This is a genomic window from Rathayibacter sp. AY1D9, assembly GCF_002932395.1.
GTDB lineage: Bacteria > Actinomycetota > Actinomycetes > Actinomycetales > Microbacteriaceae > Rathayibacter.
This window is the reverse complement of the sequence record NZ_PSVQ01000027.1, coordinates 1-48,595: the sequence shown is the minus strand read 5'-3', so window position 1 is coordinate 48,595 and position 48,595 is coordinate 1. Positions and strand designations below refer to the sequence as shown.

Here is a 48,595-nt window from a genome sequence, read left to right as displayed (position 1 = left end):
CTTGAGCACGTGCGGTTCATGCTGGTCGAGTAGCCCCAGCGAGCCGTATCGAGACCCCCGCCAGCGCCTTCGCCCGATCTCGACGCGCGCCGACACCGACGCCCTGCTGCTCGCGCCGCGATCCCCGTCGCCTCCCCTCACACGAAGAGAGGGGAGCGACTACCCGACCACCGCGCACGGACGCCGATGGACCCCCGGACACGTCACCCGGGACAGGTGGTCCCGGGGACCGTACGACTACCGACTAGCGGTTCGTCTTGATGCGGGTGGTCAGCTCGGTGACCTGGTTGTAGATGCTGCGGCGCTCCTTCATGAGCTCCGAGATCTTCTTGTTCGCGTACATGACCGTGGTGTGGTCGCGGTTGCCGAACAGCTGGCCGATCTTGGGCAGCGAGAGGTTCGTCAGCTCGCGGCACAGGTACATGGCGATCTGGCGCGCGGTGGCGACGGCCTGCGAGCGCGACGAGCCGTAGAGGTCGTCGACCGTGAGCTTGAAGTAGTCCGCGGTGTGGTTGATGATGTCGACCGGCGAGATGACGTTGTCCTCGTCGAGCGTGATCAGGTCCTTCAGCACGGTCTGCACGAGCGACATGTCGACCGGCGTGCGGTTCAGGCTCGCGAACGCGGTGACGCGGATGAGCGTCCCCTCGAGCTCGCGGATGTTGCTCGACACCTTCGACGCCATGAACTCGAGGATGTCGTCGGGCACGAGCAGCTTCTCGCTGACCGCCTTCTTGCGGAGGATCGCGATGCGGGTCTCGAGGTCGGGAGCCTGCACATCGGTGATGAGGCCCCACTCGAAGCGCGAGCGCATCCGGTCCTCGAAGCCCGTCAGGGCCTTCGGCGGCAGATCGGACGTGATCACGACCTGCTTGTTGTGGTCGTGCAGCTGGTTGAAGGTGTGGAAGAACGCCTCCTGCGTCTCCGCCTTCCCCTGCAGGAACTGGATGTCGTCGATCAGGAGGATGTCGACGTTGCGGTAGCGGCCGTGGAAGGCGTTGCCCCGGTTGTTCGCGATCGAGTTGATGAAGTCGTTCGTGAACTCCTCGCTCGAGACGTACCGCACGCGGATCCCCGGGTAGAGGCTCATCGCGTAGTGGCCGATGGCGTGGAGGAGGTGCGTCTTGCCGAGCCCGGAGTCGCCGTAGACGAAGAGCGGGTTGTAGGCCTTGGCGGGAGCCTCGGCGACCGCGACGGCCGCGGCGTGCGCGAACCGGTTGGAGCCTCCGATGACGAAGTTGTCGAAGCTGTACTTCGGGTTCAGCCGGGTGTCGGTCGCCGGCACGGTCCGCAGCTCCTCGACCCCGCGGGTCGGCGCGACCGTCGCCGAGGAGGCGGTGATCGGCTCGAACGGGTTCATCGACTCCTGCGACGACGGGGAGCTGAGGGGCTCGTGCTCGATGTCGGGGTTCACCACGAAGGCGAACGTCGTGACGCCGAAGGAGTCGTCGAGCGTCCCGATCGCGCTGAGCAGGGGCACGCGCACGCGCTGCTCGAGCATCCCGCGGGTGAACTCGTTCGGGACCTCCAGGTAGAAGGTGCCCGCCATGATGCCCTTGGGCTCCACGAGCGAGACGAACCCGTAGAGGGGAGCGGTGATCCGCTCGTCCCGGGACAGTGCGCCGAGGATCACGTTCCACGCGTCGACCATCGACGTGTCGTCTGCCATCTGTCTCCGGTCCTGGGTGCTGTCGCTGTGAAGTCGCTGCGGGATCGCCGTCTCCGCCGGACCCGTCGCCGCCCGCTGCAGGGGCGTCGCGGACCGGGCGCGGAGCCGGGTCTCGAGTGCCGCTCTCTCCACAGGGTTGTCCACCGGCCTCGAGCGATGCCTGTGCGGGCGCGGGAGGACGCGGATCCCACCTGTGGATAACTGCGGCTCAACACCGTAACGAACGGAGCCGACGGGAGACAAATCCACCACAGCGACACCCGCGTGTCAATGCGCGGAACCCCGTGTCCCGTGTGCATGATCGAGGTTTCGCGCCGTCCACATTTGACCGGTGACGGAACAGGCCGTAGTTTAAATCAGTTGACGCCTGCCCGGTGTCGTCCGTGCGGCCCTCGCAGGCCGAGCGGATTCCGCAGCCGGGCACCCCTTCTTCCCGGAGGATCCGAGTCTCCGCCCGAGCGGGTGGTGCCGGTTCGCGCCGCGGAACACGTACGTGGAGATCTGATTATGAGCAAGCGAACCTTCCAGCCGAACAACCGTCGTCGCGCCAAGGTGCACGGCTTCCGTCTGCGCATGCGCACCCGTGCCGGCCGCGGCATCCTCAGCGCGCGCCGCGCCAAGGGGCGCACCGAGCTCTCCGCCTAGCAGCGAGCGGTACCGACCAGCGGTGCTGGCCAGAGCCAATCGCATCGTCCACGGAGGCGAGTACCGGACAGTCGTCCGTCGCGGTGTGCGGTCCACAGGACCGCACACCGTCACGTATGTCCGCCGGTCCTCCGCGGGCGATCCGGCGCGGTTCGGGTTCATCGTCGCCAAGACGGTCGGCACCGCGGTGACGCGCAACACCGTCCGCCGCCGGCTCAAGGCCGTGGCGTTCGAGCTCGTCCCCGAGATCGACCCCGGCACCCAGGTCGTCGTCCGCGCGCTGCCCGGCAGCGCCGACGCCCCCTGGTCGGAGCTGCGCTCCGAGGTGTGGTCCGCGATGGCGCGAGCCGCGCGGAAGAGCGGGGCGTCCTCGTGACCGCCGTGCTCCCCCGCCGCGAGGCCCCGTTCGCCCGGCTCGGGTGGGCGATCCTCCTGCTGCCGCGGAACATCGGCGTCCTGCTCCTGATCGTCTACCGGGCGGTCGTGTCCCCTCTCTACGGGGACGTCTGCCGTTACTACCCCTCGTGCTCCGCGTACGCGCTCCAGGCGGTCCAGCTCCACGGGCTCGTCCTCGGCTCCGTCCTCGCGGCCCGCCGTCTGCTCCGCTGCCACCCGTGGGCGGCCGGCGGCATCGACGACGTCCCGACCTCGATCCCCCTGCACCGACCGGCTTCCGGCCGGACCCGCTTCGCCGTGACGCGAGCCGGGTTCGTCGTGGGCCCTCGAAAGGACTGACCCCACTCCATGGACCTCCTCGGCACGATCCTCTGGCCCCTCAAGTGGGTGGTCGAGCTGCTCCTCGTCGCCTTCCACCAGCTGCTGACCTTCACCGGCATGGAGGCGGCCGCGGGAATCACCTGGGTCCTCTCGATCGTCGGGCTGGTCATCGTCATCCGCGCCGCGCTCATCCCGATCTTCGTCAAGCAGATCAAGAGCCAGCGCCGGATGCTCGAGGTCGCACCCCAGCTCAAGAAGATCCAGGACAAGTACAAGGGCAAGCGCGACCAGCTGTCCCGTGAGGCGATGTCCCGCGAGACCATGGAGCTCTACAAGAAGACGGGCACCAACCCGCTCGCCTCCTGCCTGCCCCTGCTGATCCAGATGCCGATCTTCTTCAGCCTGTTCTCGGTGCTGAACGCGGCGCAGCACAGCCAGAAGGGCGTGGGCCCGCTCGACGAGACGCTCGCCCGCCAGTTCGGCGAGGCGAACCTCTTCGGCGTCGCACCGCTGCACCAGTCGATCCAGGGCGCACTCGCCGAGGGCGGCCAGGAGCCGGTCATCATCATCGCGGTGATCATGGTCGTCCTGATGACCGCGTCGCAGTTCATCACGCAGCTGCAGATCGTCTCGAAGAACATGTCGCCCGAGGCGAAGGCCTCGCCGACGTTCAAGCAGCAGCGGATCCTGCTCTACATCCTCCCCCTCGTCTTCGCCTTCTCGGGCTTCGCCTTCCCCCTCGGCGTGATGTTCTACTGGCTGACCTCGAACATCTGGACGATGATCCAGCAGTTCATCGTCATCCGGAACATGCCGACCCCGGGCAGCGAGGCCGCCAAGGCCCGCGAGGAGCGCCTGCGCCGCAAGGGCAAGCTGGTCGAGGAGACCACGGCCGCCGGCGACGTCACCCTCGTCGAGAAGAAGGCCGTGCAGCGCACGCAGCCCGTGAGCAAGAACCGCTCCAAGAAGCAAGCCGGAAAGAAGTAGAGCCGCCATGACCGATCCGATGCAGACCATCACCGACGACGCGTCCGCACCCGCGGACGTGGACGCGTCCGCCGTCGACGAGGCGCCCGAGTCCACGCTCTCGCAGCTCGAGGACGAGGGCGACGTCGCCGCCGACTACATCGAGGAGTTCCTCGACATCTGCGACCTCGACGGCGACATCGACATCGAGGTCCGCAACGGCCGCGCCTACCTCTCGGTCACCGCCTCCGGAGACACGAACCTCCGGGTGCTCTCCCGCCCCGACGCCGTCCAGGCACTGCAGGAGCTGACGCGCCTGGCGGTCCAGACGAAGACCGGCGCGTTCTCCCGCCTCATCCTCGACATCGGCGGCTCCCGCGACGCCCGCGAGGCGGAGCTCGCCCAGCTGGTCGACCGCGCGATCGAGCGGATCGAGGACGGCGCCACGTCGGCCTCGCTCCCGCCCATGTCGTCGTACGAGCGCAAGCTGGTCCACGACATGGTGGGCGAGCGCGGCTTCGTGTCGGAGTCGCGCGGCGAGGCGCGCGAGCGCCACACCGTCATCACCCGCGGCTGAGCGGCGTGGAGTCGACCCTCGAGGCCGAGCCCTCAGCCGCTGCGGCGATCGCCGGCGACCGCCTGCCCCTCCTGCGGTTCTTCACAGAGGCTCTCGCCGACCAGGGTGAGGAGCGCGGCCTGATCGGGCCCCTGGAGCTCCCCCGGCTCTGGACGCGGCACGTCCTCAACAGCGCCCTGGTGGCCCCTCTCCTGCGTCCGGGACTGGTGGGTGATGTCGGCAGTGGCGCGGGCCTTCCCGGGCTCGTCCTGGCCATCGTGCGGCCCGACGTCCGCTTCGTGCTCATCGAGCCGATGGAGCGTCGCGTCGTCTGGCTTCAGGAGCAGGTGGACGGACTCGGACTCGAGAATGTCTCAGTTCTTCGCGCCCGTGCCGAAGAGGTACAGCTCGCGGAGCCTCTCGACCAGGTGACCGCTCGGGCGGTCAGCGCTCTCTCGAAGCTGATCCCGCTGACCGCGCCGTTGCTGCGGCCTGGAGGCGAGCTGGTCCTGCTGAAGGGCATCAATGCCGAGAAGGAGATCGAGGCTGCGGCCAAGCAGATCCGTCGCTTCCGACTCTCCCCGCCCAGGGTCGTCGTGCTCGGAGACGGCGTGCTCTCCGAGGTGACGAGGGTCGTCCGGGCTACAGTGGGTTGATCGCCACGACGCCGCAGTGAGCCCCCGACTCCTCGTCCGTCGACTCCTCGGTGCTGATGTCCGTCCCACTCGCTGAGCGAAGGTTTCACGTGAAACAAACCGATTCCGTCGGTCTGACCGGAGGCTTCGATTCCTCGACTCCCCTGGCCCGGGAGATCGCGGACATGACCCGTCGGCGCGCACTGCTGAACGCCCAGCCGCTGCCCAAGCCCGAGTCGACGCGCGTCATCACGATCTCGAACCAGAAGGGCGGCGTCGGCAAGACGACGACGACCGTCAACCTCGCCGCCGGGCTCGCCCGCGGTGAGGCGAAGGTGCTCGTCATCGACCTCGATCCGCAGGGCAACGCGTCGACGGCCCTGGGCATCGAGCACCGCGCCGAGACGGCCAGCGTGTACGACGTGATCGTCAACGACACTCCCCTCGCGGACGTCGTGCAGAAGAGCCCGGAGTTCGCCTCGCTCTACGGTGTGCCGGCGACCATCCACCTGGCCGGCGCCGAGATCGAGCTGGTCTCGCTCGTCGCACGCGAGCAGCGTCTCCGCCGCGCGCTCGACCGCATGCTCGACACCATGGACGAGCCGTTCGACTACGTCTTCATCGACTGCCCGCCGTCGCTCGGTCTGCTGACCATCAACGCGTTCGTCGCCGCTCGCGAGGTGCTCATTCCGATCCAGTGCGAGTACTACGCGCTCGAGGGGCTCAGCCAGCTGCTCAAGAACATCGACCTGATCGAGCGGCACCTCAACCCGAACCTCGGTGTCTCGACGATCCTCCTGACCATGTACGACGGCCGCACCAACCTCTCCCAGCAGGTGGCAGCGGATGTCCGAGAGCACTTCCCGAAGGAGGTGCTGCGCGCGGTGATCCCGCGCAACGTGAGGATCTCGGAGGCGCCGAGCTACGGACAGAGCGTGATCAGCTACGACCCGCAGTCGTCCGGTTCGCTGGCGTATCTGGAGGCGGCCGCCGAGATCGCACGACGCGGAGCCCGGAAGACACCCGAGACGGCACACGAAGGAGAGGCACGCTGATGGCGACCAAGCGCACGGGACTCGGCCGGGGGATCGGCTCGCTCATCCCGACCAGCGACGAGTCGCGCTCCCGGCCCGTCGACGTCTTCTTCCCTGATCAGGTCGGCGATTCGGCCCGTGCCGAGGAGCTCCTCGACGTCCCCGGAGCGCGCTTGGCGCGACTCCCCCTCGCCGACATCACCCCGAACACGGCGCAGCCGCGGTCGATGTTCGACGAGGACGACCTCGCGGAACTCGTCCACAGCATCCGCGAGTTCGGAGTGCTGCAGCCGATCGTCGTCCGGCCCGTGACGGCTCGCGGCGGAGCGAAGTACGAGCTCGTGATGGGTGAGCGCCGGTTCCGCGCCTCGAAGGCCGCGGGACTGACCACCATCCCCGCGGTCGTCAAGGACACGGCCGACGAGAACATGCTCCGCGACGCGCTGCTGGAGAACCTGCACCGCGCCGACCTCAACCCGCTCGAGGAGGCGTCCGCCTACCAGCAGCTCCTCAGCGACTTCGGGATCACCCAGGAGGCCCTGGCGACGCGGCTCGGACGTTCGCGGCCGCAGATCTCGAACACGCTCCGTCTCCTGCGGCTCCCGGCCGATGTGCAGGCCCGCGTCGCTGCCGGCGTCCTGACCGCAGGACACGCGCGTGCGGTTTTGTCCCTCGACGACGTCGAGATGATGCGCCGCCTGGCCGACAAGATCGTCAATGAGGACCTGTCCGTCCGCGCCGCCGAGGCTGCCGCGGCGCAGATGAAGGCGCCGCGGACGACCACGCGTCCTGTGGTGGAGGAGCAGGGCGGCCACTCCGGACACCTCTCGTCGATCGCGGATCACCTCGGCGACCGGTTGAACACGCGTGTCAAGGTCACTCTGGGTGCTCGCAAGGGCCAGATGGTCATCGACTTCGCCACCATCCAGGACCTGAACCGCATCCTCGCCGAGATCGGGGAGCCGACCGAGGTGTCGCTCGCTCCGTAGTGGCCGGCCTAGCAGCCGCCACTGATTCGCCGTGCGGCTGGCGTGCGCGTGCTCGCGCTGTGTTCTTGGCCGGAATCGCCGGTGTGGCGATATCCGCTCCCCTCGTCGGCACCGCGATCACAGGAATCGGTACGCTTGAGGCGGCCTACGAAATGCCTTGTGAGCTGTCCATTCTCTGCCGTCGCCATCTCTCTGATTGATGAGCCCTTGTGACCGGCACAGTCTGATGAAGTGGCCCCAGGTTCTGCGGGGCCCTGCTGACTCCGAGCCTGGTCGAGAATACGGCTGGTATAGCCGAACGGCGATGATCGCCGGGTATCCGGTACATCTATCTCTGGATAGAGCAAATCTCGATGCGGCTATATGGCGGTCGAGTAGGCGTGGAGCGCCGGATCGAGGGTTGGCGAGTTCAGACATCGTCGCGCTCCGGAGTTGATGTCGCGTTCGGTGAGTCGCTGGCGGGCGCAGGACGGGCGCCTGGACGGGTCGTTCGCGGTCGCGCTCTCCGCTGCCCAGGGCGACGACATCGTCGCCGATATTCGCGTGCGCAATGTTTCACGTGAAACATTCCTACGTTGGCAGCTGAGATGAGGACCCCCTCGGCTGTCCGTGCATCCCAAGTCGCCGGTGAGGAGCGCTTCCTGGGCCTCCAGAAATTGGCCGGCGGGGGGGTCAAGTTTAGACGAAATGCAGTATCGCTTCGTTTTCGCGGATCGATGCAGATGTGATGACTGGGTTCGCCGAGGTTTGACGGAGGACCCCGACGGCGGTCGCCCCCAGAGAGCACTGAAAGAGGCGATGGAAGGGCCGTTTCACGTGAAACGGTCCGCTCTAGGGCGGCCTAGCCATTGAAGAGCTACGAGCTTGTCATGTAGGAGAGGAGGCCCTCGTCGGCTCGACTCGCTCCAACGGGCGCAATATTTTGGATCGAAGTTACCCAACGGCTGCGGAGGCGTTTCACGTGAAACGCCCCTGCCGAGAACATTGGACGCCCATGCGGATCCTCGTGGGACCGACTTCGACCGCAATGCTCGAAAGAGATTGCTCGCCTGACCAGCGGAATAGAGACACCACCCCCCCGAGGCGAAGTTGAGGTCGGAGAACCAAGCTAAAGGGATCCCTTCGGGCCGTGGGTCTCGATACGTCGCGTTGTCGCTACTCGACCAGCATGGCGACGGGTGCTGGCGTCGATCAGCGTCGATAGAGCAGGTCGGTTCTTCCCAGAGACGGCGCAAGTGGCGATCGTGGTGAGCCTCGATTCGACGCACTACCGCTCTTCACCGGTATGTCTGCAGATATAGGGAAACGATTGGCGTGGATATCCTGCCCCAGGCAATGCCGCACCTGGTACCCACCGAGGGTGTCCGGTTCTCGATACGGAGCAATGCGGTTCCTCGACCAGCATGACGACGAGGACCAGGTGCCGATCGAAGCCCTTGGGCCGGGTCGATTCCTGGTGGGTTTAGGGGGACGAGGGGGGCCTCACTACGCCAATCTACGGATACTCGACCGGCGCGGCAATGGGTGTCTGACGTTGTGGGGGTCGAGACGCGGCTTCGGCTTCCCTCGAGTCGGCACTACTGGTCTGCTGATGAAGACCAAGACACGTTGTTGGGCGGCTACTCGACCTATGTCAAAGGAGAAGGGGGCGATCCCGGGTCTCGATATGCCGCGATCCGGCTACCCGTCTGGCATGGTTTCGCGCACTTGTTCACAACGCCGCAGCCTCGCGACCAGGAGCGGACGCGCAGCGGACCGTTTCACGTGAAACGGTGGAGGTCAGGAGGCGGCGAGCTTCGCGAGGGTGGAGTAGACGTCGCCGAGGTAGCGGCCGGATGCCTCAATGGCCTGGGGAACGAGTGAGGTCTCGGTCATTCCGGGAAGGACGTTCGCGTCGAAGAACCAGGGGAGTCCGGCGTCATCGATGATGAAGTCGAGCCGCGACAGGTGGCGGAGTCCCAGCAGTTCGTGGATCGCAACGGCCACGCGGGACACCTCCTCCGTGATCTCCGGCGAGATCCGTGCCGGCGTGTAGAAGTGCGTCTCCCCCGCGTTGTAGCGCGCCTCGAATGTGTACTGGCCCGCGACGGGTGCGATCTCGACAGGCGGCAGGGCGAAAGGACCGTCACCGAGGTCGAGAACACCGACGGAGATCTCGGTCCCCTGGATCTGCTGTTCGATGAGCACGACGTCGCCATAGGTGTACGCCTCGACCATCGCTCGCGGGAGCTGCGACGACTCCGTCACGATGCTGACGCCCTGGGCCGAACCGCCCTGAGCGGGCTTCACCACGAGGGAGCCCGGCAGGTGCGCCTCGACCTGCTCCAGAATCCCGGCGGCTCCGAGCTCGCGGAAGGTCTCGCGGGGGAGGGTGACGGAGCTCGGGGTCGAGAAGCCCGCGCGAGCGACGAGCGTCTTCGCGGTCGGCTTGAACCAGGCCAGGCGCGCCGCGTCCGTCTGCGAGCCGACGTAGGCGAAGCCAGCCGCCTCGAGGAGCCCGAGGAGCGCACCGTCCTCACCGCTCGCCCCGTGCACCGCGGGCCAGACGACGTCCGGACGCTTCTGCAGGAGCGTCGAGAGGAGGCCGGCGTCCGGTTCGTGCAGGGAGACGCGGTGGCCCATCGCGGAGAGACGATCCGCCACGCGACGGCCCGACCGCAGGGAGACGTCGCGCTCGTGGCTGATGCCACCGCTGATGACGACGATGTCGAGTGTACGGTCGAGCACAGAGAAATCGGTCATGACCAGGGCTTTCTTATCAAAGGAGCGGTGTCAGGAGACGTTCGGCGGCAGGACGGCGTCACGCTTGCTCGCGTCGGCGCTGCTCAGCCGGCCCGTGCCCGCGAAGGTCGACAGCAGATCGAGCTCCCCGTTGATGACCGTGGCGAGGCGGCGGATGCCGTCACCGATGCGCTCCGGCGTCGGGTAGCAGAACGAGAGGCGGATGTTCTGACGTCCGTCTCCGTTACCGTAGAACGCAGTGCCCGGCGTGTACGCGACGAGCTCCTTCACTGCGCGCGGCAGCATCGCCTTGGAGTCGAGCTCCTCGGGCAGCGTGACCCAGACGTAGAAGCCGCCGTTCGGGTTCGTCCAGCTGAGGCCGGGCAGATGGGTCTGCAGGCCCTTCAGCATCGCTTCCTTCCGCTCGCGGTAGACGCCGCGGAAGGTGTCGATCTGTCCGCGCCAGTCGGCCGTCTCGAGGTACTTCGAGATGACCAGCTGGCTGAAGGACGACGGACTGAGGACGGCCGCCTCGTTGGCGAGGATCAGCCGCTCGCGGATCGCGTGCGGAGCGAGAGCCCAGCCCACCCGGAAGCCGGGAGCCAGCGTCTTCGAGAACGTCCCGAGGTAGATCACCCCGTCCTCCTCCAGCGAGCGCATCGCCTTCGGCGGGACATCCTCGAAGTAGAGGAGGCCGTAGGGGTTGTCCTCGAGCACGAGGATTCCCTCGGACTTGCAGATCTCGAGGATCTCGACGCGGCGCTCCCAGCTGAGGGTCACGCCTGCGGGGTTATGGAAGGTGGGGATCGTGTACAGGAACTTGATCGTCTTCCCGGCGGCGCGCACGCGGGCGATGTGCTCGCGGAGGGCCGCGGGGATGAGCCCGTGCTCGTCCATGGGGACGTGCTCGACTTCGGCCTGGTACGACCGGAAGATGACCATCGCCGTGACGTAGCTGGGGCCCTCGGAGAGGACGACGTCCCCCGGGTCCAGGAACAGCTTGGAGACGAGCTCCAGGGCGTGCTGAGAGCCCGTGGTGACCACGATGTCGTCCGCGCTGGCGGAGATGCCCTCGAGGGCCATGACGTCGAGGATCTGCTCGCGCAGGACGGGGACGCCCTGCCCCGACCCGTACTGCAGCGCGACGGGTCCCTGCTCCCGCATCACGGTGTCGATGGCGCCGGTCACCAGGTCCTGGGGGAGCGCGGACACGAACGGCATGCCGCCGGCGAGCGAGACCACTTCTGGGCGTGACGCGACGGCGAACAGGGCTCGGACCTCGCTGGCGGCCAGACCGGCCGTGCGCTCCGCGTAGGAGTTGTACCAGGGGTCGAGGTTGGTGCCGCGGTTGGTCACGATGGTTCCGCTTCGCTCGGTGACAGGGTCTCTCCGGCCGAAGCCGGGTGGATCCACAATACCGGCCGGTCCTGTGCTGCGGCGGGGCGGTCGGCGCGCCACTGCAGGGATCGTGGCCTGCGCCGCAGCAGGGTTGTTTCACGTGAAACAACCCTGCACGAGGAGAGCCCCCGTCACGACGTGACAGGGGCTCTCGGAGACCGCAGGGCGGTCAGGAGTGCGAACTCAGAGGAACGCGGCCAGGTCGGCCTCGAGGGCCGGCTTCGGCTTGGCGCCGATGACGGTCTTCACGACCTCGCCCTTCTGGTAGACCTTCATCGCCGGGATCGACGTGATCTGGTACTTCGCAGCGGTCTGCGGGTTCTCGTCGACGTTCAGCTTGACGATCTCGATCTTGTCGCCGTGCTCGGCCGAGATCTGGTCGAGGATCGGCGCGACCATGCGGCAGGGGCCGCACCACTCGGCCCAGAAGTCGACCAGGACGGTCTTCTCGGAGTCGAGGACGTCGGACTGGAACGATGCGTCGGTGACGCTCTTCGCGGTGGACATGGTGTTCTCTCCTTCACGAGTCGGCGGGCTGCCGGCTCCGATGTGCGATGACCGGACGGTCAGCGGGTGATGAGCTCGGCCCGGGGTGAGCCTTCGGTGTGGGCGGTGCCATCGGCGAGCGAAGCGAGATAGTGCTCCGCGTCGAGGGCGGCGACCGTTCCGGATGCCGCGGCGGTGACGGCCTGACGGTAGGTCGGGTCGATCACGTCGCCCGCGGCGAAGACGCCGGGAACGGAGGTCTGGGAGGAGCGGCCGACCACCGAGATGGTGCCCTCGGTGGTGAGGTCGAGCTTGCCGTGCACGACGTGCGTGCGCGGGTCGTTGCCGATCGCGATGAACAGGCCGTCGAGGTCGAGGTGGGACTCGGTGCCGTCGACCGTGTCACGCAGCTTCACGCCGTCCACGTGGTTCTCGCCGGTGATGCCGGTGACCTCGGCGTTCCAGATGAACTCGATCCTGTCGTTGTCGAAGGCGCGCTTCTGCATGACCTTCGAGGCGCGGAGCGAGTCCTTACGGTGGATCACGTAGACCTTCGCGGCGTGCTTGGTGAGGAAGGTCGCCTCCTCCATGGCGGAGTCGCCTCCGCCGACGACGGCGATGGTCTTGCCCTTGAAGAAGAAGCCGTCGCAGGTGGCGCACCACGAGACACCATGTCCCGACAGGCGGTCCTCATCGTGGAGGCCCAGCTTGCGGTAAGCGGATCCGGTCGCGACGACGACGGTCTTCGCCTCGATGCTCTCGCCGGAGCCGAGGTGGACGGTCTTGACCTCGCCCTCGAGATCGAGGGAGGTGACGTCGTCGTAGAAGGTCTCGGCGCCGAACTTCTCGGCCTGCGCCTGCATCGAGGTCATCAGCTCGGGGCCGAGGACGCCGTCGGGGAAGCCGGGGAAGTTCTCGACGTCCGTCGTGTTCATCAGGTCGCCGCCGATCTCGACCGACGAGGCCACGACCACCGGGTGCAGCTCGGCGCGCGCCGCGTAGATGGCGGCGGTCCAGCCGGCGGGGCCGGATCCGATGATGACGATGTCGCGCACGGCAACTCCTCGGGGTCTGTACGAGCGGTGACGGGTGGGGCGGGAGCCGAGCACCCGGAGCCGGTCGCTCGAATCGTTCCGCGGCTCCGTGGGCTACAACACATCCTAGGCGGGCACTATTCCGCGGGCCCGGGAGCGTGGGCAGCGCTACGGTCCGGTCGACTCAGCAGAACCGGAAAGGGCCTTTGACCTGGCTTTTACCGGAGCAGCATCAGCGGCCGAGTCGGCGGATCACCGGAGCGAGGACGGCGCGCAGCTCCGGTACCCGGAGGAACCAGAGGACCGCGAAGTAGACGAGCGCCATCACGGTGCCGATCGCGGCCATCGAGAGCAGCGGCTCCAGGTAGTTCGAGACGGCGAAACCGCCCGCGCGCGTGCCGCCGAGGGCGACCAGGACGCCGTAGCCGGCGGCGGCGGAGGGCACCGCGGCGAGGACGAACTGCGCGAGCCTGACGAGGATCCGCCTGCCTCCGCGGCCGCCGAGCCGGCGGCGCAGGAGGAGGGCCGCCACGAGGGCCTGCACGCAGATGCCGAGCGAGGTCGCAGCGGCGATGCCGACAGCGGTGCGGTCGGCGGGGAGCCGGAGCACGATCAGGTACCCGGCGACCGCCACGACGACCTGCACCAGGGTGAACAGGAACGGCCGCGCTCCGTCGCTCAGGGCGTAGAACGCGCGCTGCATGATGGCGATCGAGGAGAACAGCGGCAGGGCGATCACGTAGGCCATGGCGATCGCTCCGATGGCCTGCGCGTCCGCGAACGAGTCGGTGAAGACGGAGCCGAACGGCACCGCGACCACGACGATCGCGGCGGCGGCGAAGACGAGCATCATCAGCACCAGGCGGAGCGAGGTGGAGACGTCCGAGCGGAACTCCTTCATCTCCCCCCGCGCGGTGTGGCCGCTCATCTTGGTGAAGTACGCCATGGCGATCGAGATCGCGATGACCGAGTGGGGCAGCATGAAGATCAGCCACGCCTTCTGCAGCGCCGCGGCCGAGGGCCCCTCGCCGGACGCGGTGGAGGAGACCTGGCTCTCGACGATGCCGGCGACGATGGTCAGCAGCACCGTGGCGAACGACCACAGCGACATCCGCCCGGCCGTGCCGAGGCCGACGCCCCGGAAGCGGAAGTCGGGGCGGTAGCTGAGGCCGACCCTCCGCCAGAAGAGCATCAGGAACAGCGACTGGACGACGATGCCCAGCGTCGCGCTCCCGCCGAGGAGGGTGACCATCGCCGGGGACCACGAGTCGACCGGACGGTTCCCCTCCGGATCGGCGCCGAACAGCACAATGAAGGCGACGAGCCCGGCGATCACCACGACGTTGTTCAGCACGGGCGCCCAGGTGAAGGGGCCGAACGAGCCGCGGGCGTTGAGCACCTCGCCGAGGATGGTGAAGAGACCGTAGAAGAAGACCTGCGGCAGGCACCAGAACGCGAAGGCGACGGCCAGCTGGTACTGCTCCGGTCCGTAGCCGGGCGCGTAGAGGCGCACGAGCAGGGGAGCGAGGACCGTGGCGGCGATCGTGGTCACCAGGAGCAGGCCGAGCGCCAGGGTCAGCAGGCGGTTGATGTAGCCGCGGCCGCCGTCGGCGTCGAGGCCCGCCCGCACGATCTGCGGGACGAGGACGGCGTTCAGAGCGCCGCCCGCGATGATCGAGTAGATCGTGTTGGGGAGCAGGTTCGCCGTCGTGAAGGCGTCCGCGCCCGGCGCGACCGCGGCTCCGATCGTGTTCGCCATGACGATCGACATGATGAAGCCGAGGATCCGCGAGACCATCGTGCCGGAGGCGAGGACGGCGCTCGCGCGTCCGAGGGAGAAGCTAGCCACGCGGGTCCGATCGCTGGTCGTCGAGATCGGGCTGGACCTCGAGCACGGCGTTCGGGTCCTCCTCGTCCTCAGGGGTGTCGCCTCGACGGCGACGGCGGATGTTGCGGAGGATGCCGGCTCCGAAGACGACGACGAGCGCGATCCCGATGACCAGGGTGCCGACGGTCTCCCAGTCGGCGCGGACGCTGGTCGTCATGCCCGTGGGGGTGCCGATGGGGACGCCCTGCGCCGAGGTCAGCTGCAGGCCGAGGCTCGTCTCGCCGTTGCCGACCCGGGCCTTCACGGGGATGAGGACGCGGCCCTGCGAGCGGGCGTCGATCTCGGTGGTCTCGATCGCCTCCTCGTCGATGTCGAGGACGGCGTTCGAGGTCGAGGCCTGGATGCGGACGGCGATCGGCCAGGGGAGCTCGTTGCGGACGTACACGGGGATGCTCGAGTCGCGGGAGACCTGCAGGATGCTGCCGGTCGCGTCGATCGACACCAGCGAGAGCGTCCGGTCGGCCTCGGTCATGGCCACGCCGACGGCGTCGCCCCAGCCGCTGCCGTCTCCGCGCCAGGTCACCGAGAGCAGCGCCAGCACGTCGTTGCGGCTCTTGCCCGACAGCAGCTCCGGCTCCTGCAGCACGGAGGAGAACGCCTCGACCTCGGAGCCGGCGTCGAGCAGGTCGCGCACCCGGTCGAGCCGCGACTCCGACTCCGGCGAGTCGACGACGCTCGCGCCCTCGGTCGCGGGGACGGCGAGGGCGGTGGAGAGGGCGACTCCGCGGGCCCAGGGCAGCGACTCGATCGCGTCGAGGGTCTCGGAGAGGCGCGCGGCGCCGATCGCCGAGCCGCGGCCGAGGGTGAGCACGACGTCCGGCGCGGTCCCCTCCTCCTGCACCTCGGCGAGATCGGTGGCGATCTCGGACATGCGGGCGCGCCACTCGGTGTCGTCGGTGGCGGTGGCGGCCGCGTCGAACGCCTCGGTGAGGCGCGAGTCGGCCACGACCAGGTCCGAGTCGCCGACGGTGGCGCGCGAGGTGGTGGTCACCTCCTCCGGCAGCAGGAGACCGGAGGAGGGGACGACCGTGCGGTTCACTCCGCTGGCCGCGTAGACGTCGAGGTCCGACCCGCGGAGGGTGCCCTCGTCGGGCCAGGCGACGCTGCCGAGGGAGGTGCTCCAGTCGGAGGCGAGCAGCGACTCGGTGCTCGGACGCGCCGGCAGGTTCTCGGCCGGCTGGTCGGAGTCGACGGCGACCGTGGGCGCCGGGCTGGCGGTGCCGGGGACCGCGGCGAAGCGGGTGTCGTCGATCGCGTACTCGAAGGAGGTGGGAGAGAGGAGGGCGGAGAGCCCGGCCTGCGCCTGGGCCGAGACGTCGGCGTCGGCGTACGGCAGGGCGAAGCGCTCGTTCGGCACGGACTGCAGCCGGTCGAGCCAGTCGAGGGCCGACTCCGGAGCGGCGCTGCCGAGGATCCGGATCGAAGCGAGGATGCGCGGGTCGACCCCGATCGTGACGCCCTTCCCCGCGACCGCGTCGAGCTGCCGGGTGAGGGTCCCCGTGCCGTCGGTGTAGTCGGCGAGGGCCTCGGCCGAGAGCAGGCCGTCGGCCGTGTCCGGGACGGTGAGCGGGACGAGGACGCTGACGCCGGTCTCGCGCTCCGGGGCCACCGCGTCGTCGGTCAGCTCGACGGCGGTGCGAGCGGTCGAGACGACACCACCCGGACCGGTGACCGTGACGAGGACGGCGTGGGTGCCGAGCGCGGTCCGGTCGTTGGAGAAGGGGATCTGGTCGACCGGCACGGTGAGGCCGGCCTCGGCGGTGCTGGAGGGCAGCAGGCGCAGCTGGGCGGTCGCACGGACCGGGTCGGTGTCGTTGTCGGCCTCGGCGTCGAGCCAGTCGTGCAGCTCCGCGCGGGTGTCGAGGGTGGCGTAGGAGAGGGCGACCGTCACGTCGGCGCTGTCGATCGCCTCGGTGGTGCCGTTGCGCACGGCGATCGAGAGCTCGAGGTCCTGGCCGGGCCGCAGGACGCCGTCACTGCCGGCCCCGGCGGTCGTGGTGACGGTGCCGGGAGCGGGCGTCGAGGTCGCCGTCGCGGCGGCGACCGGGGCCGCGAGGGCGGGGGAGGCCACGCCGGTCAGGCCGAGCGCGAGAGCGGCGGCACCTGCCGAGCGGAGCAGGAGGAGGGCCGCCCGCGAGCGGCGGGAGCGGAGGGAGGGGTCGCGCCGATGCATCGGACTCACTCGGCCTCCATGCGGGTGATTCTACGGGCAGCCCTCCTCGGGGCAGGCGGTGCGTCCGCTGTGCAGGCGGTTCCCCCCCGTAACCCCCTGGCACGGTCACCCGCTGCCGGGACACCCCCCGCCACTAGGATCGTGCGAATGCACAGCGTCCAGACCGCTCTCGAGACCCTCCGCGCGCTCGCGGGGACGCCCACGGTGACGCGGCTGGCGGAGGCGTTCGCAGCCCAGGGCCACGAGCTCGCGCTGGTCGGCGGCCCGGTCCGCGACGCCTTCCTCGGCCACGGCGTGCACGACCTCGACTTCACCACCTCCGCACGCCCCGACGACATCGTGCGGATCGTCGCTCCGATCGCCGAGGCGCACTGGGACATCGGCCGGGCCTTCGGCACGATCGGCGCTCGCGTGGCCGGCGAGACGGTCGAGATCACGACCTACCGCAGCGACAGCTACGACGGGGTGAGCCGCAAGCCCGAGGTCGAGTTCGGCGACTCGCTCGAGGGCGACCTGGTGCGGCGCGACTTCACGGTCAACGCGATGGCGCTGCGGCTCCCGGAGGTCGTCCTCGTCGATCCCTCGGGAGGAGTGGAGGACCTGCTCGCCGGCCGGCTGCGCACCCCCTCCCCCGCCGACCTCTCCTTCGGCGACGATCCGCTCCGGATGCTCCGCGGCGCGCGCTTCACCTCGCAGCTCGGATTCCGCACCACCGACGAGGTCGAGTGGGCGATGGCCGAGCTCGCCGGCCGGATCGACGACGTCTCGGCGGAGCGCGTGCAGGAGGAGCTGCGGAAGCTCCTCGCGACCGCCTCGCCCCGTGCCGGCCTGGAGCTGCTCGTCGACACCGGTCTGGCCGGTCGCTTCCTCCCGGAGCTGCCCGCGCTGCGCCTGGAGCAGGACGAGCACCACCACCACAAGGACGTCTACACCCACAGCCTCACCGTGCTGGAGCAGGCGATCGCGCTGGAGGAGTCGCGGCACCCCGGAGCCGCGCCCGACGTCGTGCTGCGGCTCGCCGCCCTCCTGCACGACATCGGGAAGCCGGCCACGCGGCGGCTCGAGCCGGGCGGAGCGGTGAGCTTCCACCACCACGACCTGGTCGGCTCCAAGCTCGCGATCAAGCGGATGCGCGCACTGAAGTTCGACAACCAGACGATGAAGGACGTGGCCCGCCTCATCGAGCTGCACCTGCGCTTCTTCGGGTACACGGACGGCGCGTGGACCGACTCCGCGGTGCGCCGCTACGTGACCGACGCCGGGCCCCTGCTCGAGCGGCTGCACATCCTCACCCGCGCCGACGTGACCACGCGCAACCGCCGCAAGGCCGACCGGCTCGCGCACGCCTACGACGACCTCGAGGCGCGCATCGCGGAGCTCGCCGAGAAGGAGGAGCTCGCCTCCAAGCGCCCCGACCTCGACGGCACGCGGATCATGGAGATCCTCGGCCTCGCCCCGGGCCCCGAGGTCGGGCAGGCGTACCGGTTCCTGCTGGAGCTGCGGCTCGAGGAGGGTCCGCTCGGCGAGGAGGTCGCGACGCAGCGGCTCCGCGAGTGGTGGGCGTCGCGCTGAGGCGCTGAGCCCGGCCCCGTGCCCGCCTCGCCCTGCACCCGGGGTGGTGCGCCTCGAACGGATCCGTCCGGCGCGTCGCGGCGCTCCTGTTGTAGTCTGTACAGGTTGTCCACGACCAGACGCACTCGCGTCCGCGGGAGTGGGCAGATGCTACATACCCTCCTGTCACGGAAATACCGTGGCCGTTCAGTCCGAAGGAGGTGGGTTAGTGACGCATCAGTACGAGATCATGGTCATCCTGGACCCCGAGATCGATGAGCGCACCGTCGCTCCGAGTCTCGACAAGTTCCTCAACGTCATCCGCACCGATGGTGGATCCATCGACAAGGTCGACGTCTGGGGCCGCCGTCGTCTGGCGTACGAGATCAACAAGAAGTCCGAGGGCATCTACGCCGTCGTCGACTTCACGTCGACCTCCGCCGCAGCGAACGAGCTCGACCGTCAGCTGAAGCTGTCCGAGGCCGTCATGCGCACCAAGGTGCTGCGGGCCGAAGAGGGCATCGCCCAGGTCGCGGCCGCCGCGAAGCTCGCCGACGAGAAGGCCGCCCGCAAGGCTGCCAAGGCCTCGGCCGCTCCCAAGGCGTAGCGCTCATGGCCGGCGAGACGATCATCACCGTGGTGGGGAACCTCACCGCCGACCCCGAGCTGCGCTACACGCAGGGCGGGCTCGCGGTCGCGAACTTCACCATCGCCTCCACGCCGCGCACCTTCGACCGTCAGGCGAACGACTGGAAGGACGGCGAAGCGCTGTTCCTCCGCGCCTCCGTCTGGCGCGAGTTCGCCGAGAACGTCGCAGGAACGCTGACCAAGGGCAGCCGCGTCATCGCGACCGGCCGCCTGAAGCAGCGCTCCTACGAGACGAAGGAAGGCGAGAAGCGCACCAGCATCGAGCTCGAGATCGACGAGATCGGGCCCTCGCTGCGCTACGCGACCGCGCAGGTCACGCGCGCCTCCGGTGGAGGCGGACGAGGCCAGGCCGGTGGCGGCCAGGGCAACGGCGGTCAGATCGGCGGCGGCCAGGGCGGCTTCGGCGGCGGCAGTCAGGGGGGCTCCGGCAACGCCGGCGGCAACCGTGGCGGTCAGGCCGAGGAGCCGTGGGCGCCGAGCGCTCCCGCCGGTGGCGACGTGTGGAGCACGCCGGGCAGCTACAACGACGAGACGCCGTTCTGAGCCTCGGCTCGGACGCTCTCCTCACCTGAATCACGCCTCCCCCGCACCGCGATCGCTCGCGGCGGGGCAGGGGCGAACCAGAATCTAAGGAAACCACTATGGCTGGAAAGAGCAGCGGCGACCGCCGCAAGCCGATCCGCGGCAAGGGCGCGAAGAACGCGGCCCCCGCGAAGTCGGTCCGCGTGGGTGTCATCGACTACAAGGACGTCGCGACCCTCCGCAAGTTCATCTCGGAGCGCGGGAAGATCCGCGCCCGTCGTATCACCGGCGTCTCCGTTCAGGAGCAGCGCCTCATCGCCCGTGCCGTCAAGAACGCCCGCGAGATGGCGCTCCTGCCCTACGCCGGCAGCGGAAGGTAGGTAACGGTATGTCCAAGGTCATCCTGACCCACGAGGTCGACGGACTCGGCTCGGCCGGCGACGTCGTCGACGTGAAGAACGGGTTCGCCCGCAACTACCTCATCCCGCAGGGCTTCGGCGTCGCGTGGACCCGCGGTGGCGAGAAGCAGGTCGAGCAGATCAAGTCGGCGCGAGCCGCTCGTGAGCACAAGACCATCGAAGAGGCCCAGCACACCAAGCAGGTCCTCGAGGCCAACCGCGTGAAGCTGACGGTCAAGGCCGGCAAGGACGGCCGCCTGTTCGGCTCGGTGAAGACCTCCGACATCGCGAACGCGGTGGCGGCGGCCGGGTTCGGCGAGCTCGACAAGCGCAAGATCGTCATCTCGAACGCGATCAAGCACGTCGGCGAGCACGAGGCCGTGGTGCGTCTGCGCGACGACATCCAGGCCACTGTGAAGCTGCAGGTGGTCGCGGCCAAGTAAGGCCGCGAGAACGCCGCGGAGGGCGGTGCGACGGGACTTCCGAGTCCCCTCGCACCGCCCTTCGTCGTTCCCGTTCTCCACAGCTCCATCCACATACACCCTTCAGCGGGACCAACCTTCACTGTGGTCTTGAGACTCTTTTCCCCACACACCTGTGGAAAGCAGTGAATGCCTGGTCAGAGGTCGGAAAAAACTTGCTGAGGGCCGCTGATCCCACAGGGTTGTCCACATGTTGCCCACAGTGGGCCCGGCGTTTCCCCTCGGTTCTGCACAGCTCTCTCCACAGGGCGGTTTGCGTGCCGCGGGCGGCGGTCCGTAGGGTGGCGCAGCGCCCCGCGAGGGGTGCGGGCAGGCGCCCGTGCGCCGCTGTCGGAGGTCGCTGGTAGACCGGATCCCGGCACCGCGCGACCGGACGCGCAACACCCGACAGGAGGAGGCGAAGGCATGACGATCGCGCACCTGGCGGTACCCGGCTCGGACGGACGGGACGGTCGCGGTGACCGCGGCGAGTCGCGCGGGAACGAGCGGACCCCTCCGCACGACCTCCTCGCCGAGCAGTCGGCGCTGGGCGGCATGCTGCTCTCGAAGGACGCGGTCGCCGATGTCGTCGAGAGCGTCAAGGGCACCGACTTCTACATCCCCAAGCACGAGATCGTCTTCGACGCGATCCTCGCCCTCTACTCGCACGGCGAGCCGACCGACGTCATCGCGGTCACCGACGAGCTCACGAAGCAGGGCGAGCTGCAGCGGGCCGGCGGCGCCGACTACCTGCACACGCTCACCTCGATGGTCCCCACCGCGGCCAACGCCGGGTACTACGCCTCCATCGTCGCCGAGCGCGCTCTGCTGCGCCGCCTCGTCGAGGCGGGCACCCGCATCGCGCAGATGGGCTACCAGGGCGAGGGCGAGGTGCTCGACCTGGTCAACACGGCGCAGGCCGAGATCTACAACGTCACCGGCTCCGAGACGGCGGAGGACTACGTCCCGCTGACCGACGCGGTGACCGTCGCGATCGACGAGATCGAGGCGGCCGCTCACAAGGACGGCAGCTTCACCGGCGTCCCCACCGGCTTCGCCGACCTCGACGACCTGACCAACGGCTTCCACGCCGGGCAGATGATCATCGTCGCCGCGCGCCCCGCGCTCGGAAAGTCGACGCTGGCGCTCGACTTCGCCCGCGCCGCCGCGATCAAGCACAACATGGCCACGATCTTTTTCTCCCTCGAGATGGGGCGCAGCGAGATCGCGATGCGCCTCCTCTCGGCCGAGGCGTCCGTGCCGCTGCAGCACATGCGGAAGGGCACGGTCGACCAGCGCGACTGGACGACCATTGCCTCCACCCGCGGCCGGATCAACGACGCGCCGCTCTACATCGACGACTCGCCCAACATGACCCTCGTCGAGATCCGGGCGAAGTGCCGCCGGCTCAAGCAGCGGGTCGGGCTCAAGATGGTCGTCATCGACTACCTGCAGCTGATGACCTCCGGGAAGAAGGTCGAGAGCCGCCAGCAGGAGGTCTCGGAGTTCTCCCGTGCCCTCAAGCTCCTCGCGAAGGAGCTGCAGGTGCCGGTCATCGCGCTCTCGCAGCTGAACCGAGGCCCCGAGCAGCGCGCCGACAAGCTCCCCGCCATCTCGGACCTCCGCGAGTCCGGCTCGATCGAGCAGGACGCCGACATGGTGATCCTCCTGCACCGCGAGAGCGCCTACGAGAAGGACAACCCGCGCGCGGGCGAGGCCGACCTCATCGTCGCCAAGCACCGCAACGGCCCGACCCGCACGGTGACCGTGGGCTTCCACGGCCACTTCTCGCGCTTCGCCGACATCCCGGCGGTCTGACGTGACAGGTGCCGCTGCCGTCCCCGAGCCCGTCGACGTCCCGCTGGGCGGCGGGTCGATCCGCCTGGGCCAGTTCCTCAAGTTCGCGGGGATCCTCTCGGGCGGCGAGGCCAAGGAGGCGGTCGCCGAGGGGATGGTGACCGTCAACGGCGAAGTCGATCTGCGCCGCGGGCGCCAGCTCGCCGTCGGCGACGTCGTCGGGTTCGACCGGAACCGCTTCCGCGTCTGCGAGTGAGCGCAGCCGCGCCTCGACGGGTGCGATCGGCCGAGACGCCGCGGAACGGATGAGACGCCGCTCAGAGGCGGCCGCGTCGGCGTGTTGAGCGGTGGCTCGGCGCACACTGGCTCCTGGACATCCCGGGACGACAGGAGACGCGCGTGCAGCTCGGCATTCACTTCATGGACTTCACCCTTCCGGGCGGAAGCGCGGGGATCGCGCCGATCCTCGGAGCGACCGCGCGGACGGCCGAGGACGTCGGCTGCGCCTGGTTCACGCTGATGGACCACTACTTCCAGATGGAGCACTTCGCGACGAGCGAGGATCCGATGCTCGAGGGCTACACCTCGCTCGGCTTCGTCGCCGGCCGGACGGAGCGGATGCGGCTGGGGCTCCTCGTCACCGGCGTGACGTACCGCCATCCGGGACTGCTCGCGAAGATCGTCACCACCCTCGACGTGCTCTCCGGCGGGCGCGCGATGCTCGGCATCGGCGCCGCCTGGTACGAGCGCGAGCACCTCGGGCTAGGCGTGCCGTACCCGCCGCTGAAGGAGCGGTTCGAGCGGCTGGAGGAGACGCTGCGGATCTGCCGTCAGATGTGGAGCGACGACGACGGGCCGTTCGAGGGGACGCACTACCGGCTGGCCGAGACGCTGAACCACCCGGCGCCGATCCAGCAGCCCGGCCCGCCCATCCTCATCGGCGGCGGAGGCGAGAGGAAGACGCTGCGGCTGGTCGCTCAGTACGGCGACGCCTGCAACCTGTTCGGCACCGGCGCGGACGACGTGGCGCACAAGCTCGATGTGCTGAAGCGGCACTGCGACGACCTCGGGCGCGACTACGCGACGATCACGAAGACCATCACCGGGGGCGGCGATCCGATCGGCGACCCCGACGGCTTCGTCCGCGCGATGGAGGAGTACGCGGCGCTGGGGATCGACCACGTGCAGCTGGCCCCGGCCGGGCCGGATCCGGAGGGGTACGTCGCCCGGCTGGGCGAGGGCGTGATCGAGCGGGTGGCGGCTCTCGGCTGAGGGCTCCCGGGCAGCCGCGCGGCACTCCGACCGGTTCGGGTGCCGCGGGCGTCACCGCTGATCCGCTCCGCCGGCCGGTTCCGCCGTCACCGGCGCGAGGACTCCGGTGGCGAGGATGTCCCGGGTCGGGGGACGTCGTCGGCGGATCCTGCCCCCGTCAGGGTCGCGGCGTAGAGACGGGCGAGGAGCGCGACCTACGGTTCGAGCCTCCCACCTCGGGTTATTGAGCACACGCTGACGTGGGCAGATCGCTGGCCTCATGCCGCACGTGTCCTCTCGCACCTCGCTCCGCCGTCATCGGCAGAACCGCAGAAGAGGGGCGATCGGGACGGGTGTCGTCCTCGCCGTCGTCGGCGCCGCGCTCTTCGCCGGCGTCTCGGCGCAGGCGGCCACGGCTCCGGACCTCGGCACGGCGGAGGACTACTCGGTCCTGGCCGCGTCGACCGTGACGAACACGGGGTCGAGCGTCCTGGACCAGAGCGTCGGGGTCAGCCCGCTGACCGCCGTCACCGGGTTCCCGCCCGGACGGACGGACGGAGTGATCCACCGCGGAGACGCGGAGGCGGCTCAGGCCCAGGCCGACGTGGGCACCGCCTACGGACAGCTCGCCTCGCAGGCGACGACCGCGCAGATCGGCGCCGAGATCGGCGGCCGGACGCTGAAACCCGGGGTCTACACCGCGGCCGGACCGGTCGGAGTGACAGGGACGCTCACGCTCGACACCGAGGGCGTCAACGAGGCGGTCTTCGTGATCCGCGCCGCGTCGACGCTGACGACGGCCTCGTCGAGCACGGTGGCCCTGATCAACGGAGCGCAGGCCTGCAACGTCTACTGGCAGATCGGCAGCTCCGCGACGCTCGGCACCGACTCGGACTTCGTGGGCTCCGTGCTCGCCTCGGCCTCGATCACGGTGACGACGGGCGTCTCCGTCGAGGGCCGCGCACTGGCCCGCACGGGAGCGGTCACGCTCGATTCCAACGACTTCACCGAGCCGGGCTGCGAGCCCTCCGACGGCGGACCGTCGCCGACGGCTACGCCGACCGTGACGCCGACGGTCACGCCGACCGTGACGCCGACCGTGACCCCGACGGTCACGCCCACCGTGACGCCGACGGTCACGCCCACCGTGACGCCGACGGTCACGCCGACAGTCACACCGACCGTGACGCCCACGGTCACGCCGACGGTGACCCCGACCATCACGCCGACCGTGACCCCGACGGTGACCCCCACCGTCACGCCGACCGTGACGCCGACGGTCACACCCACTGTCACGCCGACCGTGACTCCCACCGTCACCCCGACGGTGACTCCCACCGTCGTGCCGACGGTGACTCCGACGGTGACTCCCACCGTCGTGCCGACGGTGACTCCGACGGTGACTCCGACGATCGCGCCCACCGTCACTCCGACGGTGACTCCGACGATCGCGCCCACCGTGGCTCCGACGGTCACGCCGACGACCACGCCGACGGCGACCCCGACCGTGGCTCCGACGGCGACCCCCACCCCCACGCCGACCGCGACGCCCACGGCCTCGCCCACTCCGACCGCGACCACAGCGCCGCGACCGGCGCCCTCCCACGCCGCGGTCGTTCCCGTGTCCGGGTCGAACGGTCCCCGCGGTCCGGCTCTCGCCTCGACCGGAGTGGACGCCGCAGCGACGGCGACCGCCGGAGTGCTGGGCCTGCTCGCCCTGCTCGGCGGCGGTCTGATGCTCCTCACCCTCCGACGCCGCGGTGAGCGCACCGGCAGCTGATCCCGGCTGATCACCGGCAGCTGATCACCGCCAGGCCGTGCGCCGGACTCCCGAGGGGTCCGGCGCACGTCTGCGCCCTCGATCGCGCTCCGCCCGTCCCTCCGGTGTCCTCGCCGATGCGCGCTGGCCCGCTCGTGCGTCGAGACGCCGCTCCGAGCGTCGGGACACCGCTGAGCAGGCAGTGTCCTCCGCGTTCTCGCGGAGGGCGGCGGCGTCAGCCGGAGGACTCCCGCGGCACGAGGCGGACGGGCATGGCCTGCACGCCCGCGGTCGGACGTCCGTGGATCGCGTTCGAGAGCTCCTCCGCGGCGGCGCGGCCGAGCGTGTCGAGCATCATGTCGATGCTCGAGAGCGGCGGGCGGGCGGCCTCGACGAGGAGGTCCCAGTTGTCGAAGCCGACGACGGCCACGTCCTGCGGCACCCGCCGGCCGGTCTCGCGCAGGTGGTCGAGGGTGCCGCGGGCGATCTGGTCGCTCGCGCAGATGATCGCGTCGAGGTCCGGATGCGCGCGCAGCAGCGTCTCTGCGCACTGGCGGCCCCAGCTCTCGGACCACTGCCCGAAGAGGACGCCGCTGCCGACCAGCGGGAGCCCCGCCTCCGTCAGCGCCTGCTCGACGCCCCGGGCGCGGTCGTGCGCGGCGGTGTAGCTCGGCTCGCCGTTGACGAGGGCGATCCTGGTCCGTCCGCGCTCGATCAGGTGGCGGGCGGCGAGGACGCCGGCCTGCACGTTGTCGGGCGTGAAGGAGGAGTCGCGCGGATCCTCCGAGGGCGCGTAGGCGTAGACGACCGGCACCGGGATGGTGCGGGTGATCGAGGGGCGCGGGTTCGTCGTCCGACCGAGCACCACGATCCCGTCGACGCGCTTGGCGAGCAGGTTCTTGATGTGGTGCTGCTCGCGGATCGAGTCGCCGCGGGCGTCGCAGAGGAGCACCGACGTCGATCCGGCGCCGAACGCGTCCTCGGCGCCGAGCAGCACGGGGAGCACGAAGCGGTTGTCGAGATCGTTGGTGAGCATCCCGATGGTGCCCGTGCGCCGGGAGTTGAGGGCCTGCGCGAACGGGTTCGGGGTGAAGGAGAGGGCCTCGGCGGCGTCCAGCACGCGCTGGCGGGTCTCGGCGCGCACCTGGTCGCGGCCGTTGAGCGCCTTGGAGGCGGTGGCGATCGAGACGCCGGCGGCGGCCGCCACGTCGGTGAGCGTGATGGTGCCGGTGGGCTTGCGTGGTGGCACCGCGCCTCCGTTCCGGGCCCGGCGGGCCGCCGCGTCGATCCTCGCACGACTCCGGCGAAAAACCGAAAAGACCGAAAAGGTCGCATCTCTTGACGCGCTGACCGCCCCTGCCTAGGTTTACCCGACAGAAAGTAGTTTCGGCCCGGCGCAGACGATCGGGACGACTGCCGAGGAATCCATCAACGACGAAGGGATCATCCGTGAAGACGAGGAAGCACGCTCGGGGCCTCGCCGCCGCCGTCCTGCTGGGGACGGCCGCCGCCGCACTGACCGGCTGCGCGAGCGGCTCCGGGGGAGACTCCGGCTCCGCCGCGGGAGGCAGCTACACGTTCTGGGACCCGTACCCCCAGTTCGACGAGTCGTCCGACTGGGCGAAGCTCATCGACTCCTGCGGGACCGAGGCCGGCGTCACCGTCGAGCGCACCGGCTACGACACCACCGACCTGACCAACAAGGCGCTGCTCGCCGGGCAGCAGGGCAACTCGCCCGACCTCCTGCTCGTCGACAACCCCGTGGTCTCGACGCTCGCGGAGTCGGGCATCCTGACCACGACCGCCGAGTCCGGGCTCTCCACCGAGGGTATCGACGCGAACATCCTCGCGGCCGGCCAGACCGGCAGCGACACCTTCGGCGTGCCGATCGGTGCCAACACGCTCGCGCTGTACTACAACAAGGCCGTGCTCGAGAAGGCCGGCGTGGACGCCGCCTCCATCACCGACTGGGCCGGGCTGACCGACGCGCTCGAGAAGGTCACCGCCTCCGGCGGCAAGGGCATCACGTTCTCCGGCATCGGCACGGAGGAGGGGACCTTCCAGTTCCTGCCGTGGTTCTGGGGCTCCGGCGCCGAGCTGACCGACCTCGACTCGCCCGCCGCGGTCGACGCCGTCTCGCTCTGGAGCGACTGGCTCGAGAAGGGCTACGCGCCCAACTCTGTGATCGGCAACACGCAGACCACGAGCTGGCAGGAGTTCGAGACCGGCGAGTACGCGTTCGGCGAGAACGGCACCTGGCAGCTGGCCAACGCGAAGGCCTCGGGCATCGACTACGGCGTCCTGACCATCCCGTCGAAGGACGGCGGAGCGGCCCCCGCACCGACCGGAGGCGAGTTCCTCACCCTCCCGGTGCAGTCGGACACGGCGCGCTACGAGACCTCGAAGAAGATCGCCGAGTGCCTGACCTCGACGGAGAGCCTGGTCACGACCGACAACACGCTCTCGTACATCGCGCCGACGGCCGAGGCGCAGCAGGAGCAGGTCGCCGGCAACGCCGACCTCGAGCCGTGGGTCACCGCCGTGCAGGCCGCGAAGGGCCGCACCTCGGACGACCTCGGCACGAAGTACCCGAAGATCTCGGAGCAGCTGTGGGGCGCGGTGCAGACCGTGCTCAGCGGCTCGCAGTCTCCCGAGGACGCCCTGAAGGCCGCCCAGTCGGCCGCCGAATCCGCAACGAAGTAGGACGACCGGGGGCTCCCGCTCCCCGAACGAGGTCCCTCCGGCCGGTGCTCCGCGCACCGGCCGGAGGGACGGGAGAGACCATGACCACTGCCACCGAGACCGCCCGCCTCCTGCGGCGCGGCACCGAGCCGCCGGCCCCGCCCGCCCCGGCCGCCGAGAGCCGTCGGCGCCGCTGGCGCCCCGAGGGCGGCCGCCTGGTCGCGTGGGCGTTCCTCGCCCCGCTCGTCGCCTACCTGCTCGTCTTCTACGCGTTCCCGCTCTACCGCAACCTCGAGCTGAGCCTGAAGGACTACACGGTCCGCTCGTTCGTGCAGGGGAACGCGCCCTTCGTCTGGTTCGACAACTACGTCCAGGTGTTCCAGGACGCGACCTTCGGCCCGGCGCTGCTGCACACGGCGGTCTTCACCGGCGTCTCGCTCCTCTTCCAGTTCACGCTGGGGCTGGCGCTCGCCGTGTTCTTCTACCGCCGCTTCCCGCTCGCGAGCACGCTCCGGGCGCTGTTCCTGGTGCCGTGGCTCCTGCCGCTGATCGTCTCGGCCTCGACCTGGTCGTGGATGCTCAACAGCGACTCCGGCATCGTGAACGCGTTCCTGGAGTCGTTCGGGATCGGCCAGATCAACTGGCTCACCTCGCCGACCACCTCGCTGATCGCGGTCCTGATCGCGAACATCTGGATCGGCATCCCGTTCAACCTGGTGATCCTCTACTCCGGCCTGCAGAACATCTCGCAGGACCTCTACGAGGCGGCCTCGCTCGACGGCGCGACCGGCGCTCAGCAGTTCTGGCGGATCACGCTGCCGCTGCTGCGGCCGGTGTCGGCGATCACGATCCTGCTCGGCCTCGTCTACACGCTGAAGGTGTTCGACATCATCTGGATCATGACGAAGGGCGGCCCCGCCGACTCCTCGACCACGCTCGCCACCTGGACCTACCAGCTCGGCTTCGGCTCGATGCTGCCCGACTTCGGACCGGCCGCGGCCGTCGGCAACCTGCTGATCATCCTGGCCCTCGTCTTCGGTCTCGTGTACATCCGGGTCCAGCGGAAGCAGGCCGACTCGTGACCGCCCGACGCCCCTGGTACCTGACGGTGGTCGGGATCGCCCTCACGGCGGTCATGCTGTTCCCCGTCTACTGGATGATCAACGTCTCCCTCACTCCGACCGGCTCGATGCGGAAGGATCCGCCGGACTGGTTCCCGTTCTCGCCCACGTTCACCGGCTACCAGGCGGTGCTGAGCGAGCAGCTGCCCTACCTGGGCACGAGCCTCGTCGTCGGCCTCGGCACGGTGCTGCTGACCGTGGCGATCGCCGCTCCCGCCGCCTACTCGCTGGCGAAGCTGCGGCCCCGCGGCGGGCAGGCGCTCTCGTTCGTGCTGCTGATCGCGCAGATGATCCCGGCGATCATCATGGCGATGGGCTTCTACGCCATCTACCTCAACCTGGGGCTGCTCAACTCGATCCCGGGCCTGATCGTGGCCGACTCCACCATCGCGGTGCCGTTCGGCGTGCTGATCTTCACGGCCTTCATGTCGGGGATCCCCGACGAGCTCACCCAGGCGGCGCGGATGGACGGAGCGAGCGCCTGGCGCACCTTCACCTCGGTGATCATGCCGATCAGCCGCAACTCCGTCGTCACCGTCTCGCTGTTCGCGTTCCTCTGGGCCTGGTCGGACTTCATCTTCGCCTCGACGCTCGACAGCGGCGGGAAGCTCCAGCCGATCACCCTCGGCATCTACAAGTACATCGGCAACAACAACCAGGAGTGGAACTCGATCATGGCGACCGCCGTGGTCGCCTCGCTCCCGGCCGCCGTCCTCCTCGTCGTCGCCCAGCGGTACGTCTCGGCGGGAGTCACCGCCGGCGCCGTCAAGGACTGACCCGTCCCTCCAAGGAGACACCGTGACCCTCACCGCCCCCACCGCCACCGCCCTCGGCGGCCCGGTCGCCCCCTCGCGGAGCGTGCTCCGGCCGCTGCGCCAGGACGAGATCCTCCTCACCGGCGGCTTCTGGAAGCACTACCAGGACCTCAACTCCTCCGCCGTCATCGAGCACTGCCGCTCGTGGATCGAGCGCGTCGGCTGGGCCGGCAACTTCGACCGCGCGGCCGACGGCTCGATCTCGTCCGCCGAGGGCGGCGACGCGCACGCGGGCATCGAGTTCGTGGACTCCGAGGTCTACAAGCTCCTCGAGGCCATGGCCTGGGAGCTCGGCCGGAGCGACGACGCCGGGCTGCAGGAGCGGTACGACGACCTCGTCGCGCGGGTCGCCTCCGCCCAGGACCCGGACGGGTACCTGCACACGAGCTTCGGCCGGCCCGGCCAGCGTGCGCGCTACTCCGACCTGGAGTGGGGCCACGAGCTGTACAGCTTCGGGCACCTGATCCAGGCCGCCGTGGCGCGGCTCCGCACCGGGCACGACGACCTCCTGCCGCAGGTCGCCCGGCGCCTCGCCGACCACGTGCACCGCGAGTTCGGGCCCGAGGGGAGGGTCGCTGTGTGCGGCCACCCCGAGATCGAGCCGGCGCTCGCCGAGCTGGCGCGGGCGACGGGGGAGGAGCGCTACCTCGAGCTGGCCCGCCTCTTCGTGGAGCGGCGCGGGACGGGGACGCTGAAGCCGATCGCGTTCGGCGCCGAGTACTTCCAGGACGACGTGCCCGTGCGCGACGCGGAGGTGCTGCGCGGCCACGCGGTGCGGGCCCTCTACCTCGCCTCCGGGGCTCTCGATGTCGCGGTCGAGACCGGCGACGCCGAGCTGGAGGAGGCGGTCCGCCGCCAGTGGGAGGCGACCGTCGAGCGGCGCACCTACGTCACGGGCGGGATGGGCTCGCACCACCAGGACGAGGCGTTCGGCGCCGACTACGAGCTGCCGCCGGATCGCGCCTACGCCGAGACCTGCGCGGCGATCGGCTCCACGATGCTCAGCTGGCGGCTCCTGCTCGGCTCGAACGAGCACCGCTACGCGGACCTGATGGAGCGGACGCTGCTGAACGCGGTGCTCCCCGCCACCCGCGAGGACGGCCGCGCCTTCTTCTACACGAACACGCTGCAGCAGCGCGTCGACGGAGTGGCTCCGGACGAGTCGCGCGAGACCGACCGCGCGCAGTCCAGCCTCCGCGCGCCCTGGTTCTGGGTCTCGTGCTGCCCGACCAACACCGCCCGCACCCTCGCGAGCGTCGAGCTCGGCTTCGCCACCGCCACCGACGAGGGCGTGCAGCTGCACCAGTACGGCGCGTACGAGGTGCGCACCGGAGGCGTCGCGCTGCGCGTCGAGACGGAGTACCCGGCCGACGGCGAGATCGTCGTGCGGATCCTCGAGGACGCGGAGTTCGCGTTGACGCTGCGGGTGCCGCCGTTCGCGCGGGGCTCGGCGCTGCTCGACGGCGAGCCGGTCTCGACGCCGACCGTCACCGTCCGCCGGGCGTTCTCCGCCGGCGACACCGTGCGGCTCTCGCTGCCGATGTCGGCCCGCTTCGTCGCCCCGCACCCCCGGATCGACGCGGTGCGCGGCCAGGTCGCCCTCGAGTGCGGGCCGTTCGTGCTGGCGATCGAGTCGCTCGACCTGCCCGAGGGCCTGGACACCGAGCACATCGCGGTCGACGCCTCGGTGCCGCCCGTCGTGACGGCGGAGGGAGCGCGCGTGTCCCTCGTGGCGCGCGAGGCGGCTCCCGGTTGGCCCTACGGCTCCGTACCTGTGGAGGAGGGGCGGCGCTTCGAGGCGGAGTTCCGGCCGTACCACCGCTGGGCGAACCGCGGGCCGTCGACGATGCGGATCTGGACGCCGACGGCCTGACGGGCACCGCTCGCGAGAACGCAGAAGTCGTCGCACTCGAGTGCGAGTGCGACGACTCCTGCGTAGTGGCTGCCGTCGCGGCGCCTCGCTCAGATCCAGCCGCGCTCGCGGGCCTCGATGACCGCGCGCTGGCGGGTGTCGACGTCGAGCTTGCGCAGGATCGACGAGACGTGGTTGCGGACGGTGCCCGAGGAGAGGTGCAGCGCCGCGCCGATCTCGCCGATCGTCTCGCCGCGGGAGCCGGCGCTGAGCACGTCGAGCTCGCGGTCGGTCAGCGGGCTGCGCGTGCTCGCCAGGGCGTCGGCGGCGATCTCCGGATCGACGTAGCGGCGTCCGCTCGCGACCTGGCGGATCACCTCGGCGACGTCCTCGACCCGGCGCGACTTCGGCAGGAAGCCGCTGACGCCCGCTCCGAGCGCTCGCCGCAGGACCCCCGGCCGCGCATGGCGGGTGACGACCACGACCCGCGTCGCCGAGACCCGGCGCAGCCGCTCCGCCGCCTCGATCCCGTCGAGCCCGGGCATCTCGACGTCGAAGAGGCACACGTCGGGCTGCAGGCGCAGCGCCTCCGCGACCGCCTGCTCGCCGTCGCGGCACTCGCCCACGATCTCGAGGTCCTCCTCGAGGCGGAGGAGCGCGGCCAGCGCCGTGCGGATCATGTCCTCGTCGTCGGCGATCAGCACCCGGATCACGAGTCGCTCCCCACCGGCAGGCGCGCGTCCAGCTCGAAGGAGCGGCGGACCGCCCCGGCGCGCAGCGTCCCGCCCGCCCGCTCGACCCGCTCCGCCATGCCGAGGACGCCCGAGCCGGTCCCGTCCGCCTCCTCCGCGTCCGGTGCCAGGTCGTTCACCGCCTCGAACCGCCACTCGTCCCGCTCCCGCGCGAGCCGCAGCCGCGCGCTGGAGCCGCCGCCGTGCTTGAGGATGTTCGTCGTCGTCTCGCGGACCACCGGCCCGAGCGTCTCGGCCGGCGCGTGAGCCGCCGCCGGGTCGACCTCGAGCTCGACGCGGAGCCCGGCCGAGCGGAGCAGGTCGGCGGCGTTGGCCAGCTCGTCGGCGAGCGGGACGCTGCGGAAGCGCGTCGCCAGCTCGCGGGTGCCGGTGCGGGCGCCGTCGACCGAGCGCTGGGCGGCGCGCAGCTGCTCGAGAGCGGCCTCGGGGTCGCTGCCGAGGAGGCGCTCGGCGAGCTCGAGCTGCAGCGCGATGACCTGGAGGTGGTGGCCCTGGAGGTCGTGCACGTCGCCGGCGAGCAGCAGGCGCTCCTGCGCGGCGGCGAGCCGGCCCTCGGCGGCGCGCGCCCGGTCGAGCTCGCGGACGATGTCCCACCACCACAGCGCGCTGACGACCGTCAGGGGCAGCAGTGTCGCGAACAGCAGGAGGGTCGAGAGCGCGGCCGACGCGTCCGGCGCCGCGCGCGTCTGCTCGAGCACCGCCGCGACCGCGAGGACGATCGTGCAGAGCACCATCACCCGGAGCCGCACGCCGCTCTGCCAGGGCAGCACGGCGACCAGGGTCGCGGCGAGCGAGAGCCCGAGCGCGAGGCTCCCGGCGGCCGTGCCGGTGAGCGCGGCGGCCGCCACTCCGAGGCAGAAGACCAGGGTCGGCGCGGCCCGGAGGCGCACCGGGCCCTCGCGGTCGGCGCGCCGGTACGCGAGCGCGGTCGGCGAGAACACCGCGACCCAGGCGGCCGCGCCCAGGAAGTAGGCGGCCTTCCGCCACTCCTCGGCCTCGGCGCTCAGCACCGCCACGGACCAGACGGCCAGGACGACCACCACGAAGGAGGCGGCCGACGCGAGGGTGTACCACCAGGTCACGGCGACGCCGCGGCCCGCGCGCACGGGCGGATCCGCCTCGGTCGTGTTCACCATGCGGCCCAGGCTACGACCATGACACTTGTCACCCCTCGGGCCGTCGATCCTCCCGGGACGCGGTGACCCGGCGGCACTGCCGCAGCGGGCGCGGACACGGTCGGATGGAGGAGTCCCGAGAGCCGGGGCCACGTACCGGAAGGCACGACCATGACGATCATCAGCGACGCGATCCTCGGATTCCAGGACCTGATCGGCCGCGTTCCCGAGCTCGTGCAGCCCCTCGTCGTCGCCGCGGCCGGGGCCGTCCCCTTCATCGAGGGCGAGGGAGCGGCGAGCATCGGGATCATCGGCGGCATCCACCCGGTCGTCGCCGGGCTTGCGGGGGCGATCGGCAACTTCGTCTGCGTGGCGCTGCTCGTGCTGCTGGGCACCGGCGTCCGCTCGGCGATCACGGGCCGCTCGGAGGCGAAGCGGACGACTCCGCGGCGCGAGAAGTTCCAGCGGGCCTTCACCCGCTACGGCGTCCCGGGCGTGAGCCTGCTGGGGCCGCTGCTGCTCCCGACGCACTTCACCGCGGTGATGCTGGCGGGCGCCGGAGTCGGCCGAGGGCGGATCCTGCTCTGGCAGGGCGTCGCGATCGCGCTGTGGACGACGGTGCTGACGGTGATCGTCGGGCTCGCGGTCTCGGGCGCGACGCAGGCGGGCTGAGCGGGCCGGACACGGTCCTGAAGCGTGCGACCCCGGTGGCGCAGAGGCGTCCGCGCCATCGGTCAGCGCCGGATGCGCCGTCCCGGTCCGCCGTCCGGGTCCGCCGGGCCGGCGGACTGCAGGTGGGTGTGCAGGCGGATGAGGGTGTCGCGCAGCCGGGTCTTGACGGTGCCGAGCGGGATCGACAGCTCCTCCGCGATCTCGGAGTGGCTGTACCCGCGGACGTAGGCGAGGTAGAGGACGTCGTGGTGGATGGCGGCGAGCTGCCGGATCGCGCCGGCCGCGGGCGCCAGGGCCAGCCGGACGTCCGAGCGCTCCCACTCGTGATCGCGCGGCCGGTCGAGGACCGTGTACTGCAGCTCCCGGCGCCGCGCCGACCGGTCCGCCCGGGCGCGGTCCACGGCACGGCGGTGCGCGACCTGGGCCAGGAAGGCGAGCACGGGACGGCCCGGGTCGAGCGAGCGCGCGGTGCGCCAGAGCTCGAGGTAGACCTCCTGCGCGACCTCCTCGGCGGCGGCGCGGTCGTCGAGCACGGCGTCCGCGACGGAGACGACCCGGCCCGCGGTGAGCGAGTAGAGCTGCCGGAAGGCGGTCCGGTCGCCCGCGCAGACCCGCAGCAGCAGGGCCGCTGACCGCGCAGGGCTGTCCCCGGGCTCACGCCGCTTGCCCGTCATCGTCGACACAGGGCTCAGCCTGGCACCGCGGACGCGCTCCTCCCGGGGTCGTGCCCCGAGAGGTGGCCCCCATTAGAGGCTCACTTCTGCTCGCGTCCGCTGATGTGCGCCGCCCGACCCCCACTCTGCCCAGGGCCGGCCGTTCGCAACCGAGGCCCGGAGCGTCCGACAGTGGCCATCAGGCCGGTGCCGGGCCGCTCGACCTCGGTTGCGGACGGGCTCAGACGGCGACGCGCGCGTTCGACTGCGCGAGGAGAGCGACCGAGCGCAGGCGCGCCTCCGTCTGCAGCGACGCGTGGGCGACGATGACCTCGTCGGCGTCGGCGGAGCGGGCGAAGTCGGCGGCGTAGTCGGCCACCTGGTCGCCGGTGCCGACACCGGTGTAGGTGGTCATGCTCGCGACGTGGGCGCCGATCGGGGTGCTGAGCAGGGCGTCGAGCTCCTCGTCGTCGAAGGTCTGGCCGACGGGGATCTGCCCGCTCTGGCGCAGCAGCATCATCAGGCGGGCGCGCTTCATCTGCGCGAACTGCTCCTGCGCGTCCTCCTCGGTGTCGGCGGCGATGGCGTTCATCCCGGCGATCACGTAGGGGGCGTCGAGCTGCTCGGAGGGGCGGAAGCCGCGGCGGTACTCCGCGACGGCCTGGTGCAGCGCGTCCGGAGCGAAGTGCGAGGCGAACGCGTACGGCAGGCCCAGCGCGGCGGCGAGCTGCGCGCCGAAGAGCGAGGAGCCGAGGATGTAGAGGGGGACGCGGGTGCCGGCACCGGGCGTCGCGCTCACTCCGGGGATGCGGGACTCGCCGGCGAGGAAGGCCTGCAGCTCCAGCACGTCCTGCGGGAAGCGCTCGGAGGAGTCGGGGTCGCGGCGGAGCGCGCGGAAGGTCGCCTGGTCGCTGCCGGGGGCGCGGCCGAGTCCGAGGTCGATCCGGCCCGGGTGCAGCGTCTCGAGGGTGCCGAACTGCTCGGCGATGGTGAGCGGGGAGTGGTTCGGCAGCATGACGCCGCCGGAGCCGAGGCGGATCGTGGAGGTCTGCGAGGCGACGTGCGCGATGAGCACCGAGGTCGCGCTGGAGGCGATGCTCGCCATGTTGTGGTGCTCGGCGTACCAGACGCGGCGGTAGCCGTTCCGCTCGGCCTCCTGGGCCAGGGCGACGGAGGCGGCGAAGCTGTCGCGAGCGGTCTCACCGGGGGCGATGGGGGCGAGGTCGAGGATGGAGAGGGGAACGCTCATGGTGAGGGCAACGCCCGCGACGGCTCCGGTGTTCCCGTCGCGGGCGCCGTCCTCACGCCTCGGGGATGTCGCGGCCGTACGCCTCCAGCGTCACGGCCTCGGGCTCCGGTCCGCCGCGCACGCCGGCCTCGAGGGCGTCGATCCGGGCGAGCTCCGAGCCGGAGAGCGCGAAGTCGAACACGTCGATGTTCTCGGCGATGCGCTCGGGGCGGGTCGACTTCGGGATGACCTGGCGGCCCTCCTGCAGGTGCCAGCGGAGCATCACCTGCGCGGCCGTCTTCCCGTACTTGGCGCCGAGCTCGAGGAGCACCGGGTCGTCGAAGCTGCGGCGCGGGGAGTCGCGGTAGGCGGTGATGCCGCCGATCGGCGACCAGGCCTGGGTGAGGATGTCGTTCTCGCAGCCGAAGCGCTCGACCCGCCGCTGCTGGAAGTACGGGTGCACCTCGAGCTGGTTCACCGCGGGGACGACGTCGGTCTCGGCGAGCAGGCGGGTGAGGTGCTCGACCATGAAGTTGCTCACGCCGATCGCCCGCACCCTCCCGTCGGCGAGCAGCCGCTCGAGCGCCCGGTAGGCGTCGAGGGTGCGGTCGAAGGCCTCGGGCAGGGCCTGGTGCAGGATCAGCAGGTCGATCCGCTCGACGCCGAGCTTGCCCGCGCTCTTGTCGAAGGCGTGCAGCGTCTCGTCGTAGCCGTAGTCGCTGATCCACACCTTCGTCTCGAGGAAGACGTCGTCGCGGCCGGCGATCGCCTCGCCCACCTCGCGCTCGTTGCCGTAGGCCGCCGCCGTGTCGATGTGCCGGTACCCCGCGTCGAGCGCGGCGGCGACGGCGGCGCGGGTCTCGTCGGGCGGAGTCTGGAAGACGCCGAGTCCGAGGGCGGGGATCTCGACACCGTTGTGGAGAGTGAACGTGTTCATGAGCCCACGCTACGTCCGCAGACGCCGAGTCGCCCGGGAAGCCGCGCGCGACTCCTCAGGCGACCCCGTCGCTCCGGCCCTGCTCAGCCGTCGATCGGCAGCAGGATCCCCTTCACCGTCTCGTCCGTGGCGAGGAACTCCTGCACGGCCGGGTCCTGGAAGGCCTGGACGAGCTTCCTCACGTTCTCGGTGTCGCGGTACTTCGAGCCGATGGTGAGCTGCCCGGCGAAGTCGTCGGGGGCCTGCGGGGCGAAGATCTGCTGCTCGATCGGGATGCCGGCGGCGAGGTAGTACTCGGTGTACCCGACGGCCGCGTCGAGGTCCGGCAGGGCGCGCGACTGGGCGGCGAAGTCGAGCAGCGTGAACTGCAGGTTCTTCGGGTTCTCGGCGATGTCGTCCTGGGTCGCGGTGCCCGGCTCCGTGCCCGGCTTCAGCGTGATCAGGCCGGCGTTCTGCAGCAGCCAGAGGCCCTGCGCCTCGTTGGCGGGGTCGGAGTAGAGCGAGACCGTGCCGCCGTCGGGGATCTGGGAGACGTCGGAGTACTTGTCGCTCCAGAGCCCGAAGCCCCAGCGGAAGACGGGGGTGGCCGCCTCCTCCTCGAAGTCGGGGTTGGCCTCGAGCACCTGTCCCAGCCAGAGCTTGTGCTGGTAGACCGTGGCCGCGACCTCGCCCTCGCTCACCGCGCGGTTGATGGTGTTGCTGTCCGAGAGCCCCTTGAAGGCGACGGTGATGCCGTAGCGCGGCGCCACCTCCTTCGCGACGAAGTCGACCAGGGCCTGCTCGGAGGCATTGCCCTCGGCGGTCGCGACGTAGAGCGTCGCTCCCTCCTGCTCGTTGGCCGAGACGGCAGGGGAGAGGAGCGGGACGGCGATCGCGGAGGCGACGCCGACCACGACGACGGCCGCTCCGGCGATCCAGGGCCAGCGGCGCTTCTTCTTGAGATCGAATCCGAGGTCGTCGGGAGTGGACATGGCGGTGCCTTTCGAAGAGGGGGTGCGCGGGCGCGCGGGAGGGGCGCCCGAGGGCGCAGGAGGAGGAGTGGTGGTTCTAGACGGCGGCCGCGACCCGCGGCGCTCGCCGCGAGCGGGAGGCGCCGGGCGTGGTCGCGCGGACGAGGGCGTCGCCGGTGAGCTGCACGGTCGCGACGGTGGCGACCAGGATCACGATGGTGGCGAGCATGACGGTGGTGTCGAAGCGCTGGTAGCCGTAAGTCACCGCGACGTAGCCGATGCCCCCGGCGCCGATCGTGCCGGCGATCGCCGAGTACTCGATCATCGCGATGGTGTTGATCGTCAGGCCGCCGATGATCTGCGGCACCGCCTCGCTCAGCTGGGCGGTCCGCACCACCTGCAGCCGCGACGCTCCGGAGGCGCGGGCGACGCGGGTGAGCGAGAGCGGCACGCTGCGCAGCGCGTTCTCGACGATGCGGGTGAAGAAGGCGATCCCCGCGATCGACATCGGCACGACGGCGGCCGCGATCCCGATGTTGGTGCCGGTGATCAGGCGCGTGAACGGCATGATCGACGCCATCAGGATGAGGAACGGCAGCGAGCGGCCGACGCTGATGACGGCGCTGAGCACCTGGTGGGCGGCCCGGTTCTCAGCCAGGCCGCCCGGAGCGAGGTTGTGCACGAGAGCGCCCAGCGGCACGCCGACCAGCACCACGATCGCCATGACGATGCCGACCATGATCAGCGTCTCGCCGAGCGCCGGCAGCACCAGCGCGGGGATCTGCTCGAGCGGGACCTTGTTGTCGAGGTGGAGGATCATGCCGCCACCTCCTCGGCGAGGACGCGCACGCCGGCGGGCCGGACCGACAGGCCGAGCTCGGCCGCCGCACGGGTGAGCCGCGCCTCGTCGACCGGGCCGAGCCCGATCGTCGCGTGGCCGACCGCCTGCCCGTCCACCGTCTCGATCGCCGCGCCGAGCAGCGAGACGGGGCCGACCGCCTCCGCGAGCCGGGTGACCCAGTCGGTCGGCACTCCGGAGCGGGAGTAGCCCACCACCCATTCGCCCAGACCCGGGCCGGGCGCGACGGAGGGGCGCACCGGGTTGAGGGCGAGGCCGAGCGGGGACGCGGGGTCGCGCAGCAGGTCGACGAGGCGCCCCGACTCCACGATGCGGCCGTGGTCGAGGCGGGCGACGGAGTCGGCCACCTGGCGCACCGTCTCCATCTCGTGGGTGATGAAGAGGATCGAGAGGCCCAGGTCGTCGCGCAGCTCCTTCAGGAGCGTGGTGATCGCGGTGGTCGAGGCGGGGTCGAGGCCCGAGGTGGCCTCGTCCGAGAGCAGCACCGAGGGGCGGAGGGCGAGAGCGCGGGCGATGCCGACGCGCTGGCGCTGACCGCCGGAGAGCTGGTGCGGGTAGTAGCGCGCGCGGTCCGAGAGGCCGACGCGCTCGAGCAGCTCCGCGACGCGCCGCTTCGTCTCGGCGGCGGTGACGCCGAGGTACTCCAGCGGCAGGGCCACGTTCTGCTCGGCCGTGCGGCGGCTGAAGAGTCCGTCGGACTGGAAGACGGTGCCGATGCGGCGGCGGGCGACGCGCAGCCGCTCCTCCGAGAGCTGCGAGAGCGCCTCCCCGTTGACGACGACCGTGCCCGAGGTGGGCCGCTCGAGGAGGTTCACGCAGGCGGCGAGCGTGCTCTTGCCCGCACCGCTCGGGCCGACGACGGCGAAGATCTCGCCGGTCGCAACCGAGAAGTCGAGGCGGTCGAGCACGGTCGCCGGACCGTACGACTTGCTGAGCTGCTCGAGCCGGATCATCGCGTTCCTTCGGACGGGTCGGGCGGCCGCGGCCTCTCCGCGTCGTCCCGGACACGATGATGGAGCACCGCGGGCCCGCCCGTCCCGGCCCGCGTCGCCCGGCGTAACCCTTCGTCGCCGGGCGTAACAGTGCGCGGGGCGGAGGGGGTCGCGGCCGCGAGACGCGACAGGACCGCCGCGGCCGGCAGCACGCGGGCTACCGTGACCGGATGCAGCCGAAGTGGGAGTCGACGACCATCGAGCGCGCCTTCGACGAGGGGTGGTCGGACGAGCCGATGGGGACGAAGGAGAAGTTCTGGCTCGTCGCCGACGGCGATCTGTGGCTCTTCAAGTTCGCCCGCCAGCGAGGAGACGAGACCCGCGGTGAGGACTGGGCGGAGTGGGTGTCGTTCCATCTCGCGCGGATGCTCGACGTCCCGTGCGCGGAGATCCGACCTGCGACGGTGGGCGGTCGGCGCGGAATCATGTCGAGGAACGTCATCGAGCGCGAGCAGATCCAGAGCCTCGAGATCGGGAACAGCCTGCTGCGCCACTCCGATCGCCACTACGACCACGCTCGGAGGCGGCCCGACGACCGCTACACCGTCGATGCGGTGAGACGTGCTCTCGACGGCGTCGACGCTCCCGCAGGCTTCGACGCCGTCTCCGGACTGAGCGGTTTCGACGTGTGGGCGGGCTACCTGTTGTTCGATGCCTGGGTAGCTGGACGGGATCGACACGACGAGAACTGGGCGGTCATCACCGGACGCGGTCATCGGACCCTCTCGCCCTCGTTCGATCACGGCAACGCCCTCGGGTTCCAGGAGACCGAGGAGAAGCGCGCCGCCTGCCTCGCCGATGAGGCTCTCTTCGACCGGTGGGTGCGGAGAGGAAGGAGTCACCATTTCGCCGGGAGACCGCTGCTGGTCGACCTCGCAGCGGAGGCCCTCGCGGCGGCCTCTCCGGAGGCGCAGGCGTTCTGGCCTGCTCGCCTCCGAGCGGTCGATCCCTCTGCGGTCCGCGAGGTCCTCGCGGCGGTGCCTCCGACCCTGATGTCGGAGACGTGCGCTAGTTTCACGGAAGGACTGCTGGCAGCGACACGGAGGAGGATCCTCGATGACTCTCCTCGTTGATCGACCGGCGCCGCGTCCGACCCCTGGTGTCCGCGAGCTGCTGCTCGTCTGGCAGAACCCTCGTACTCGCCGGTTCCTCCGCGCGGCGGTGCTGTCCGTCGGGGTCGACGGCTTCCTCTTCCGGTACGAGCCGGCGGCTGTCGCCGACGAGGACTTCTTCCCGCTCGCGGAGTTCCCCCGTGTGGACGCGGAGTACCGGAGCTCGTCCCTTCCGCCGTTCTTCGCCAACAGGGTGATGTCGTCCGAGCGCGGCTCGTACGAGGAGTACCTGGGGTGGCTCGGTCTCGAGGCGGCGTCCCCCGACCTGCCCGTCGAGATCATGGTCCGGACCGGCGCGGCGCGAGCGACCGACACCTTCCATGTCGTGGAGAAGCCTCTCCGCACCGCGCAGACCCTCATCAGTCGTTTCTTCGTGTCGGGAGTCCGCCATCGGGCCGAGCTCCCGCTTCCGGTGCTGCCTCTCGAGCAGGGCGACGGGCTGGTCCTCGTGCCCGACGCCTCGAACCTCCGCAACCCGGAGGCCTACGAGGTGGCCTCGGTGTCCGGCGAGCGGATCGGATGGGTGCCGGACTGGCTGTGCGGTGAGGTCGCCGCGCTCATGGCGTCCGGATGGGAGGTCGAGGCGGTCGCCGAGAAGGTGAACCCCGAGGCCCCGTCCCACGTCCAGGTGCTCTGCCGGATCACCGCGACCCTGCGTCACTGAACCCGCTCCCGCTCAGCTCGCGGCGGCCGCCGCGCGGGGGCTCTCGGCGCTCGCCTCGCGGTCAAAGCGCTCGCGGCTGAAGACCTGGTCGGCGGTCGTCAGGGCGAGGCCGATCACGCCGGCCAGCTCGCCCAGGTCCGATGTGTGGATGGTCAGGTGCCGCGTGGCGAGCGGGTGGGTGCGCAGGTAGACGCGCTCGCGCAGGCCCGACATCAGCACCTCGCCGCAGTCGCCGAGCTGGCCCGAGATCACGATGGTCCGCGGGTTGAGGATGTTGACGAGGTCGGCGACCGCCTCGCCGAGGACGCGGCCGGCCTGGCGCACCGCCTGGGTGGCGCGCATGTCGCCGCGGAGCACGCGGGCCGTGACGTCGGCGACGTGCTTGATCGAGGGGTCGTCGGCCGAGAGGTCGCGGACGAGGGCCCAGCCGCTCGCATACGCCTCCACGCAGCCGGCGTTGCCGCAGCGGCAGGGCAGCGGATCCGCGTCGACCGTGCCCGTGACCGCGCGGGTGTGGCCGATGTCGCCGGCCGCGCCGACGGCTCCGCGGATCGTCGCTCCGTTGAAGACGAGGCCCGAGCCGATGCCGGTGCCGAGCTTCAGGCTGATCAGGTTGTCGGAGCCGTGGTGGCGCGACTCGGCGAGGGCGCGGGCGTTCGCGTCGTTCTCGATGACGACCTGCACGCCCTCGTACGGCTCGGCGAAGTAGCCGGCGATGTCGAAGTCGTCCCAGCCGGTCATGATCGGCGGGTTGCGCACGCGCCCGGCGGCGAACTCGACCGGCCCCGGGACTCCGACGCCGATGCCGGCGACCGCGTCGCCCTGCTGCAGCCGCTCGAACGCGGCGATCACCAGCGAGAGCACGGCGTCCGGTCCCTCCCAGACGTCGACGACGCCGCTCTCGTGCCGGAGGGGGGTGCCGCGCAGGTCGCAGGCGGCGGCGACGAATCCGCTCGCCCCGATGTCGGCGGTGAGGAACACGGTGCCGACCAGGTTCATCGCGAACATGCTCGAGGGGCGCCCGCCGGTCGACTCGCCGCCGGTGGTGGGGGCGATCAGGCCGAGCTCCACGAGGGTCGCGAGGCGCTGGTTGACGGTGGAGCGGGAGAGCCCCGTCTGCTCCATCACCGCGTTGCGCGAGATCTCGCCCTGCTCGCGGAACAGCGCGAGGACGTCGGCCACGTGCGAACCGGCCTCGCCGGTGGAGTACCCCGTCATCGCTCCCCCTCTTGTCACGGTCAGCGTACATGCCTGCCGACGGGAAACCTGAAGTTCCCCGACTTTCGTATTGCGGTAACGCGAAAGCCCCGGTAGTTTTCACACACCGGCACGCAGTGGTGCCACTGATCCTCAAGGATGACGATGAACCGCACAGCACGCCGCCTCCTCCCGGTTCTCGCACCGGTCGGCGCCCTCGCACTCCTCCTCACCGGCTGCGCCTCGGGTGGCGACACGGCCGCCGGCGGCTCCGGATCGACCAAGGTCGCCGCGGTCATCAAGGGCCTCGACAACCCCTTCTTCCAGGCGATGGAGAACGGCATCGAGGACACCGCGAAGGACGACTCCGTGGACGTCTCGGTGCAGGCCGCCGCCGACATCGGCGACACCACCGGCCAGGCCGACAAGCTCACCACCGTCGCCGGCCAGGACTTCGGCTGCCTCATCGTCAACCCGATCAGCGGCACGAACCTGGTGCAGGCCCTCGCCTCCGCCACCGGCAAGACGATCGTCAACATCGACAGCCCGCTCGACCCCGACGCGGTCGAGGCCGCGAACCTCGACGTCACCACCTACATCGGCACCGACAACGAGGCCGCGGGCGGCAAGGCCGGCGACTTCCTCCTGCAGCAGCTGCCCGCCGGCTCCGAGGTCGCCGTCATCGGCGGAGTCTCGGGAGACGTCACCAGCGCCGCCCGCGTCGACGGCTTCACCGCCGCGATCGGCTCCGACCTCACCGTCGTCCAGGAGGCCGCGGCCGACTGGAAGCGCGAGGTCGCGCTGACCAAGGCGACCGACATCCTCGCCGCGAACCCCGACGTGAAGGCGTTCTTCGCCGCGAACGACGACATGGGCCTCGGCATCGTCAAGGCCGTCGAGAACGCGGGCCTCACCGGCTCCGTCCAGGTGGTCAGCGTCGACGGCAACGAGGACGCGCTGCAGTCGGTGAAGGACGGCGGGCTCACCGCCACCGTCGCCCAGTACCCCTACGCGATCGGCCAGCTCGGCGTGCAGGCGTGCGAGGCCGTCGGCGCCGGCGAGGAGATCCCCGCCGAGATCGAGTCGCCCACCGCGCTCGTGACCTCCGAGACCGCGGAGCAGGCCCTCGGCGCCTTCCCCCAGCCGTTCGAGGAGTTCGACAACCCGCTCGCCGCGCTCGTCCCCAGCAAGTAGGACCTCCCGCCCATGGCAACCCAGGAAGCGACCATGACCTCAGTCACCGCCCGACCCCCGGCCAGCGCCTCCCCGCTGCTGGCGAACCTGCGTCAGCTCAGCTTCTGGGCCGAGAACGCCGCACCGATCGGGCTCGTCGCCCTGGTGATCGTGTTCTCGATCGCGACGCCGACGTTCCTCAGCCTCGGCAACATCAAGGCGATGCTCGTCGCCGCCGCGATCCTGGTCATCCTCTCGATCGGCCAGTCCTTCGTCATCACCACCGGCGGCATCGACCTCTCGATCTCGGCGACGATGACCGTCGGAGCGGTCGGCTTCGGCATCGGCTGGAGCGCCGGCTGGGGCTTCTGGCTCTCGGCGCTCGCGGCCCTGCTCTTCGCGGGGCTGATCGGAGTGATCAACGGCTTCCTGATCGCGAAGGGCAAGGTCACCGACTTCATCGCGACACTGGGCACGCTCTCGGTGGCGACCGGTCTCGCGCTGATCGTCTCCGACGGCAAGCCGATCACGGTCGGCAGCCCCGAGCTGCTCCGCCTCACCACCGGCTCGATCGGGATCATCGGCTACCCGATCATCCTGGCCGCGGTCATCGGAGTCGTCGCCTGGGTCGTCATGTTCCGAACCCGCTTCGGCCTGCACGTGCAGGCGGTCGGCGGCAACGAGGAGAGCGCGGTCGCCAACGGCATCAAGGCCGGACGCGTGCGCATCGCGGTGTACATCATCGCCGCCGTCCTCGCCGGAGTCGGCTCGCTCCTCCTCGTCGCCCGCGTCGGCGCCGCGGAGCCGGCCATCAACACGCAGTACCTGCTCAACTCCATCGCGGCCGTCGTGCTCGGCGGAGTGAGCCTCACCGGCGGCAAGGCCAAGATCGTCGGCCCGATCATCGGAGCGTTCCTCCTGACCGCGCTGACCAACGGCCTGACCCTGCTCGGCGTCTCGCAGTTCTACCAGCCCCTCGCCGTCGGCCTGGTGGTCGTGCTCGCCGCCCTCATCACCCGCTACCAGAAGAAGTGAGCCCAGCCATGACCAGCGACATCCTGCTCGAAGCGCGGGACATCAAGAAGTCCTTCGGCGGCGTCCACGCTCTCAAGGGAGCGTCGATGTCGATGCGCCGCGGCGAGATCACCGCCCTGATCGGCGACAACGGCGCGGGCAAGTCCACCCTCGTCCGCTGCCTCTCCGGGGTGCACCCCGCCGACTCCGGCACCATCACCCTCGACGGCGACGTGGTGCACTTCACCACTCCGCTCGGCGCGCGGGACGGCGGCATCGAGACGGTGCACCAGACCCTCGCCCTGGTCGAGGACCTGACCGTGTGGCAGAACTTCTTCCTCGGCCGGGAGCTCACCAAGGGCGTGCCCGGGGTGCGGTTCCTCGACCGGACGCAGATGAAGAAGACGGCCCAGGAGCTTCTCGGCGACCTCGCCGTGAACGTCCCGCCGGTCACCAGCAAGGTCCGCCGCCTCTCGGGCGGCCAGCGCCAGGCGGTCGCGATCGCCCGGGCCGCGGGCTGGGGCAGCAAGATCGTGATCATGGACGAGCCGACCGCGGCGCTCGGCGTCCAGGAGACGGCGCGCGTCGAGAAGATCATCCTCAAGCTGCGCGACGCCGGAGTGGCCGTGCTGCTGATCAGCCACAACTTCGACCAGGTGATGCGCCTGAGCGACCAGGTGTGGGTGATGCGCGCGGGCCTCGCCGTCGCCGGCCGCCGCACCGCCGAGACCAGCGGCGACGAGCTCGTCTCGCTGATCACGGGCGCGAAGGCCGCCTGATGCACCCCGAGTTCCTGCACCGCGGGAGCACGGAGCGCTCGTCGCCGATCGGGGTCCACGCGGGCCTGCTCGTCGGCGACTGGACGCCGGAGTCGGGGCGCCGCGCGATCGGCACCGCCGCCTCGATCGGCTTCGACCTGATCGAGATCCCGGCTCCCGACGACCCCGACGCCTCCGCGTGGACCGCCGACCTGCTCGACGAGCACGGGATCGACGCGGTCGTCTCGCTCGCGCTGGACGCCGACTCCGACATCACCGACCAGGCCACGGCCGGCCGCGGCGAGGAGCGGCTCCTGGCGGCCGTGCGGTTCGCCGAGGCGATCGGCGCGCGGTACGTCGGCGGAGTCACCTACTCGGCCATGCGCAAGTACGAGCGCGCGGCCGACGCGGCTGCCCGCTCGCGCTCGCTCGACGTGCTGCGGAGGGTCGCCGCGGCCGCCGCTCCCGCCGGCGTCGTCGTCGGAGCGGAGTACGTGAACCGCTACGAGAGCAACCTGCTGAACACGGCCGCCCAGACCGCCGCGTTCCTCCGCGAGCTCGACGCGCCGAACGTGCTCCTGCACCTCGACACGTTCCACGCCCACCTCGAGGAGGTCGACCTCGCGAGCGCCGTCCGCGACGCCGGCGACCTGCTCGGCTACCTCCACGCCTCCGAGAACCACCGCGGAGAGCTGGGCACCGGGAGCACCGACTGGACCGGGCTCGCGGCGGCGCTCGCCGACTCCGGCTACCGCGGTCCGCTCACCCTCGAGAGCTTCTCGCCCGCCGTCCAGCCCCCGGCCTCGGCCGAGGGCATGGGTCTCTGGCGCGAGCTCTGGCACGACCCCGTCGCCCTCGCGACCTCCGGCCACGCATTCCTCGCGGACCTGCTCGACACCGACCCCGCGGCCCGACGCCGCCCCTGAACCTCTCGAACCAAGGAGCACCACCATGACCACGAACCCTCTCGGAGTGCACGCCCTCGTCTTCGCCGGCGGCACCACCCCCGACGAAGTGACCGCGACGATCGAGCAGACCAAGGCGGCCGGATTCGACCTGCTGGAGCTCTCGCTGCACGACGTGCAGAACCTCGACACCGCCTCCGCCCGCGCCGCCCTCGAGGCGAACGACCTCGGCATCGTCTGCTCGCGCGGCCTCGCCTTCTCGGCCGACGTCTCCAGCGACGACCCGGAGGTGGTGGCCCGCGGCGCGAAGCTGCTCGCCGACTCCCTCGAGACCACCCACGCGCTCGGCGGCACCCACTTCACCGGCGCCCTCTACAGCGCGCTCGGCAAGTACAGCGCGCCCCTCTCGGCCGCGGGCCGCGCGAACGTCGTCTCGGTGCTGACCGACCTCGCCGCCGAGGCCTCGACGAAGGGCATGACCCTCGGCCTCGAGATCTGCAACCGCTACGAGACCAACGTCATCAACACCGCCGCGGACGCCCTGCGCCTCGCCGACGACATCGGCGCCGACAACGTCCTGATCCACCTGGACACGTACCACATGAACATCGAGGAGGACGACTTCTTCCGCCCGGTGCTGCTAGTCGGGGATCGTCTCGGGTATGTCCACATCGGCGAGAACCACCGCGGCTACCTCGGCAGCGGCCACCTCGACTTCACGACGTTCTTCCACGCCCTCGCCGCGATCGACTACCGCGGACCCATCACCTTCGAGTCGTTCTCGTCGGCCGTCGTCTCGCCGACCCTCTCGAACGACCTCGCCGTGTGGCGGAACCTCTGGAACGACGGCCCCGCGCTCGCCCGCCACGCCCACGGCTTCCTGATGAACGCGCTGGAGAGCAGCCGTGGCGAGGCCTGAGACCGAGGTCGCGCCCGACGCGGTGCGGCCCGGCCTCGACGAGCTGGCCGGGCGCGCGCTCGCGCTGACCTCGCCGGGCTGCCGCGCGATCGTCGCGATCGCCGGCAGCCCCGGGGCCGGCAAGACCACGCTCGCCCGGGCGGTGGTCGCCCGCGCGAACGAGCTCGCGGGGGAGGGGACCGCCGCCTTCGTGCCGATGGACGGCTTCCACCTCGCCAACGCCACGCTCGACGAGCTCGGCCGCCACGACCGCAAGGGCGCCCTCGACACGTTCGACGGCTGGGGCTTCCTCGCCCTGGTGCGGAGGCTGCGCGCCGAGACCGACCACGTCGTCTACGCGCCCACCTTCGAGCGCACCGTCGACGAGGGAGTGGCCGGCGCGCTGGCCGTGCACCCCTCCGCGTCGCTCGTCGTGCTGGAGGGCAACTACCTCCTCGTCGACGAGGGCCCGTGGGCGCTGCTGCGCGCCGAGTTCGACGAGGCCTGGTTCTGCGCGACTCCCGAGACCGAGCGCTTCGAGCGCCTGGTCGACCGCCACGTCTCCTTCGGCCGCGCCCCCGAGGCGGCCTCCGCCTGGGCCTCCGAGGTCGACGGGCGGAACGCGCTGCTGATCGAGGCCACTCGCGACCGCGCCGACCTGATCGTGTCGGGGACGGCGGCGGGGGTGGTCTGACGCCCGATGTGGCGGAGGAGCGGTCCGCTTCGGGGCGCGACCTCGGCTCTCGGGCGGGTCCGGCCGGTCGATCGGTCGGACGACGGAGGACCCGTCGCCCGGCGGATGCGGTCTCGACGGGTCGGGTGCCAGGCTCGAGGGATGGACGACTCGACACGGAACTCCACGGAACAGCCCTCTCCCACCACCCCGCCGCCGTCCCCGACACGATCAGGTCGGCGCGGTCGCGAGTGGCCTCGATCAGCAGCGCGTTC

The 48,595-nt window shown here is 70.6% G+C and carries 47 protein-coding genes; 30 read left to right on the top strand and 17 right to left on the bottom strand.

What is annotated here, in order from left to right:
* Nucleotides 1-244: 244 nt before the first annotated feature.
* Nucleotides 245-1,549 (bottom strand): chromosomal replication initiator protein DnaA, encoded by a 1,305-nt coding sequence (gene dnaA, locus C5C50_RS11865; RefSeq protein ID WP_374952921.1) that lies wholly within the window; start codon nt 1,547-1,549, stop codon nt 245-247.
* Nucleotides 1,550-2,176: 627 nt separating this feature from the next.
* Here dnaA and rpmH point away from each other — a divergent pair.
* From rpmH to C5C50_RS11825, 8 genes are all read left to right on the top strand, one after another.
* Complete coding sequence (gene rpmH / locus C5C50_RS11860) at nt 2,177-2,314, top strand: 50S ribosomal protein L34 (RefSeq protein ID WP_055784512.1); 138 nt, start codon at nt 2,177-2,179, stop codon at nt 2,312-2,314.
* A gap of 22 nt (nt 2,315-2,336) precedes the next feature.
* Nucleotides 2,337-2,690 (top strand): ribonuclease P protein component, encoded by a 354-nt coding sequence (rnpA, locus tag C5C50_RS11855; RefSeq protein WP_104222680.1) that lies wholly within the window; start codon nt 2,337-2,339, stop codon nt 2,688-2,690.
* A 5-nt stretch (nt 2,691-2,695) separates the two neighbouring features.
* The gene (yidD, locus tag C5C50_RS11850) at nt 2,696-3,049 is read left to right on the top strand and encodes a membrane protein insertion efficiency factor YidD (RefSeq protein ID WP_244230695.1); all 354 of its coding nucleotides are present in this window, start codon (nt 2,696-2,698) and stop codon (nt 3,047-3,049) included.
* 9 nt (nt 3,050-3,058) lie between these two features.
* Nucleotides 3,059-4,018 carry a membrane protein insertase YidC gene (yidC, locus tag C5C50_RS11845; RefSeq protein ID WP_104222681.1) on the top strand — a complete coding sequence of 320 codons (960 nt, stop codon included), beginning with the start codon at nt 3,059-3,061 and terminating at the stop codon, nt 4,016-4,018.
* A gap of 7 nt (nt 4,019-4,025) precedes the next feature.
* Complete coding sequence (locus C5C50_RS11840; RefSeq protein WP_244229531.1) at nt 4,026-4,574, top strand: R3H domain-containing nucleic acid-binding protein; 549 nt, start codon at nt 4,026-4,028, stop codon at nt 4,572-4,574.
* A 5-nt stretch (nt 4,575-4,579) separates the two neighbouring features.
* Nucleotides 4,580-5,209 carry a 16S rRNA (guanine(527)-N(7))-methyltransferase RsmG gene (gene rsmG / locus C5C50_RS11835; RefSeq protein ID WP_104273517.1) on the top strand — a complete coding sequence of 210 codons (630 nt, stop codon included), beginning with the start codon at nt 4,580-4,582 and terminating at the stop codon, nt 5,207-5,209.
* 164 nt (nt 5,210-5,373) lie between these two features.
* Complete coding sequence (locus C5C50_RS11830) at nt 5,374-6,243, top strand: ParA family protein (protein ID WP_104247021.1); 870 nt, start codon at nt 5,374-5,376, stop codon at nt 6,241-6,243.
* On the top strand, nt 6,243-7,211 hold the full coding sequence (locus C5C50_RS11825) for a ParB/RepB/Spo0J family partition protein (RefSeq protein ID WP_104273516.1): 969 nt from the start codon (nt 6,243-6,245) through the stop codon (nt 7,209-7,211). The genes C5C50_RS11830 and C5C50_RS11825 overlap by 1 nt, the downstream gene beginning before the upstream one ends.
* Before the next feature lie 1,779 nt (nt 7,212-8,990).
* On the opposite strand, the gene C5C50_RS11820 is transcribed toward C5C50_RS11825, so the two are convergent.
* The 6 genes from C5C50_RS11820 to C5C50_RS11795 all read right to left on the bottom strand — a co-directional run bounded on the left by C5C50_RS11820 (nt 8,991) and on the right by C5C50_RS11795 (nt 16,911).
* The gene (locus tag C5C50_RS11820; protein ID WP_104260878.1) at nt 8,991-9,953 is read right to left on the bottom strand and encodes an ATP-grasp domain-containing protein; all 963 of its coding nucleotides are present in this window, start codon (nt 9,951-9,953) and stop codon (nt 8,991-8,993) included.
* A 30-nt stretch (nt 9,954-9,983) separates the two neighbouring features.
* A complete protein-coding gene (locus C5C50_RS11815) occupies nt 9,984-11,288 on the bottom strand; it encodes a PLP-dependent aminotransferase family protein (protein ID WP_104225793.1) in 1,305 nt (434 codons plus the stop codon).
* Between the two features lie 225 nt (nt 11,289-11,513).
* Entirely contained in the window at nt 11,514-11,837 is a 324-nt protein-coding gene (gene trxA / locus C5C50_RS11810; protein WP_104222687.1) for a thioredoxin, read from the bottom strand.
* Between the two features lie 59 nt (nt 11,838-11,896).
* On the bottom strand, nt 11,897-12,871 hold the full coding sequence (trxB, locus tag C5C50_RS11805; RefSeq protein WP_104222688.1) for a thioredoxin-disulfide reductase: 975 nt from the start codon (nt 12,869-12,871) through the stop codon (nt 11,897-11,899).
* A gap of 211 nt (nt 12,872-13,082) precedes the next feature.
* Entirely contained in the window at nt 13,083-14,699 is a 1,617-nt protein-coding gene (murJ, locus tag C5C50_RS11800; RefSeq protein ID WP_258067744.1) for a murein biosynthesis integral membrane protein MurJ, read from the bottom strand.
* Nucleotides 14,692-16,911, bottom strand: coding sequence for a DUF6049 family protein (locus C5C50_RS11795; protein ID WP_104273515.1), 2,220 nt, complete (start codon nt 16,909-16,911; stop codon nt 14,692-14,694). Before C5C50_RS11795 ends, murJ begins: the two co-directional genes overlap by 8 nt.
* 147 nt (nt 16,912-17,058) lie before the next feature.
* Between C5C50_RS11795 and C5C50_RS11790 the strand changes: the two genes are divergently transcribed.
* The 9 genes from C5C50_RS11790 (at nt 17,059) to C5C50_RS11750 (ending at nt 25,319) form a co-directional block, all read left to right on the top strand.
* Entirely contained in the window at nt 17,059-18,483 is a 1,425-nt protein-coding gene (locus tag C5C50_RS11790; protein ID WP_104273514.1) for a CCA tRNA nucleotidyltransferase, read from the top strand.
* A 208-nt stretch (nt 18,484-18,691) separates the two neighbouring features.
* Entirely contained in the window at nt 18,692-19,069 is a 378-nt protein-coding gene (rpsF, locus tag C5C50_RS11785; protein ID WP_068207796.1) for a 30S ribosomal protein S6, read from the top strand.
* Between the two features lie 5 nt (nt 19,070-19,074).
* Nucleotides 19,075-19,653, top strand: a complete 579-nt coding sequence (locus C5C50_RS11780) for a single-stranded DNA-binding protein (RefSeq protein ID WP_104260881.1) — start codon at nt 19,075-19,077, stop codon at nt 19,651-19,653.
* Between the two features lie 98 nt (nt 19,654-19,751).
* Nucleotides 19,752-20,012, top strand: coding sequence for a 30S ribosomal protein S18 (gene rpsR / locus C5C50_RS11775; RefSeq protein WP_055784551.1), 261 nt, complete (start codon nt 19,752-19,754; stop codon nt 20,010-20,012).
* A gap of 8 nt (nt 20,013-20,020) precedes the next feature.
* Nucleotides 20,021-20,473 (top strand): 50S ribosomal protein L9, encoded by a 453-nt coding sequence (gene rplI, locus C5C50_RS11770; protein WP_104222692.1) that lies wholly within the window; start codon nt 20,021-20,023, stop codon nt 20,471-20,473.
* 444 nt (nt 20,474-20,917) lie between these two features.
* Nucleotides 20,918-22,309, top strand: a complete 1,392-nt coding sequence (gene dnaB, locus C5C50_RS11765; RefSeq protein WP_104225797.1) for a replicative DNA helicase — start codon at nt 20,918-20,920, stop codon at nt 22,307-22,309.
* 1 nt (nt 22,310) lies between these two features.
* A complete protein-coding gene (locus C5C50_RS11760) occupies nt 22,311-22,544 on the top strand; it encodes an RNA-binding S4 domain-containing protein (RefSeq protein ID WP_104247028.1) in 234 nt (77 codons plus the stop codon).
* Between the two features lie 143 nt (nt 22,545-22,687).
* Nucleotides 22,688-23,560, top strand: coding sequence for an LLM class F420-dependent oxidoreductase (locus tag C5C50_RS11755; protein WP_181068329.1), 873 nt, complete (start codon nt 22,688-22,690; stop codon nt 23,558-23,560).
* Nucleotides 23,561-23,828: 268 nt separating this feature from the next.
* Nucleotides 23,829-25,319 carry an ice-binding family protein gene (locus C5C50_RS11750; RefSeq protein WP_181133927.1) on the top strand — a complete coding sequence of 497 codons (1,491 nt, stop codon included), beginning with the start codon at nt 23,829-23,831 and terminating at the stop codon, nt 25,317-25,319.
* 214 nt (nt 25,320-25,533) lie between these two features.
* Here C5C50_RS11750 and C5C50_RS11745 read toward each other — a convergent pair whose 3' ends face one another.
* Nucleotides 25,534-26,547 (bottom strand): LacI family DNA-binding transcriptional regulator, encoded by a 1,014-nt coding sequence (locus C5C50_RS11745; RefSeq protein ID WP_104273512.1) that lies wholly within the window; start codon nt 26,545-26,547, stop codon nt 25,534-25,536.
* Nucleotides 26,548-26,747: 200 nt separating this feature from the next.
* Here C5C50_RS11745 and C5C50_RS11740 point away from each other — a divergent pair, with 200 nt between their 5' ends.
* From C5C50_RS11740 to C5C50_RS11725, 4 genes are all read left to right on the top strand, one after another.
* Entirely contained in the window at nt 26,748-28,001 is a 1,254-nt protein-coding gene (locus C5C50_RS11740) for an extracellular solute-binding protein (protein ID WP_104225801.1), read from the top strand.
* An 80-nt stretch (nt 28,002-28,081) separates the two neighbouring features.
* Nucleotides 28,082-29,062 carry a carbohydrate ABC transporter permease gene (locus tag C5C50_RS11735; RefSeq protein ID WP_104225802.1) on the top strand — a complete coding sequence of 327 codons (981 nt, stop codon included), beginning with the start codon at nt 28,082-28,084 and terminating at the stop codon, nt 29,060-29,062.
* Nucleotides 29,059-29,877 (top strand): carbohydrate ABC transporter permease, encoded by an 819-nt coding sequence (locus tag C5C50_RS11730; RefSeq protein WP_104222699.1) that lies wholly within the window; start codon nt 29,059-29,061, stop codon nt 29,875-29,877. The genes C5C50_RS11735 and C5C50_RS11730 overlap by 4 nt, the downstream gene beginning before the upstream one ends.
* A 22-nt stretch (nt 29,878-29,899) precedes the next feature.
* A complete protein-coding gene (locus C5C50_RS11725) occupies nt 29,900-31,789 on the top strand; it encodes a glycoside hydrolase family 127 protein (RefSeq protein ID WP_104273511.1) in 1,890 nt (629 codons plus the stop codon).
* 89 nt (nt 31,790-31,878) lie between these two features.
* On the opposite strand, the gene C5C50_RS11720 is transcribed toward C5C50_RS11725, so the two are convergent.
* Together C5C50_RS11720 and C5C50_RS11715 are read right to left on the bottom strand one after the other, a co-directional pair.
* Nucleotides 31,879-32,481, bottom strand: a complete 603-nt coding sequence (locus C5C50_RS11720) for a response regulator transcription factor (protein WP_104222701.1) — start codon at nt 32,479-32,481, stop codon at nt 31,879-31,881.
* Nucleotides 32,478-33,656, bottom strand: a complete 1,179-nt coding sequence (locus C5C50_RS11715) for a sensor histidine kinase (protein WP_104268801.1) — start codon at nt 33,654-33,656, stop codon at nt 32,478-32,480. Before C5C50_RS11715 ends, C5C50_RS11720 begins: the two co-directional genes overlap by 4 nt.
* A 150-nt stretch (nt 33,657-33,806) precedes the next feature.
* Between C5C50_RS11715 and C5C50_RS11710 the strand changes: the two genes are divergently transcribed.
* Nucleotides 33,807-34,307, top strand: a complete 501-nt coding sequence (locus C5C50_RS11710; RefSeq protein ID WP_104225805.1) for a small multidrug efflux protein — start codon at nt 33,807-33,809, stop codon at nt 34,305-34,307.
* A 62-nt stretch (nt 34,308-34,369) separates the two neighbouring features.
* On the opposite strand, the gene C5C50_RS11705 is transcribed toward C5C50_RS11710, so the two are convergent.
* The 6 genes from C5C50_RS11705 to C5C50_RS11680 form a co-directional block, all read right to left on the bottom strand.
* Nucleotides 34,370-34,981 carry a sigma-70 family RNA polymerase sigma factor gene (locus C5C50_RS11705; RefSeq protein ID WP_258067745.1) on the bottom strand — a complete coding sequence of 204 codons (612 nt, stop codon included), beginning with the start codon at nt 34,979-34,981 and terminating at the stop codon, nt 34,370-34,372.
* 220 nt (nt 34,982-35,201) lie between these two features.
* Complete coding sequence (locus C5C50_RS11700) at nt 35,202-36,209, bottom strand: LLM class flavin-dependent oxidoreductase (RefSeq protein ID WP_104273509.1); 1,008 nt, start codon at nt 36,207-36,209, stop codon at nt 35,202-35,204.
* Between the two features lie 52 nt (nt 36,210-36,261).
* Complete coding sequence (locus C5C50_RS11695; protein ID WP_104222706.1) at nt 36,262-37,125, bottom strand: aldo/keto reductase; 864 nt, start codon at nt 37,123-37,125, stop codon at nt 36,262-36,264.
* Nucleotides 37,126-37,208: 83 nt separating this feature from the next.
* Nucleotides 37,209-38,096, bottom strand: a complete 888-nt coding sequence (locus C5C50_RS11690; RefSeq protein WP_104232971.1) for a MetQ/NlpA family ABC transporter substrate-binding protein — start codon at nt 38,094-38,096, stop codon at nt 37,209-37,211.
* Nucleotides 38,097-38,172: 76 nt separating this feature from the next.
* Complete coding sequence (locus tag C5C50_RS11685) at nt 38,173-38,895, bottom strand: methionine ABC transporter permease (protein WP_104222708.1); 723 nt, start codon at nt 38,893-38,895, stop codon at nt 38,173-38,175.
* Entirely contained in the window at nt 38,892-39,887 is a 996-nt protein-coding gene (locus C5C50_RS11680; protein WP_104222709.1) for a methionine ABC transporter ATP-binding protein, read from the bottom strand. Before C5C50_RS11680 ends, C5C50_RS11685 begins: the two co-directional genes overlap by 4 nt.
* A gap of 209 nt (nt 39,888-40,096) precedes the next feature.
* Between C5C50_RS11680 and C5C50_RS11675 the strand changes: the two genes are divergently transcribed.
* Together C5C50_RS11675 and C5C50_RS11670 are read left to right on the top strand one after the other, a co-directional pair.
* Nucleotides 40,097-40,999, top strand: coding sequence for a hypothetical protein (locus C5C50_RS11675; protein ID WP_104273508.1), 903 nt, complete (start codon nt 40,097-40,099; stop codon nt 40,997-40,999).
* A complete protein-coding gene (locus tag C5C50_RS11670) occupies nt 40,983-41,702 on the top strand; it encodes an HIRAN domain-containing protein (protein ID WP_146079261.1) in 720 nt (239 codons plus the stop codon). Before C5C50_RS11675 ends, C5C50_RS11670 begins: the two co-directional genes overlap by 17 nt.
* Nucleotides 41,703-41,714: 12 nt before the next feature.
* Here the strand turns inward: C5C50_RS11670 and C5C50_RS11665 are convergent, their stop codons facing one another.
* On the bottom strand, nt 41,715-42,920 hold the full coding sequence (locus C5C50_RS11665) for an ROK family transcriptional regulator (protein WP_104262562.1): 1,206 nt from the start codon (nt 42,918-42,920) through the stop codon (nt 41,715-41,717).
* Nucleotides 42,921-43,064: 144 nt separating this feature from the next.
* On the opposite strand from C5C50_RS11665, the gene C5C50_RS11660 reads away from it, so the two are divergent.
* Genes C5C50_RS11660 through C5C50_RS11635 form a run of 6 tightly spaced genes read left to right on the top strand, consistent with a single transcriptional unit; the run spans nt 43,065 to nt 48,341 of the window.
* Complete coding sequence (locus tag C5C50_RS11660; protein WP_104222713.1) at nt 43,065-44,093, top strand: substrate-binding domain-containing protein; 1,029 nt, start codon at nt 43,065-43,067, stop codon at nt 44,091-44,093.
* A gap of 33 nt (nt 44,094-44,126) precedes the next feature.
* The gene (locus C5C50_RS11655; RefSeq protein ID WP_104222714.1) at nt 44,127-45,107 is read left to right on the top strand and encodes an ABC transporter permease; all 981 of its coding nucleotides are present in this window, start codon (nt 44,127-44,129) and stop codon (nt 45,105-45,107) included.
* Nucleotides 45,108-45,115: 8 nt separating this feature from the next.
* Nucleotides 45,116-45,865, top strand: a complete 750-nt coding sequence (locus C5C50_RS11650) for an ATP-binding cassette domain-containing protein (RefSeq protein ID WP_104222715.1) — start codon at nt 45,116-45,118, stop codon at nt 45,863-45,865.
* The gene (locus C5C50_RS11645) at nt 45,865-46,770 is read left to right on the top strand and encodes a sugar phosphate isomerase/epimerase (protein WP_104273507.1); all 906 of its coding nucleotides are present in this window, start codon (nt 45,865-45,867) and stop codon (nt 46,768-46,770) included. Before C5C50_RS11650 ends, C5C50_RS11645 begins: the two co-directional genes overlap by 1 nt.
* A gap of 25 nt (nt 46,771-46,795) precedes the next feature.
* Nucleotides 46,796-47,668 (top strand): sugar phosphate isomerase/epimerase, encoded by an 873-nt coding sequence (locus tag C5C50_RS11640; protein ID WP_104273506.1) that lies wholly within the window; start codon nt 46,796-46,798, stop codon nt 47,666-47,668.
* The gene (locus C5C50_RS11635) at nt 47,655-48,341 is read left to right on the top strand and encodes a nucleoside/nucleotide kinase family protein (protein ID WP_219814099.1); all 687 of its coding nucleotides are present in this window, start codon (nt 47,655-47,657) and stop codon (nt 48,339-48,341) included. The genes C5C50_RS11640 and C5C50_RS11635 overlap by 14 nt, the downstream gene beginning before the upstream one ends.
* The last annotated feature ends 254 nt before the right edge of the window (nt 48,342-48,595 follow it).

Bases quoted from the DNA above. Each gene is read 5' to 3' on its own strand.
- C5C50_RS11690 (WP_104232971.1), bottom strand. From the start codon at position 38,096: ATGTCCACTCCCGACGACCTCGGATTCGATCTCAAGAAGAAGCGCCGC.
- C5C50_RS11820 (WP_104260878.1), bottom strand. From the start codon at position 9,953: ATGACCGATTTCTCTGTGCTCGACCGTACACTCGACATCGTCGTCATC.
- C5C50_RS11660 (WP_104222713.1), top strand. From the start codon at position 43,065: ATGAACCGCACAGCACGCCGCCTCCTCCCGGTTCTCGCACCGGTCGGC.
- dnaA (WP_374952921.1), bottom strand. From the start codon at position 1,549: ATGGCGGGCACCTTCTACCTGGAGGTCCCGAACGAGTTCACCCGCGGG.
- C5C50_RS11665 (WP_104262562.1), bottom strand. From the start codon at position 42,920: ATGACGGGGTACTCCACCGGCGAGGCCGGTTCGCACGTGGCCGACGTC.
- C5C50_RS11840 (WP_244229531.1), top strand. From the start codon at position 4,026: ATGACCGATCCGATGCAGACCATCACCGACGACGCGTCCGCACCCGCG.
- C5C50_RS11650 (WP_104222715.1), top strand. From the start codon at position 45,116: ATGACCAGCGACATCCTGCTCGAAGCGCGGGACATCAAGAAGTCCTTC.
- trxA (WP_104222687.1), bottom strand. From the start codon at position 11,837: ATGTCCACCGCGAAGAGCGTCACCGACGCATCGTTCCAGTCCGACGTC.
- C5C50_RS11715 (WP_104268801.1), bottom strand. From the start codon at position 33,656: ATGGTGAACACGACCGAGGCGGATCCGCCCGTGCGCGCGGGCCGCGGC.
- C5C50_RS11705 (WP_258067745.1), bottom strand. From the start codon at position 34,981: ATGACGGGCAAGCGGCGTGAGCCCGGGGACAGCCCTGCGCGGTCAGCG.
- C5C50_RS11790 (WP_104273514.1), top strand. From the start codon at position 17,059: ATGCACAGCGTCCAGACCGCTCTCGAGACCCTCCGCGCGCTCGCGGGG.
- C5C50_RS11655 (WP_104222714.1), top strand. From the start codon at position 44,127: ATGACCTCAGTCACCGCCCGACCCCCGGCCAGCGCCTCCCCGCTGCTG.
- C5C50_RS11780 (WP_104260881.1), top strand. From the start codon at position 19,075: ATGGCCGGCGAGACGATCATCACCGTGGTGGGGAACCTCACCGCCGAC.
- C5C50_RS11700 (WP_104273509.1), bottom strand. From the start codon at position 36,209: ATGAGCGTTCCCCTCTCCATCCTCGACCTCGCCCCCATCGCCCCCGGT.
- C5C50_RS11670 (WP_146079261.1), top strand. From the start codon at position 40,983: ATGACTCTCCTCGTTGATCGACCGGCGCCGCGTCCGACCCCTGGTGTC.
- C5C50_RS11695 (WP_104222706.1), bottom strand. From the start codon at position 37,125: ATGAACACGTTCACTCTCCACAACGGTGTCGAGATCCCCGCCCTCGGA.
- C5C50_RS11640 (WP_104273506.1), top strand. From the start codon at position 46,796: ATGACCACGAACCCTCTCGGAGTGCACGCCCTCGTCTTCGCCGGCGGC.
- rpsR (WP_055784551.1), top strand. From the start codon at position 19,752: ATGGCTGGAAAGAGCAGCGGCGACCGCCGCAAGCCGATCCGCGGCAAG.
- C5C50_RS11680 (WP_104222709.1), bottom strand. From the start codon at position 39,887: ATGATCCGGCTCGAGCAGCTCAGCAAGTCGTACGGTCCGGCGACCGTG.
- C5C50_RS11710 (WP_104225805.1), top strand. From the start codon at position 33,807: ATGACGATCATCAGCGACGCGATCCTCGGATTCCAGGACCTGATCGGC.
- C5C50_RS11675 (WP_104273508.1), top strand. From the start codon at position 40,097: ATGCAGCCGAAGTGGGAGTCGACGACCATCGAGCGCGCCTTCGACGAG.
- dnaB (WP_104225797.1), top strand. From the start codon at position 20,918: ATGACGATCGCGCACCTGGCGGTACCCGGCTCGGACGGACGGGACGGT.
- C5C50_RS11735 (WP_104225802.1), top strand. From the start codon at position 28,082: ATGACCACTGCCACCGAGACCGCCCGCCTCCTGCGGCGCGGCACCGAG.
- yidC (WP_104222681.1), top strand. From the start codon at position 3,059: ATGGACCTCCTCGGCACGATCCTCTGGCCCCTCAAGTGGGTGGTCGAG.
- rpmH (WP_055784512.1), top strand. From the start codon at position 2,177: ATGAGCAAGCGAACCTTCCAGCCGAACAACCGTCGTCGCGCCAAGGTG.
- C5C50_RS11825 (WP_104273516.1), top strand. From the start codon at position 6,243: ATGGCGACCAAGCGCACGGGACTCGGCCGGGGGATCGGCTCGCTCATC.
- C5C50_RS11685 (WP_104222708.1), bottom strand. From the start codon at position 38,895: ATGATCCTCCACCTCGACAACAAGGTCCCGCTCGAGCAGATCCCCGCG.
- C5C50_RS11795 (WP_104273515.1), bottom strand. From the start codon at position 16,911: ATGCATCGGCGCGACCCCTCCCTCCGCTCCCGCCGCTCGCGGGCGGCC.
- C5C50_RS11830 (WP_104247021.1), top strand. From the start codon at position 5,374: ATGACCCGTCGGCGCGCACTGCTGAACGCCCAGCCGCTGCCCAAGCCC.
- C5C50_RS11645 (WP_104273507.1), top strand. From the start codon at position 45,865: ATGCACCCCGAGTTCCTGCACCGCGGGAGCACGGAGCGCTCGTCGCCG.
- rplI (WP_104222692.1), top strand. From the start codon at position 20,021: ATGTCCAAGGTCATCCTGACCCACGAGGTCGACGGACTCGGCTCGGCC.